55 protein-coding genes, 1 tRNA gene and 3 pseudogenes (2 of these 59 cut by a window edge) are annotated in these 55,747 nt (G+C 57.8%); 39 read left to right on the forward strand and 20 right to left on the reverse strand.

All coding sequences use genetic code 11. From position 1 onward, the window contains the following. Positions 1-605, forward strand: partial view of an oxidoreductase gene (locus S7A_RS07660; protein ID WP_009089430.1) — the 3' portion only. The gene continues 244 nt to the left of window position 1, outside the view; the window shows 605 of its 849 coding nt (coding positions 245-849); the start codon falls outside the window, past its left edge; its stop codon occupies positions 603-605. Positions 606-686: 81 nt separating this feature from the next. Here S7A_RS07660 and S7A_RS07665 read toward each other — a convergent pair whose 3' ends face one another. Together S7A_RS07665 and S7A_RS07670 are read right to left on the reverse strand one after the other, a co-directional pair. Continuing rightward, on the reverse strand, positions 687-908 hold the full coding sequence (locus S7A_RS07665) for a hypothetical protein (RefSeq protein WP_009089432.1): 222 nt from the start codon (positions 906-908) through the stop codon (positions 687-689). Beyond that, entirely contained in the window at positions 892-1,461 is a 570-nt protein-coding gene (locus tag S7A_RS07670; protein ID WP_009089434.1) for a hypothetical protein, read from the reverse strand. The genes S7A_RS07665 and S7A_RS07670 overlap by 17 nt, the downstream gene beginning before the upstream one ends. A 366-nt stretch (positions 1,462-1,827) precedes the next feature. Between S7A_RS07670 and S7A_RS07675 the strand changes: the two genes are divergently transcribed. From S7A_RS07675 to S7A_RS07685, 3 genes are read left to right on the forward strand one after another with little or no spacing between them, the layout of a single operon-like run. Further along, on the forward strand, positions 1,828-3,264 hold the full coding sequence (locus S7A_RS07675) for an amidase (protein WP_009089436.1): 1,437 nt from the start codon (positions 1,828-1,830) through the stop codon (positions 3,262-3,264). Further along, a complete protein-coding gene (locus S7A_RS07680; RefSeq protein ID WP_009089438.1) occupies positions 3,261-4,577 on the forward strand; it encodes a cytosine permease in 1,317 nt (438 codons plus the stop codon). The genes S7A_RS07675 and S7A_RS07680 overlap by 4 nt, the downstream gene beginning before the upstream one ends. Continuing rightward, positions 4,558-5,244, forward strand: coding sequence for a cysteine hydrolase family protein (locus S7A_RS07685; RefSeq protein WP_009089440.1), 687 nt, complete (start codon positions 4,558-4,560; stop codon positions 5,242-5,244). The genes S7A_RS07680 and S7A_RS07685 overlap by 20 nt, the downstream gene beginning before the upstream one ends. 62 nt (positions 5,245-5,306) lie before the next feature. Here S7A_RS07685 and S7A_RS07690 read toward each other — a convergent pair whose 3' ends face one another. Then, the gene (locus tag S7A_RS07690; RefSeq protein WP_009089442.1) at positions 5,307-7,493 is read right to left on the reverse strand and encodes a bifunctional diguanylate cyclase/phosphodiesterase; all 2,187 of its coding nucleotides are present in this window, start codon (positions 7,491-7,493) and stop codon (positions 5,307-5,309) included. Between the two features lie 394 nt (positions 7,494-7,887). On the opposite strand from S7A_RS07690, the gene S7A_RS07695 reads away from it, so the two are divergent. From S7A_RS07695 to S7A_RS07705, 4 genes and pseudogenes are all read left to right on the forward strand, one after another. After that, on the forward strand, positions 7,888-9,000 hold the full coding sequence (locus S7A_RS07695) for a mechanosensitive ion channel family protein (RefSeq protein ID WP_033736195.1): 1,113 nt from the start codon (positions 7,888-7,890) through the stop codon (positions 8,998-9,000). A 618-nt stretch (positions 9,001-9,618) separates the two neighbouring features. Further along, on the forward strand, positions 9,619-11,178 hold the full coding sequence (locus S7A_RS07700) for a methyl-accepting chemotaxis protein (protein ID WP_009089444.1): 1,560 nt from the start codon (positions 9,619-9,621) through the stop codon (positions 11,176-11,178). Positions 11,179-11,650: 472 nt separating this feature from the next. After that, positions 11,651-11,813, forward strand: a pseudogene (locus S7A_RS21805) (DNA (cytosine-5-)-methyltransferase); the annotation flags it as partial. Positions 11,814-11,935: 122 nt separating this feature from the next. After that, positions 11,936-13,537, forward strand: coding sequence for a methyl-accepting chemotaxis protein (locus S7A_RS07705; RefSeq protein ID WP_033736196.1), 1,602 nt, complete (start codon positions 11,936-11,938; stop codon positions 13,535-13,537). Here S7A_RS07705 and S7A_RS21215 read toward each other — a convergent pair. The 4 genes and pseudogenes from S7A_RS21215 to S7A_RS21595 form a co-directional block, all read right to left on the reverse strand. Next, positions 13,467-13,961, reverse strand: coding sequence for a hypothetical protein (locus S7A_RS21215; RefSeq protein WP_141629807.1), 495 nt, complete (start codon positions 13,959-13,961; stop codon positions 13,467-13,469). The two genes, S7A_RS07705 and S7A_RS21215, sit on opposite strands and share 71 nt — an antisense overlap. A 407-nt stretch (positions 13,962-14,368) precedes the next feature. Beyond that, the gene (locus tag S7A_RS07710; protein ID WP_033736197.1) at positions 14,369-14,641 is read right to left on the reverse strand and encodes a hypothetical protein; all 273 of its coding nucleotides are present in this window, start codon (positions 14,639-14,641) and stop codon (positions 14,369-14,371) included. After that, positions 14,619-14,900, reverse strand: a pseudogene (locus S7A_RS21590) (tlde1 domain-containing protein); the annotation flags it as partial. The pseudogene S7A_RS21590 and the gene S7A_RS07710, both read right to left, overlap by 23 nt. A 30-nt stretch (positions 14,901-14,930) precedes the next feature. Beyond that, positions 14,931-15,149, reverse strand: a complete 219-nt coding sequence (locus S7A_RS21595) for a tlde1 domain-containing protein (RefSeq protein WP_237712308.1) — start codon at positions 15,147-15,149, stop codon at positions 14,931-14,933. 450 nt (positions 15,150-15,599) lie between these two features. Here S7A_RS21595 and S7A_RS07720 point away from each other — a divergent pair, with 450 nt between their 5' ends. After that, a complete protein-coding gene (locus S7A_RS07720) occupies positions 15,600-16,067 on the forward strand; it encodes a GNAT family N-acetyltransferase (RefSeq protein WP_009089450.1) in 468 nt (155 codons plus the stop codon). A 112-nt stretch (positions 16,068-16,179) separates the two neighbouring features. Here the strand turns inward: S7A_RS07720 and S7A_RS07725 are convergent, their stop codons facing one another. Continuing rightward, positions 16,180-16,794, reverse strand: coding sequence for a histidine phosphatase family protein (locus tag S7A_RS07725; protein ID WP_033736199.1), 615 nt, complete (start codon positions 16,792-16,794; stop codon positions 16,180-16,182). 396 nt (positions 16,795-17,190) lie between these two features. On the opposite strand from S7A_RS07725, the gene S7A_RS07730 reads away from it, so the two are divergent. Continuing rightward, positions 17,191-17,481, forward strand: coding sequence for a Bor family protein (locus S7A_RS07730; RefSeq protein ID WP_009089453.1), 291 nt, complete (start codon positions 17,191-17,193; stop codon positions 17,479-17,481). A gap of 130 nt (positions 17,482-17,611) precedes the next feature. On the opposite strand, the gene S7A_RS07735 is transcribed toward S7A_RS07730, so the two are convergent. The 3 genes from S7A_RS07735 to S7A_RS07745 form a co-directional block, all read right to left on the reverse strand. Beyond that, on the reverse strand, positions 17,612-17,920 hold the full coding sequence (locus tag S7A_RS07735; protein WP_009089455.1) for a chorismate mutase: 309 nt from the start codon (positions 17,918-17,920) through the stop codon (positions 17,612-17,614). A gap of 122 nt (positions 17,921-18,042) precedes the next feature. After that, positions 18,043-18,858, reverse strand: a complete 816-nt coding sequence (locus S7A_RS07740; protein ID WP_009089456.1) for a hypothetical protein — start codon at positions 18,856-18,858, stop codon at positions 18,043-18,045. A 170-nt stretch (positions 18,859-19,028) separates the two neighbouring features. Continuing rightward, a complete protein-coding gene (locus S7A_RS07745; protein ID WP_009089458.1) occupies positions 19,029-19,904 on the reverse strand; it encodes a LysR substrate-binding domain-containing protein in 876 nt (291 codons plus the stop codon). Positions 19,905-20,006: 102 nt separating this feature from the next. Here S7A_RS07745 and S7A_RS07750 point away from each other — a divergent pair, with 102 nt between their 5' ends. From S7A_RS07750 to phnE (S7A_RS07820), 15 genes are all read left to right on the forward strand, one after another. Then, the gene (locus S7A_RS07750) at positions 20,007-20,711 is read left to right on the forward strand and encodes an SDR family oxidoreductase (protein ID WP_009089459.1); all 705 of its coding nucleotides are present in this window, start codon (positions 20,007-20,009) and stop codon (positions 20,709-20,711) included. Positions 20,712-20,844: 133 nt separating this feature from the next. Beyond that, on the forward strand, positions 20,845-21,558 hold the full coding sequence (gene phnF, locus S7A_RS07755; RefSeq protein ID WP_009089462.1) for a phosphonate metabolism transcriptional regulator PhnF: 714 nt from the start codon (positions 20,845-20,847) through the stop codon (positions 21,556-21,558). Continuing rightward, on the forward strand, positions 21,558-22,004 hold the full coding sequence (phnG, locus tag S7A_RS07760) for a phosphonate C-P lyase system protein PhnG (protein ID WP_009089464.1): 447 nt from the start codon (positions 21,558-21,560) through the stop codon (positions 22,002-22,004). The genes phnF and phnG overlap by 1 nt, the downstream gene beginning before the upstream one ends. After that, the gene (gene phnH / locus S7A_RS07765; protein ID WP_009089466.1) at positions 22,004-22,579 is read left to right on the forward strand and encodes a phosphonate C-P lyase system protein PhnH; all 576 of its coding nucleotides are present in this window, start codon (positions 22,004-22,006) and stop codon (positions 22,577-22,579) included. Before phnG ends, phnH begins: the two co-directional genes overlap by 1 nt. Next, positions 22,579-23,655 carry a carbon-phosphorus lyase complex subunit PhnI gene (locus S7A_RS07770; protein ID WP_009089469.1) on the forward strand — a complete coding sequence of 359 codons (1,077 nt, stop codon included), beginning with the start codon at positions 22,579-22,581 and terminating at the stop codon, positions 23,653-23,655. Before phnH ends, S7A_RS07770 begins: the two co-directional genes overlap by 1 nt. Then, entirely contained in the window at positions 23,648-24,496 is an 849-nt protein-coding gene (locus S7A_RS07775; protein ID WP_009089470.1) for an alpha-D-ribose 1-methylphosphonate 5-phosphate C-P-lyase PhnJ, read from the forward strand. Before S7A_RS07770 ends, S7A_RS07775 begins: the two co-directional genes overlap by 8 nt. Further along, positions 24,486-25,247, forward strand: a complete 762-nt coding sequence (phnK, locus tag S7A_RS07780) for a phosphonate C-P lyase system protein PhnK (RefSeq protein WP_009089472.1) — start codon at positions 24,486-24,488, stop codon at positions 25,245-25,247. Before S7A_RS07775 ends, phnK begins: the two co-directional genes overlap by 11 nt. After that, a complete protein-coding gene (gene phnL, locus S7A_RS07785; protein ID WP_009089474.1) occupies positions 25,248-25,961 on the forward strand; it encodes a phosphonate C-P lyase system protein PhnL in 714 nt (237 codons plus the stop codon). Then, entirely contained in the window at positions 25,958-27,094 is a 1,137-nt protein-coding gene (gene phnM / locus S7A_RS07790; RefSeq protein ID WP_009089476.1) for an alpha-D-ribose 1-methylphosphonate 5-triphosphate diphosphatase, read from the forward strand. The genes phnL and phnM overlap by 4 nt, the downstream gene beginning before the upstream one ends. After that, the gene (gene phnN / locus S7A_RS07795; RefSeq protein ID WP_009089478.1) at positions 27,094-27,630 is read left to right on the forward strand and encodes a ribose 1,5-bisphosphokinase; all 537 of its coding nucleotides are present in this window, start codon (positions 27,094-27,096) and stop codon (positions 27,628-27,630) included. Before phnM ends, phnN begins: the two co-directional genes overlap by 1 nt. Next, entirely contained in the window at positions 27,627-28,397 is a 771-nt protein-coding gene (gene phnP, locus S7A_RS07800; protein WP_009089480.1) for a phosphonate metabolism protein PhnP, read from the forward strand. The genes phnN and phnP overlap by 4 nt, the downstream gene beginning before the upstream one ends. A 79-nt stretch (positions 28,398-28,476) precedes the next feature. Next, positions 28,477-29,307 carry a phosphonate ABC transporter ATP-binding protein gene (gene phnC, locus S7A_RS07805; protein ID WP_009089482.1) on the forward strand — a complete coding sequence of 277 codons (831 nt, stop codon included), beginning with the start codon at positions 28,477-28,479 and terminating at the stop codon, positions 29,305-29,307. Positions 29,308-29,333: 26 nt separating this feature from the next. Beyond that, the gene (phnD, locus tag S7A_RS07810) at positions 29,334-30,260 is read left to right on the forward strand and encodes a phosphonate ABC transporter substrate-binding protein (protein WP_009089484.1); all 927 of its coding nucleotides are present in this window, start codon (positions 29,334-29,336) and stop codon (positions 30,258-30,260) included. Positions 30,261-30,340: 80 nt separating this feature from the next. Continuing rightward, positions 30,341-31,201, forward strand: coding sequence for a phosphonate ABC transporter, permease protein PhnE (gene phnE / locus S7A_RS07815; protein WP_009089486.1), 861 nt, complete (start codon positions 30,341-30,343; stop codon positions 31,199-31,201). Next, a complete protein-coding gene (phnE, locus tag S7A_RS07820; protein ID WP_009089488.1) occupies positions 31,198-32,082 on the forward strand; it encodes a phosphonate ABC transporter, permease protein PhnE in 885 nt (294 codons plus the stop codon). The genes phnE (S7A_RS07815) and phnE (S7A_RS07820) overlap by 4 nt, the downstream gene beginning before the upstream one ends. Here phnE (S7A_RS07820) and S7A_RS07825 read toward each other — a convergent pair. After that, entirely contained in the window at positions 32,036-34,639 is a 2,604-nt protein-coding gene (locus S7A_RS07825) for an ATP-binding protein (protein WP_009089490.1), read from the reverse strand. The two genes, phnE (S7A_RS07820) and S7A_RS07825, sit on opposite strands and share 47 nt — an antisense overlap. Positions 34,640-34,786: 147 nt before the next feature. Here S7A_RS07825 and S7A_RS07830 point away from each other — a divergent pair, with 147 nt between their 5' ends. The 4 genes from S7A_RS07830 to S7A_RS07845 all read left to right on the forward strand — a co-directional run bounded on the left by S7A_RS07830 (position 34,787) and on the right by S7A_RS07845 (position 39,234). Then, the gene (locus S7A_RS07830; RefSeq protein ID WP_009089491.1) at positions 34,787-36,301 is read left to right on the forward strand and encodes a sugar ABC transporter ATP-binding protein; all 1,515 of its coding nucleotides are present in this window, start codon (positions 34,787-34,789) and stop codon (positions 36,299-36,301) included. Between the two features lie 10 nt (positions 36,302-36,311). Next, on the forward strand, positions 36,312-37,292 hold the full coding sequence (locus S7A_RS07835) for a ribose ABC transporter permease (RefSeq protein WP_009089493.1): 981 nt from the start codon (positions 36,312-36,314) through the stop codon (positions 37,290-37,292). 88 nt (positions 37,293-37,380) lie between these two features. After that, positions 37,381-38,319, forward strand: coding sequence for an ABC transporter substrate-binding protein (locus S7A_RS07840; RefSeq protein WP_009089495.1), 939 nt, complete (start codon positions 37,381-37,383; stop codon positions 38,317-38,319). A 231-nt stretch (positions 38,320-38,550) separates the two neighbouring features. Beyond that, entirely contained in the window at positions 38,551-39,234 is a 684-nt protein-coding gene (locus tag S7A_RS07845; RefSeq protein ID WP_009089497.1) for a D-lyxose/D-mannose family sugar isomerase, read from the forward strand. 178 nt (positions 39,235-39,412) lie between these two features. Here the strand turns inward: S7A_RS07845 and S7A_RS07850 are convergent, their stop codons facing one another. After that, the gene (locus S7A_RS07850; protein WP_009089499.1) at positions 39,413-40,156 is read right to left on the reverse strand and encodes a response regulator; all 744 of its coding nucleotides are present in this window, start codon (positions 40,154-40,156) and stop codon (positions 39,413-39,415) included. A 432-nt stretch (positions 40,157-40,588) separates the two neighbouring features. Here S7A_RS07850 and S7A_RS07855 point away from each other — a divergent pair, with 432 nt between their 5' ends. After that, a complete protein-coding gene (locus S7A_RS07855) occupies positions 40,589-41,887 on the forward strand; it encodes an NCS2 family permease (RefSeq protein ID WP_219854812.1) in 1,299 nt (432 codons plus the stop codon). Positions 41,888-42,649: 762 nt separating this feature from the next. Here S7A_RS07855 and S7A_RS07860 read toward each other — a convergent pair. Further along, complete coding sequence (locus tag S7A_RS07860) at positions 42,650-44,104, reverse strand: AMP nucleosidase (protein ID WP_009089503.1); 1,455 nt, start codon at positions 44,102-44,104, stop codon at positions 42,650-42,652. A 464-nt stretch (positions 44,105-44,568) separates the two neighbouring features. On the opposite strand from S7A_RS07860, the gene S7A_RS07865 reads away from it, so the two are divergent. The 3 genes from S7A_RS07865 to S7A_RS21480 all read left to right on the forward strand — a co-directional run bounded on the left by S7A_RS07865 (position 44,569) and on the right by S7A_RS21480 (position 47,564). Next, complete coding sequence (locus S7A_RS07865) at positions 44,569-45,978, forward strand: EmmdR/YeeO family multidrug/toxin efflux MATE transporter (RefSeq protein ID WP_009089505.1); 1,410 nt, start codon at positions 44,569-44,571, stop codon at positions 45,976-45,978. Positions 45,979-46,157: 179 nt separating this feature from the next. Then, positions 46,158-47,270: a beta-propeller fold lactonase family protein gene (locus S7A_RS07870; protein ID WP_033736518.1), complete on the forward strand. Its 1,113-nt coding sequence runs from the start codon at positions 46,158-46,160 to the stop codon at positions 47,268-47,270. Positions 47,271-47,408: 138 nt separating this feature from the next. After that, complete coding sequence (locus tag S7A_RS21480; protein ID WP_009089509.1) at positions 47,409-47,564, forward strand: hypothetical protein; 156 nt, start codon at positions 47,409-47,411, stop codon at positions 47,562-47,564. 665 nt (positions 47,565-48,229) lie between these two features. Here the strand turns inward: S7A_RS21480 and S7A_RS07875 are convergent. Both S7A_RS07875 and S7A_RS07880 read right to left on the reverse strand, forming a co-directional pair. Continuing rightward, the gene (locus S7A_RS07875; RefSeq protein ID WP_369750591.1) at positions 48,230-48,640 is read right to left on the reverse strand and encodes a YidB family protein; all 411 of its coding nucleotides are present in this window, start codon (positions 48,638-48,640) and stop codon (positions 48,230-48,232) included. Then, positions 48,637-48,897: a GlsB/YeaQ/YmgE family stress response membrane protein gene (locus S7A_RS07880; RefSeq protein WP_009089513.1), complete on the reverse strand. Its 261-nt coding sequence runs from the start codon at positions 48,895-48,897 to the stop codon at positions 48,637-48,639. Before S7A_RS07880 ends, S7A_RS07875 begins: the two co-directional genes overlap by 4 nt. A 240-nt stretch (positions 48,898-49,137) precedes the next feature. Between S7A_RS07880 and S7A_RS21605 the strand changes: the two are divergent. Further along, positions 49,138-49,311, forward strand: a pseudogene (locus S7A_RS21605) (LysM peptidoglycan-binding domain-containing protein); the annotation flags it as partial. A 205-nt stretch (positions 49,312-49,516) separates the two neighbouring features. On the opposite strand, the gene S7A_RS07890 reads toward S7A_RS21605, so the two are convergent. The 3 genes from S7A_RS07890 to S7A_RS07900 all read right to left on the reverse strand — a co-directional run bounded on the left by S7A_RS07890 (position 49,517) and on the right by S7A_RS07900 (position 51,322). Then, positions 49,517-49,592, reverse strand: a tRNA-Asn gene (locus tag S7A_RS07890). A gap of 103 nt (positions 49,593-49,695) precedes the next feature. Next, positions 49,696-50,472 (reverse strand): DgsA anti-repressor MtfA, encoded by a 777-nt coding sequence (gene mtfA, locus S7A_RS07895; protein WP_009089517.1) that lies wholly within the window; start codon positions 50,470-50,472, stop codon positions 49,696-49,698. Between the two features lie 172 nt (positions 50,473-50,644). Next, positions 50,645-51,322 (reverse strand): hypothetical protein, encoded by a 678-nt coding sequence (locus S7A_RS07900; RefSeq protein WP_009089519.1) that lies wholly within the window; start codon positions 51,320-51,322, stop codon positions 50,645-50,647. Positions 51,323-51,932: 610 nt separating this feature from the next. Here S7A_RS07900 and S7A_RS07905 point away from each other — a divergent pair. After that, a complete protein-coding gene (locus S7A_RS07905) occupies positions 51,933-52,637 on the forward strand; it encodes a phosphohydrolase (protein ID WP_009089521.1) in 705 nt (234 codons plus the stop codon). Between the two features lie 73 nt (positions 52,638-52,710). Then, positions 52,711-52,992 (forward strand): Arc family DNA-binding protein, encoded by a 282-nt coding sequence (locus tag S7A_RS07910; RefSeq protein WP_009089522.1) that lies wholly within the window; start codon positions 52,711-52,713, stop codon positions 52,990-52,992. A gap of 40 nt (positions 52,993-53,032) precedes the next feature. Here the strand turns inward: S7A_RS07910 and dcm are convergent, their stop codons facing one another. Continuing rightward, complete coding sequence (gene dcm, locus S7A_RS07915) at positions 53,033-54,409, reverse strand: DNA (cytosine-5-)-methyltransferase (RefSeq protein WP_009089524.1); 1,377 nt, start codon at positions 54,407-54,409, stop codon at positions 53,033-53,035. Between the two features lie 189 nt (positions 54,410-54,598). Between dcm and S7A_RS07920 the strand changes: the two genes are divergently transcribed. The 3 genes in view from S7A_RS07920 to S7A_RS07930 are tightly spaced (at most 56 nt apart) and all read left to right on the forward strand, a layout consistent with a single transcriptional unit that may run on beyond the window. Further along, positions 54,599-55,078 (forward strand): very short patch repair endonuclease, encoded by a 480-nt coding sequence (locus tag S7A_RS07920; protein WP_009089525.1) that lies wholly within the window; start codon positions 54,599-54,601, stop codon positions 55,076-55,078. 56 nt (positions 55,079-55,134) lie between these two features. Next, the gene (locus S7A_RS07925; protein ID WP_009089527.1) at positions 55,135-55,410 is read left to right on the forward strand and encodes a hypothetical protein; all 276 of its coding nucleotides are present in this window, start codon (positions 55,135-55,137) and stop codon (positions 55,408-55,410) included. 10 nt (positions 55,411-55,420) lie between these two features. Beyond that, a protein-coding gene (locus S7A_RS07930) for a DUF808 domain-containing protein (RefSeq protein WP_009089528.1) crosses the window boundary here: on the forward strand, positions 55,421-55,747 show its start. 585 nt of this gene lie beyond the right edge of the window; 327 of the gene's 912 nt are visible here — the first part of the coding sequence; the start codon lies at positions 55,421-55,423; its stop codon lies beyond the right edge, outside the window.

Genomic DNA, 55,747 nt, shown 5'->3' on the forward strand with positions numbered 1-55,747 from the left:
TGCTGGTGAACAACGCCGGATATGGCTATCAGAGTTCGATTGAAGAGGGGGTGGAGAGCGAAATCCGCGCCCAGTTTGACGCTAACGTCTTCGGTCTGTTTGCCCTGACGCGCGCCGTGCTGCCCGCGATGCGCCAGGCGCGCAGGGGGCACGTTATCAACATTACCTCGGTGGCCGGATTGATCGGCTTTGCCAGCTCAGGCTATTACGCCGCCAGCAAACATGCGGTGGAGGGCTGGTCCGATGCGCTGGCCCAGGAGGCCGGGCCGCTGGGCATTCATGTCACCTGCGTCGAGCCAGGCCCGTTCCGCACCGACTGGGCCGGACGCTCGCTGCATCAGACGCCAAGCACGCTGCCGGACTATGCAGAGACCGCCGCCGCGCGAATGAAAGCCACCGCCGACTACAGCGGCACGCAGAAGGGCGATCCGGCGCGCGCCGCCGCAGCGATGATCGCAATTACTGAACATGATCATCCGCCCCGGCATCTGGTGATGGGAGCCTGGGGCCATGACGCCGTGACCAGCAAACTCAAAGAGCGGCTGGCGGAAATTGAGGCGTGGAAACAGACATCGGTGGAGACCGATTTTCCGGAATCGCAGTGAGTTGCAGGTGGCATGAAGCCGCCGCGGTTAAACCAGAAGCGATTTAAAAACAGGAAAGGCCCGAATATGGGCCTTTAAGCGCTAATCGGGGATGTTAGCTTCCTGCCTTTCGCGCGCGTTCAGTTCTTTTAACTTACGGCGCAACAGGGCAGATGAGGAGCGTTTTCTCGCCTGAGCTAACTGGGCTTTAATGGCGGGTAGATCGGGCCTGTCCAGCCACTCAGCAATCAAAAGTGCCCTTAACTCCCTGTTCTCGGCATCAGCCGCATCTGTGATGCCATTGTGTTTATCGTAAAACGACATAGCAAGCTCTCCCTGTAGTCACTGTTTTATAAGCCTGGAAATAGTCCGGGATTAAAGGTTGCGGCGCTTTCTTCGGCAACCCGGTCCGGCGATTGTAGCGCAGTTCATTTTTTAAGCCAGGCAAAGCGTCGTAGATCTCCTCAAGGTGTGTCGGACGATTGCGGTCAACGATCTCTCCTGATGCAGCCTGGAAAACAAAACCGCCCACAAAGAAGCTTTCATGGTGTGCCATTAATGCCAGGAATACGCGTTTGATAACGACAGCACTGCCTAATCCTGCAAAGCTGATATGGCGGAAATCACCCAGGCATTCCATACCATCAAAGACGTCAAAACAAACTTCAGCCAGCCCGTTAACCGGAAAGGAAATCCCTGGTGGCATCCGGTATCCAATGCGGGTAAAGGTCAGTTCATCCATCAACTTACCCACGATGACGGTGTAATTGTTATTGCCGACAACAAACGCATAACTGTGATGAATACGCCGATCATAAATGAATCTTTTTCGCCTGATTTCGTAGTTTTCGAGATAAATATCTTCTTCAATGCGCACTTCTCATCCCTGTCGTAACTTATAAATCCCTGAAACCCGATTTTCAGTTCCTGCGCAGCACCGTCAAACATCCATGGTAAAAATAAGGTTATTCATTCCAGCATTTCAGCCGCCGTTGCGGATTAACAACACCGTTTTGTAAGCCAGCCCGCAAAACCATTCACCAGTCACGCCCCCTTATCGCGCAGCCCTGCGCCATCATCGTGCTGAAAAAATAAACAGGTAAGCCCGTCCGCCACCATAAGAATTCGATCTTGTATCCCAGGCCGTATTCCATCTGGCATCCCTGCTTCAGAGCGCCCGGCCTGGTGTCAGCTGGCACGGTTCATGCACTACCTGACGGGTACAATTCTGGCGAGGTAATCCATGTTTGACTCCTTATTAGACGAAGATGCCACCACGATGGCCGCACTTATCCGCAGCGGGGAGGTGTCAGCCTGCGAGCTGACCGGGGCCGCACTGGAGCGAATGGCGAAACGGGAACCGACAATACAGGCCTTTTGTACCCCCACGCCCGACCTGGCGATGGCGCAGGCCAGGGCGCTGGATGCCCGTCGCGCTCGCGGCGAGACGCTGGGTGCGCTGGCGGGGGTGCCGCTGGCGGTGAAGGATTTGATCTGCACGGCCAGTGTCAGAACCACCTCCGGTTCGGCGGCTTACCGGGATTTCGTGCCGGAAGAGGATGACATCACGGTAGAACGCCTGCTGGCCGCCGATGCCATTCTGCTGGGTAAAACCACCGCACCGGAATTTGGCTACAGCGCGGTCGGGCACAATCCGCTGTTTCCGTCGCCGCGTAATCCCTGGGATCCTGAGATGACGCCCGGCGGCTCCAGTGCCGGGTCCGGTGCGGCCGTTGCGGCGCGGCTCTGTCCGATTGCGCTGGGCAGTGATGGGGGTGGATCGGTTCGCATTCCGGCGGCGCACTGCGGCATCTTTGGTTTCAAGGCGTCGATGGGGCGGGTGCCGCTCTGGCCCGGCTGCCGCGATGAACGCTATCCCGGCGTGTCGAGCTGGGAGTCGCTGGAGCACATCGGCCCGATGACGCGCAGCGTGCGCGATGCCGCCCTGATGATGTCACTGATGGCGGGCCCGGATATGCGGGATCGTCACTCCATCCCCTGCAGCGACGTTGACTGGCTGGGCGCGCTCCGGCAGCCAGCCAGCAAACTGCGCATCGCGTTCAGCGCAGACCTGGGTTATGTCGCGGTGGACCCGGAAGTGCGGGCGGTGGTCAGTGCGGCCGTGCAGCGCTTTGCCGCTGAAACCGGCGCGGAACTGGAGCTGGCCAATCCTGGCTTCAGCGATCCGGCTGCCGCTTTCGGTGCGCTGGTGGCGATGGAGAGCGATCTCACCGGCATGCGCCAGATGATGGCGGAGCAGGGCAGCGCCATGTCACCCCATCTGATCGCCATGCTGCAGCGTGAGTGGCGGGCGGAAAACTTCACTGACGCTATCGCGGTGCGCAAAGCGGTCAGCAACAGCCTGTGGCGCTTTATGCAGCGTTACGACCTGCTGATCACTCCGACGCTGGCAGTGCCGCCGTTTCCGCTGGGAAGCCAGGGGCCGGAAATCATTGCGGGGCGTATGGTCCGCAGCGATCACTGGCTCTCATTCTGCTACCCGTTCAACTTCACCGGTCAGCCCGCGGCGTCGGTGCCCGCCGGTTTTACCGCCCGCGGCCTGCCCGTGGGTCTCCAGATTGTCGGACGGCATCTTGATGATGCCTTAGTGCTGGCTGCCAGTGCCGCTTTCGAGCGCATTCAGCCGTGGAATCACCTTCAACCGGGAATCACACAATGAAAACATCGTCTTCACCTGCGCTGGAGCAGGAGTTTGAACACCAGCCGGTGCCAGTGTCGCATCGTCACTCCACCCGCTCGGTCTCGGCTGTCTGGTTCGGTTTTCCGATGATCCTCACCAATGCGTTATTTGGCGGCATCATCACCTGGCATCTGGGCTTCTGGCCTGCATTGATCGCCATTTTGCTGGGGAATCTGGTGCTGTTTGCCTATGTTGGCGCGCTGAGCTGGTTCGCCGGAAACAGCGGCATGAATTTCGCCCTGCAGGCCCGGCGCACCTTTGGCAGCAAAGGCTATATCCTGGTCTCCGGTTTTCTCTCGACGGTGGTGATCGGCTGGTATGCCTTTCAGACCGGCCTCACCGGCACGGTGATTAATCAGACCTTTGGCTGGAACGCGCTGGCGGTGACGGCCTTTGCCATGCTGCTCTACACCGGCATCACCTTTCTGGGCGTGCGGGCGCTGTCGGTGCTGGGGATGATCGCCGCGCCGCTGTTCGTGGTGCTCGGCATCGTGGCGCTGTGGCTGATAGGGCGGGACCATGATTTCGCCGTCGTCACGCAGTGGCAGGGCAGCGCCAGCGCGGCGGGTGCCATGAGTATGGGCACCGCGGTCACGATGGTGGTCGCCGGTTTCGCCGACTCCGGCACCATGACCGCGGACTTTACCCGCTGGTCGAAGAATGGCCGCTCGGCGGTGATCGCGGCTTTTTCCGCTTTCCCGGTTGCCAACGTGATCTCTTACCTGTTCGGCGTGGTGATTGTGGCGGTGGGCGCAGCAGTTGACCCGCTGACCAACGGCGGAAACTTCCTGCCGATGCTGATGGGCCACAGCGCGTTTCTCTCGGTGGTCGCCTGTCTGTTTGTCTTTATTAACCTCGGATCGGTCTGCACACACTGTCTTTACAACGGCGCGGTGGGATTCAGTCATCTCTTCAGCAGCAAAATGCGGCTCTGGACGCTGATTCTGGGTGGCATCGGCGGCGTGCTGGCACTGGCGGGGGTCTGGTCTTACTTCCTGGAGTGGCTGAGCCTGCTGGGCATCGTGGTGCCGCCGTTTGGCGCAGTGATGATCGTGGATTTGATCTTTATGGCGCGTATCAGCGAACAGCGTCCGGCACAGCGTTTCCGCGGTACCGCGTTCGCCGCCTGGGCGATTGGCAGCCTCTGTGCGGTCATCGCTCATGTGGCCTTTCCGCAGTTCGGTGAAGCCGTCATTGGCCTGGTCACGGCCGCCCTCAGTTACAGCCTGATTAGCAAACTGCGCATGCCGCGCCCGGAAATGGAGAACAGTCATGCCCGACTACAGCGTTAATTCCACCCCCTACGCCTGGCCGTTCGATGGCCATTTTACCCCGGCTGACACTGCCCTGATCGTCATTGATATGCAGACCGACTTCTGCGGCGTGGGTGGCTATGTCGATAGCATGGGCTATGACGTCAGCCTGACCCGTGCGCCCATCGCCCCGCTGCAGCAGGTGCTCGCCGCGATGCGTGCACGGCAGTTTCCGGTTATTCATACCCGCGAAGGGCACCGGCCCGATCTCAGTGACCTGCCAGCCAATAAGCGCTGGCGGTCGCGGCGGATGAATGCCGGGATTGGCGATGTGGGGCCGTGTGGCCGCATTCTGGTGCGGGGTGAACCGGGCTGGGAGATTATCCCGGAGCTGGCGCCGCTGCCGGACGAAGTGGTGGTGGATAAGCCGGGCAAAGGCTCGTTTTACGCCACCGATCTGGAGCTGATTCTGCGCAGTCGCGGCATCCGCAATCTGATCCTGACCGGCATCACGACGGACGTCTGCGTTCACACCACGCTGCGCGAAGCCAACGATCGCGGCTTTGAGTGTCTGGTGCTCTCCGACTGCTGCGCGGCAACTGAACGGCGTCACCACGAGGCGGCGCTGAGCATGATCCATATGCAGGGCGGCATTTTCGGCGCGGTCGCCTCGTCTGCGGCGCTGCTGGACAGCCTGGGCGCATAGCGGTCTGACTCTGATACGGATAGCCCGGGCGCACCGATGCGTTAAGGCTATCCTCCCGGCCGTTACGCCTGCGGCGTCGTCTCTGGCGCGGCGGAGGTCATCAGCGCCGCAAGCTGATCGGCGGGCACCGCCTGACTGAAGAGATAGCCCTGCAACTGATTACAGCCTGCATCCGCCAGCGCCGACATCTGTCCCGGCGTCTCGACACCCTCCGCCGTCACCATCAGGCCCATGGCATGCCCAAGTTTCACCACCGACTCCACAATCGCCACGGAATTTTCTGCCACGCCCAGCGACTGGGTAAAAGAGCGATCGATTTTGATTTTATCGACCGGGAAGGTACTCAGATAGTTAAGGCTGGAGTAGCCGGTGCCGAAATCATCCAGCGCAATGCGGAAACCCGCTTCACGCAGCGCCACGATAATCGCGCGCGCCTCCCGTTCATCCTCAATCAGCACGCCTTCGGTGATCTCCAGCTCCAGGCGCTTCGGGTCGCCGCCGTGCTGGCTGACAATCGCCATAATCCGCTCGACAAAGCCCGCCGATCGGAACTGCACGGGCGAGACGTTGACCGCCACCAGCAGCGTCGGGAAACGCTGCTGCGTGGCACAGGCTTCAGCGAGCACCCACTCACCCAATGGCATAATCAGGCCGGTCTCTTCGGCAATCGCAATAAACTCACCGGGTGCGATCAGGCCGCGTGTCGGGTGGTGCCAGCGCAGCAGCGCCTCAATCCCGACCATCTGCTGACCGCCGATATCCATCAGCGGCTGATACCACACCTCCAGCCCCTGACGGCTCTGCAGCGCCGAGCGCAGATCCGCTGCAATCGCCTGGCGGGTGCGCACCGACTCATCCATCGCCCGTTCAAACTGCCGATATTTGCCACGCCCGCCGCTTTTGGCTTCATACAGCGCGATATCCGCTTTGCGCATCAGCTCCAGCCGATCGATACCGTCTCTGGGCGCGAGGGAGAGCCCGATACTGGCACCGCTCCACACCTCGCTGCCAAACAGCGTCACTGGCAGGGCCAGCTCGTCGACGATGCGCTGGGCCAGACTCTGCGCCTGGCTCAGGTTTTCGACATCCGGCATCACCACAATAAATTCATCGCCCCCGATGCGTCCCACGGTGTCGCTGGCGCGCACGATCCGGCTCAGGCGCTGCGCCACGGCGATGATCAGCTCATCGCCGGCGTGATGACCATAGGTGTCGTTAATGGTTTTGAAGCGGTCGAGATCGATCAGCAGCAGGGCCACCCGCTGATCGTGGCGCGTCGCCAGCGCCAGTGCCTGCGTCATGCGCTCTTCAACCAGCGCACGATTGGGCAGACCGGTCAGCACATCATGAAACGCCAGATGCTGCGCCTGCGCCTCTGAGGCGCCGAGCCGCAGCATCGACTGCGACAGGCTGACCAGCGAATGCCAGAGCCGCCACACCATATAGAGACACAGCAGGGAGATCGCCAGCACCGCCAGTCCGGTTGAGGGGCCAATGGTCCGCAGCATCTGCGCACCGGGACGGGAGGGAATCCACTCCAGATACCCCACCGGATCGCCCGCCTGCGCCACCAGCAGATAGCGCGCCGCGCTGCCTGGCTGCGCCGTGCCGTCCGTGAAGTGCAGATCCTGAAGCTGATTGCGTTCCGCCAGGCTCGCCAGATAGCCATCATCCAGAAATTTCAGGCTCACCAGCCGGAAACGGGGCAGGGTGCGGCTCTCCTGCTGAATATTGCCGATGGCCAGGGCGGCGGCACGGTTCGTGACCCGTGCATAGTCGGCCCTGTCCGGGCGCGCCGGATCGGTGACCAGCGTACTCTGCAACACCTCACCCGCCAGCGGATCGCTATCCGGCGCAGCGACCGGCTGGCCCTCGCGCCAGACTCTGACGATCTGGTTCTGCTGATCCAGCACCATAATCAGCTGATGTCCGAACATTTCGTAAAGCCATTCACCGATGTTCTCATCCAGCCAGCGGTCGCTGTTGCTCGCGGAGAGGTGCTGCTCAAGCGGCGCCCAGCGCGACAGGCTGTGCAGCTGGCGCAGATGTTCATTCAGGCTCTGCGAAAACGAGGCCTCAATCATCCGCTGCTGTTGCTGCCGGGCTTCGGCGTTAGTGAGCGAGGTGCCGATAAACAGCGCCGTGCCCGCACCCGCAAAGGTGAGCAGCAGGATGGCGACCAGCGGTACCAGCACTTCACGCAGAAAACTGCGGCGGAAATCAGCAGAAAGTTTAATGCTATTAATCATATTGTTGTTTTTCTCAGCGACGGCGGGGCACAGTTTAAAATTAGCAGACAAGACTCTGTCGTCTACATTTAGCGGGGGTTATAGTGAGTACGGCAGCAATTTTTGTTGTCCCAAAGGAACGAAAAGGGTCAGAAAAGCGAAACGGTTATATCAGGCGGGTTAATGATATTGGCCAGGGCCGCAGGCAACTTCTGTCACTGTCCGCCCTGGCTGAAAAGCAAAAGAGGCGCATCAGGGGCGCGGGCTGCCGAGGCTTTTCCTGTCAACTTTGCAGGTATGGTTCATACTTGAACCCATTGATTGTATTACAGACGGATGACCGTGAAGACAACGGTTACTGCATGTGTCACTTATCTGACAACCCGGTGTTGTCAGCTTACTAAAAGGGAAAATAATGCCATTGTTATTCGGTGAGTTATCTGGTTTCCCGTCGTGGGTACCTGTTGTATTACTCGTCTCGCTTTCATTTGTACTGGGTTTCCTGGGCCGTCTTATCCTGCTCGCGTTTATCCGCTACTGGCAGAGTCGCGACAGGAAGCTGTTCAAATCGCTGGAGAAGCACCTCAGTGGGTCGATGTTCTTTTTCATCCCGTTATTAATGATCAATGTGGGTCTTAATTACATTAACTTCCATCCTGACTCGCTGGATTTAATTACCAATATCATCAATGTCTTTATTATTATGTCGTTTTGCTCGGTATTAATACGACTGACCAATGTGGCGCAGGATATGCTTTATATCCGCTACGACATCAATATCTCTAATAATCTGCGCGCGCGTAAAATCCGCACACAGATTATCTACGTCAAAAAAGTGGTTATTGTCATTCTGGTGTTATTCTGCCTGTCGCTGATTCTGCTGAGTTTCCCGAGCGTGCGTAAATTTGGCACCACCATCCTGGCAGGGGCCGGTGTGGCGGGGATTATCATAGGTTTTGCGCTACAGAAGTCGCTGGTGAATCTGTTCGCCGGTATCCAGATCGCCTTTACCCAGCCGATTAAAATTGATGATGCGGTGGTGGTAGAGAAAGAGTGGGGCTGGATTGAGGAGATTAACCTGACCTATGTGGTCGTGCGGATCTGGGATCTGCGCCGCCTGGTGCTGCCGATCACCTACTTTACCGAGAATCCGTTCCAGAACTGGACGCGCAACAACGCTCAGATTCTCGGTTCAGTCTTTCTCTATGTGGACTACTCAATGCCGCTTGAGCCTCTGCGGACGCACTTTGAAAAGGTGCTGAGCGAAACCCGACTCTGGGATGGGGAAACTCAGGTGCTTCAGGTGACCGATACCACCGAGAAAACTATGACCATCAGGATGCTGATGACCGCGCAGAACTCGCCAATCGCCTTTGATTTACGCTGCTACGTGCGGGAAAAGATGATCGAGTTTATTCAGCAGAACTATCCGGAAAGCCTGCCGCAGGTGAGGGCATCGCTCACGGATAGCGGGCGTGAGAAGGGAGAGAGAGGAGTGGCTGAGCAGGTTTCAGGTATGGCGGAATGAGTGGTTTGGGCGCTTCAGAGAGGGTGACCGTCACCCCTGAATGACACAAATGAGCCGTAACAGGCTCATTTGTGCTTCTGGTTGCTTCGGGTGCCGATACCTGAGTGGCGGTGCAGAAAATTCACACCAGGCGGATGCACATCCCGTGGATACCGGACGTTTGTAAGGGTGTTACAAAGCGTAGCCACAGACCAGGTGCTGTAGGCAGGGTTGTGTCTGCTATGAGCGAGAAGCAGATTCTGGCAGTGTTTCCTACGCCTTTCGAACGAAGTCATATACATTTTATTAATTTGCCAGAAACCACCCAGAGTAAACGTCTGCTTACATATAGATATTTAAATACACATCTTAGTTACATTTTAAAGCATTTTTCATTATTCAGAGGTTGGGTTACTGTAAAAAAACAAATCTCCAAAATTTTATCCTGCCTTCACGGCAGATACCTTTGCATTTGTTTTTGACAAGAATGCAACAAATTTAATCCAAAGATAACAATAAAGTAATTTGGTTGTTTTATCAGCATTCTCTCAAATTAATAGCGCATTCATATCATCAGAAAAAGCTAATGTTACCGGTAACTCTGCCGATAGAAATTTTATCTTTTAGAGGGAGATTAAAATGTCGGCCATCAGAAAATTTAAACTTTCAAGAGTACTTCTCACCAGTGGCATATTCATCATCGTTATTCAGCTTTGCGTAGGATTAGTATTTCTCAACTATTTAAAGTCTGACAGAGATAATTTCAGAAACGCTGACGTTGTGAGTAAAAAAGTACGGCTTTTGAGCGACATCTGGACACAGTTAAACGAGGTGAGAGCAGACACTAACCGGATTGCTCTGTGGTTGATCAAAGATGGTCCGGGCAGTGAAAAAGTAAATTATTTTATTGCCCATGGAGAAAAGATCCTTAGTCAGGCAAGAAAAGATTTTTCCAGCTATCAGCAACTGGCTGATATCAGGGGAGTACCAGAAGATATACAAAAATCTCTCCAGAAAAGCTTTCAGGCATATTCGGCCATTTTGCAGCAGTCGTTAAGTAATGGCTATAAGAAGGATGCAAATCTTATGTTCTCGATTAATGCCGGCCCCTATAAGGATAAAATGCAAAGCGATTATGATGCATGGCGAAGCAGGGTGGCAGATATCAGCGTCCATATTTCCGAAAAAAGCAGCGAGACTTACTCTAAGGTGACTGTGTTTTTCTATGGAATGATAATTTTCAATCTCATATTTATGTTCGGACTTATCAGGGTGTTTAAAAACGTGCTTATCCAACCCCTGTCACAGGTGTATGCGCAACTGGAACGTATTCAGTCAGGCGATCTTACCAGTGAGGTTAAAACAGAATTCCCTCGCAAAACTGAAATAGGGGGATTATTCTTTAAACTCAGTGAGATGCAGTCAGGCCTTATCAGGGTAATTTCTGAGATAAAAGAGGGGTCACTGAATATTGTCAAGGGTATCAGTGAGGTGAGTTCCGGCAACAATGAACTTTCAGCCCGCACGGAACAGCAGGCAGCGTCTATTGTTCAGACAGCATCCAGTATGGAGGAAATGACTGTGGCGGTTAAAAATAACGCGCAAAACTCTGCTGATGTATCTGAGCTGATTAACGACACCAGAACAAAGTCTGAACAGGGTAAATCCGTAGTCCTGTCATTGTCAGACAGATTAAAAACCATGCAGGAAAAATCGTCAAAAATTAATGATATTACCGGCATTATTGAAAGCATCGCTTTTCAGACCAATATCCTGGCACTGAATGCGGCCGTTGAGGCAGCGAGGGCGGGCGAGCACGGGAAAGGATTCGCTGTCGTAGCCGGAGAAGTCAGGAATCTTGCGCAAAAAAGCTCATCGTCAGCGAAGGAAATCAGCGATCTTATTAGCGATTCAGTAACGGAAATTGAAGAAGGTGCAAAGCTATCTGATGTCGCTCAGGATTCAATTTCAGGCGTTTATGATGCGATACTGGAGATACATGATGTAATGCACAACATCAGAACCGCTACGGATGAACAAAGCAAGGGGCTTGAGCAAATTAATATTGCTATTTCTGAACTTGATACTGTTACCCAAAAAAACTCTGCACTGGCTGAAGAGACCTCATCAGCAGTAATGCTTGTTGAGAGTGAAACCGTGAATCTGAATCGTGTAGTTGATTCATTTAAAACCGGCTAATTCGATATGTCGCTTAATGAATAAATCAGATGGCGGGATATTCAAATGCTGAAAACAAGTTTTGAATATCCTTCCTTTACGTCAATAGTGACATTTACATTAAGACTGCTCAGCGCCTGTTTGCTGCCTGACGGCCGTTTCCGGCATCTTTCTCTGTCCGTATCCTGAAAAGACGTCCCTGATGATCCCGGCATGTTTGCATTATTACGCGGTAAGATCTGTTCTACGCGGATTAGTAAATGCAATGTTGGAAACGTCCGCTTCTGTCGTGGACAGACCGTTGCGCCGCAACGGCCGCTATGAGTTACTTCCGGTCATCACGCTCGTCTTTTTTCCAGCTTTTACAGGGGTTACAACTTCAGTAAGTTTTTCGTCAGACCTGCCAGCTTTAAAGATCGCAACGGCCTGACGCAGAAGGAAAGCTTGTTCCTCAAGGGCAGCCGCTGCGCTGGCCGAATGTTCAGTCAGCGGACTGATGGGATTTGAGGCTCCGGAACAAAACCCATTTCCGTATTCCGGTTTCGGATACTCAGGCGTACGGGCAGTTTGGAAACTCCATGGTGGTTCAGGTTTTTACTGCTGTGGAGCAGCTACTTTTGCCACTCATGGAACAACATCTTAGCCAAAAAAATTAGCGTCACAGGGCCATAATTTTTTTTAAGACCGCGCATTATGCTGTTTTGCGCTGAATCGCGTCCGCTGTCACCAAATTGTCATGCCCACTCCCAATACTCTTTTTATTTTTTGGGGTCGTTAGATGTCACTCCTTTCTGTAATCTCGTTACCGCTACGTTTACGCACGCGTCTTACCTGGCGTATGCCGCTTTGGCTCACCAGCCTTCGCAGCCAGTTTTTGCTGTTTATCGTGCTGTTTTGTTTACTGCAGTTCGCGGGCGTACTGCTGCTCAGTAATCACGTTAATCAGACGCAAATTTCACTTGAGCAAGGCAATCAACTGCGGGAAAGGTTGGCCCTGCTGGATAAAGCACGTATCGAGTTGCTCACCGCCAGTGATAACAGCCACCGCGCCGGTATCTATTTAATGCAGGATCAGCAAAGCGGCTCGGTCGATAGCTGGAAAAGTCTGGCGACCGCCTCCAGGGATTCGTTAACAAAAGCCCAGTCGCTGTTCACTGCCTACCATGCTAAAGCGGACAGCCCCCTGGCTCAGGACTTCGCGATGTTAGCGGAAGGTTTGCAAGAGCAGTTGAAAGGGTTAGCGGCCAATGACATTAATGCCTTTTTTATTGTGCCGATGCAGGCATTCCAGCAGCAGTTTAACGATGCCTGGTTCAGCGAGCTTGAACAGGCCAACCATCAGTTGAGCAGCGTGAATCAACTTACCCTCAGTACACTGAAGCAGAGCCGCAATATGTCGCTGATCGTCAGTGCCATTTTGATGGCGCTACTGGTGCTGGCCTCCAGCCTGCTGATGCGCGGCGTGCTATTGCCGCTTCGACGAGCCAACCGACAGCTTGAACAGATTGCAACAGGCGACCTGGTACCGAACCATGAGACGCCGGGTCGCCAGTGTTTAGAGACGCGCCAGCTGTTTCAGTCGATCGAATCGATGCGCTTCGGTCTGCAGCAGATTGTCAGTGACATTAATAATGTTGCGGTCAGCGTGGCGGCCGGTGCAGAAGATATGCAGCAGCATAACGAACAGTTCATGCAGCAACATCAGGCGCAGAATGCCAGCTTCCACTATCTGTCACAGCGTTTATACCGCGTGTCTGAAGAAGTCGAAATTGGTGCACAGCTCTCGCAGCAGGCCACACAGGAGGCGCAGTCAGCTGATGCTCTGATGCGCAATTGCGTCACGGAAGTCGACAATATGGAACTTAAAATGCAACAGATCGTTGCTGCCTCGGGCGATATCGCCGGGATTGTCGCCATGCTGGATAGTCTGTCAATGCAAACCCGATTACTGTCGTTAAATGCCGCCATTGAATCCGCTCACGCCGGAACGTACGGCCGCAGTTTCTCCGTTGTCGCCAAAGAGATGGGACTGCTGTCGCAAAAGAGTGGTGAATCAACACGTCAGATTGATGGTTTAATTCAGCACACTCAACAGCATGTGAATGATGGTTTTGACAAAGTTAAGGCGCTGGAAGTGCTGTTCACGCAAATCAGCGGCGCGGTTTCGGGGGTAGTAGCACAGTTGGATGAGTTACAGCAAAATAGCATCGCGCAAAGTCATCGCGTCAGTAAAATTGCGCAAGAAGTGGTGGAGATGAGTAACCAGCTGCAGCAAAACGAAGCACTCAACGCCCATCAGGTCAATTCTGCTACGCAATTGCGTGAACTCTCTGATCGCCTTGCGCAGCGGGCACAGCAATTCCGCGTCGATGCAGCTTAAGTGCAGAGATAAAAAGCTCGTGAATAACGTAATACCTGTCAGTTAAGATCTTAATGGGGGCCGCAACAGATAACGTTGCGGCCTCTTTTTTACTGCCCTGGGGGAATGTCGCGTTATTCTTTCCGGCAGCGCCAGCCCTGAAGCCATCGCCATTATCTCTTCTATTATTCGCGGTATATTCCCCCGACAGCAGGCTCAGCTGACTTCTCAGATAAAGGGCAGATTTCTTAAAAAGGGGCTTCAAACACCCGGCCGTCCGACGGAGACCAGGGGTATCAAAAGCCACCACCAGAAAGTCCGGCACGCCATCAGTCACCTCCAGAGCATATCCCACCGGCCTCTTCACGCCGTACTGCGCGATATAAAACTCATAACCGCCCGGTACGCCGTACAGCAGGCCACCGTTGCAGCCGTTAATTTTCACATCGGGACGGGTGGGGGAGCAGCAGACGCATATAAAATTCAGCCGTGTCTTCCGCGATGGTATCACTGCAGACCGGGTTCCAGCATTTACTCAGGGCAGTCCCATCACGCCTTACCAGTCAAAATGCTTTCGCTTCCACAGGCTATTTATCAGTAAGCGTCGCACATTGACCGTGTTCACACTCGTATGGAGGTGTATCAGCTCAGACTTTAGCTGATAGGTTTTGTTGATTTGGCACAATTAATCAGTGAGGGGCTGTTGTGAGCGAAAAGCGGACGTCAAATGATAGCAGCAGGGACGTTCTGCCATAATAAATATAACAACCCGCTCGCGAACCCTTTTTGGTATTGCTTTTTCAGACAAAAGTGCAGGGCAGTATAAAACCGCCGTTTTTTACTGCAAGCAGCCTATCCACGTTTTACTTTTTTAACTGCCATTTTAACTAACCAATATATGGCTAAAGCGTAAAACGCGATAACGATCAAAAGGGAAAAGAACGTAACCGGATCCGTACCAGCTTCGTATACGTCATCCTGATAACTGCTGAAAATTTGGTGAGAATGCTCAACGAGCCACGCCGTCAGCGGATAGAGTGGCATCCCGTAACGCGAAACCATAAAGGCTACAATAAAGCAGACGAAAAAAACCGCTGCTTTTCTAGCGAATTTTGCAGTTTGCAAAGTTACTTTCTCCCTGAACGTCAACATAGCCGTATGCCATCAGGCTGTTTCTCGAACCCGGCACGCGAATTTTTTTTCTCCGGAGCAGCGCCTGTCTTACCGTATAGAAATCAGTACGCCGTACGAAGGTGATACACCCTTCACTTTCTCCGGAGCCGTCTGGACGAAGAGGATGCAGGCGGAAACCGCCGCGGGCAACGCCATTGATGAAGATGGAATCACTCATCGTTTCCGAATTAAACAGCGCAAACCACTCTGAATGATTTGAGCTGTTCCAGGTGTCGACGGCTCATCCTCTGATCCGGTTAGCGATACTGCCTTCAGGACGCGGAACAATCCAGTAGGGCCCGACCGGAATGGCACTGTCAGGCCTGTAGGTACAGTTTGGGTCATTGGTATAGGGCTTTTGGCCGGAAAAGACCGGAAAGGTACCCACGCCGTAAACGTGCAGCTTTGCCTCGCCACCGCCCTTAGTCAGATCGTCGTAGCTCATTCTCATTAACTGCATTAAACGCTCCCTGTAGGTTATAAGGCAAGCCAGTGAACCGGGCAATGTCATCATTCCACCCTGGAGAAGTTAACGGGCAGGCTGGCGCTTGACAGCCAGAACTCTTCTGCGAGCCAGACAGCGTTATTTATCATAAGACTGCTTGCCGCACTCCGTCAGGGTGACTCGGCGTAATCCTTGAACACAAATACTCACGTCCGCTTCTGGCACAACGCGGAATTCGGCAGGCTAGTGTCCGCTATGAGCGAAAAGTGAACGTAAACAGAGCAACTTCAGGGTGAATTTCGGGTTGATTCATTAAATGAAAGAGGAAGTATGGCAGGAGCGAAAACAGATACTGTATCTCATGGAGAAGCGCTCAGGAATGTGTTTTGGAATAGGCGCGCATAGTGCGATTTTTCATCAGGTGATAAGGTCGGGTTTCCCGGAAATTTATAAACAGGAGTGAACGTGGGCACGTTAGAGAAATATGAATGGCACAAGGATAACTATCTCGTAAGTACAGACAGGAAAAGGCTGGATGTGCAGGCCATCCATCGTTATCTGACGCGGTCGACCTGGGCTAAAGGGATTGATCGGAATATTGTCAGTCTATCAATCGAAAACAGCCTTAATTTTGGTGTTTATCACGATGACGCTCAGATTGGTTTCGCGCGTTTAATCACAGATTACGCTACGTTCGCCTACCTTTGTGATGTTTATATCCTTGAAGAATATCAGGGAGAAGGGCTAGGTAGGTGGATGATGCAATGCATACACCATCATCCTGTTTTCGAGCGGCTTCGCAGAATCATGTTGTTTACTACCACCGCTCCCTGGCTCTATGAAAAATTTGGCTATGAACCTGTTAATCGGGAAAACTATGCATGGAGTATCACAAGGCCTGACATTTATTCCTGTGTGAAAAAGTCTGGTTAACTGACCTGCTCTCTGTTGCTTATCTGCGCCTGTCATCAGAATGTCCGCTTTGAGTGAGAAGCGGACATCGTGTTTAAGGTAATATTGCCTAACTCAAATGACCGTTAGAAAACTAACGTTCAAGTAGATGTGTGGCAATTCCCCATCTGAGCGCCATGCATTTTCCATCCAAAAAATCGAAAACGGAGTAACTCGCATTGGGGTGAGCGTACCGGGTAAAGTTATCGATAGTCCCTTCTTTAAGTATTGCTAACACTCCCTGACTGACATGCCCATGCGTCACGATACACACGCACAGATGTTCTTTGGTGCCTTGCAGACCTTGTAAGAAAGTTATTACTCGTTGAGTTGCCTGTGCTAATGACTCTCCCTCTGGCGGACAATACTCTGCATCAAATTTGAATAACGCATTTGCATCTTTCGGATGGTGTTGAAGGAGCTGTGCCGTTGACATGCCTTCAAACTGACCAAATGCCTGTTCTTTAAGAGCAGTTTCAGCTACCAATGAGCAACCAAAGCACTCAGACAGGCTCTGTCCCATTTGCCAGGTACGACCAAGTGGAGAAGCGTAAACACGTTCAACCTGGTAATCACTCGCGACAAATGCTGCAAGTAAGGCTGATGTTTGGCGCTGCCCCCGGTGAGTCAACGTACTATCGCTCTGCCCCTGAATAAGACCTCTCGCAATCCACTCTGTTTCTGCGTGTCGAACAAGAATCATTTTCATCGTTGGTGCACCATGCATATTGTTGATTTAAATGTCCTGTAATAAACATACCAGCCAGCTGTAGCGGAATGCTTTCTGTTCCGGACTAAAAACAGGAAAAAATTTAGCTGAATGCAAACCGGGATGGCCTGTCTCACGAGGGATGCATCGAACGTAGATAATGTCCACTTCTGGCCCAAAACAGACCACGGCAGGCCAGAATCCGCTATAAGCAGGAAACCTGCGTCGCTGCTAAATGAGCTGGAACAAAGCTTTTGTGCTAGGGCGAGCGACAAGCACAGTCCGCATTGAAAAATATTTCTAATGTTTTCGCTTTCGCTGTCGATAACCTGATGGCTGGCTGAGTGATGATTTCACTCAGCATTTATTTGTACATTTCAAGCGATAAGGATATTTATGAACAAGCTTTGTGTTGCGGCGCTGTTGGCTCTGAGTTTAACCGGCTGTGCGCAGCAGACTTTCGTAATGAAACAGAATCAGGTTGGCGCGGCGACGAAAACCACCAGCCAGCCGTTCTTTGTTTCAGGTATCGGTCAGCGTAAGAGCATTGATGCGGCGCAGGTCTGCGGCGGTCAGGAAAAAGTCAGTCGGGTTGAAGTGCAGCAGACGTTTGTTAATGGCTTACTGAGCGTGGTGACGTTTGGTATCTACACGCCACGTGAAGCGCGCGTTTATTGCGCCATCTGATCATGCCTGAGGCCGGTTCGCCGGCCTCATTCTGCGCCTTTCATCAAATGATCAAGCTGCTGATAGCTGTCGCCATGTTCGCCCCATCAGACAGCCTCTGTCCCGGTAATGACACGCACGCACAAAGAGGTTAATTCACCGGGTCAGGTGGGTTGTTGCCGATCTGCGCATGGTGCGCAAGTTCATACTCTATGAACGCCTCAATCATGCTCCTGTACACCTTCGCAATAATGACCTCAGCAAGCCCTTTCTCCGCTGCGAGTCGGCAGACTTTATCAATGACCTGCTGCACCCGGTCTGGCGCGCGTACTGCGGCGTGATCGGCTTTGAACGTTGCCGCAGCTTTCACACATTCAGCACGCTGAGCAATCATGCTCACCAGCTGAACATCGATCTGATCAATCTCTTTTCTGACCTCTTCAAGTGTGGCGAACATCATTTCTGCACCTTTGAACTAGTACGATAGTTCGAAAAGATACAGCAGGTGTCGGCTGAAAACCAGCGGCAACGGGAAAAGGTAAGCCCGTCAGGCTTACCCCTCATTACCCGGCTCAGGCCACGTTATTGCGTCAGCGAGAAGCCCGCGTCAAAATGGTTTGCCTTGTTATTGAACTGCTCGATCCGGGTTGCCAGCTGTGAAATATGGTCATAGCTGATGCGTTTGAAAAAATCATTATCACCGCTGTTGTGCACCAGCTGCGTGAAGGCGGATAACCAGCCGGCGCTGCTCGCTGTGGTGTCAGTGATGCTGAGCATGGCATCCCGTTCTTTCTGCGTCGCATGCTCACCGTGACTGATGCTATCCAGCTGTTGCTCAAACTGCGTGACGCCTGCCGTGTCGCCGTACTGGCGGGCGATATCCAGTGAGCGCTGGGTAAGATCCTGCAGGACAGCATCCTGCGCAGAGGCCTTATCTGACACAAACTTTTCCACTTCACGGTAACTCTCAGCCTGCTGATCCGCAGGAACAAATCGCTCAACCAGTTTATTTAACATGCCCTGGGTGACGGCCAGATCCATTGAAAGCGTTGTGGAGTTACCGGAGCCGGTATAGGAGTGCAGGGCATCGGAAATCAGTCCGGACATATCGGTTTCAGAAAGAGAGGAGTGGGACTGTAAAGCGGAAAACCAGGTATCGATATCGTTGGTAATGCCGTTCGTCGTGCTGCTGTTTTTTTCGATAGTGCTGTTGCGTATCTGAATCACCTCTTTCAGGTTTTTATCTATTGCCTCCTTGCTGAGCTGTGTGGTCGAAGAAGGGGCATCTGCAATCAGCCTGTTTACCGTCTCCCGGGCAAGCGGAATAGTTTTGGGCATACTCTCCTGCTTGCTGAAAACGTCACTCTCTTTAAACCCGTTATCGATTGAGCTAATCATTACTCTCTCCATGTTGTGTGAAAGAAGCCTGATAATAATATCGGGTGTTCATAAGAAAACTTGACGCTTAACGGACAGAAGAGGGAAGCAGATTTCATCTGTTCAGTCAGTGATTATCTGAGATCAACGGATAATCAGAAGGTTAACGCGTTTAAGTGGCGATGCGCGGTTCAGGGACATTCGCCGAGATGATCCAGGCACCATTCCCACACCGCCTGCGCAGCCCTGCCAGGCAGATCCGTACGTTTGCGCACCAGATAATAGTCACCTGCGCTATCGCCCGCGTCAGCCACCACGACCAGCCGACCCGCTTTGATATCGGCCTGCACAAAAGCCCGGCTCGTCAGCGCCACGCCCTGTCCGGCCATCGCGGCATCCAGTGCAAGGGTGGTCTGGTTAAAGCGGGCGCCGGGCAGCTTTCCCTCCTGCTGCAGGAAGCGTGGCCAGCCGTCATGCGCGTCATGCAACAGCGGAAGCGACGCGATCTGACGGGCGGTCAGCGGCAGGCTGAGCCCCTCCAGCAGATGTGGGCTGGCAACGGCGATCAGATGCTGACGAAACAGCAGCGCGCTCTCCAGAGTCGCGGGCAGGGCAGTTCGTGACAGCCGCACCGCGATATCCACCTGGTCACGGGAAAAATCGGACAGGGCCTCGGTGGCGACGGTGCGCAACTCAATGTCAGGAAGATCTGCCTGAAGCTGGCCCAGCCGGGGGATCAGCAGTCTGGCGGCGACGGTCGGCGTCACGCTGATCGTCACCACGTCCGGGCGCGCCAGCAATCGGTCCGTTGATTCGACCAGCATATCAAACGCGCGCGTCACGTCAGCAAGCCAGGCTGCCCCCTGCGGCGTCAGCGAAAGCCCGCGCGCAAGCCGGTTGAACAGGCGGATGCCCAGATGATCTTCCAGTGCGCGAATCTGCTGCGCAACCGCCCCCTGCGTGACGCCCAGCTCCGCCGCCGCCGCCCGGAAACTCAGCTTCCGGCCAGCGGCTTCAAACGCCCGCAGGGCATTCAGTGAGGGCAGACCGCGACGTGAGAGTGGCATAGTTATCCTGTAGTTTTTCTACATGCTCAGAGGTTTATTTATCGCGCGATAATACATCGCTTTCCTGCGAAGATGCGTTTTTCACAGCAAAAGGAGCAAAAGATGACCGCAGAAAAAGTCGCCATCATTACGGCTGGTGGATCGGGCATGGGCGCAGCCGCCGCGTGCAGGCTGGCGGATGAGGGATACCGCATCGCAATCTTATCCTCTTCCGGTAAGGGCGAGGCGCTGGCGCGGCAGCTGGGGGGAATCGGTGTGACGGGTTCCAATCAGTCACAGGCGGATGTGCAGCAGCTGGTAGAGCAGGTCATGCAGCGCTGGGGACGGATTGACGGCCTGGTCAACTCGGCGGGTCATGGCCCACGAGCCGACATTCCCGACCTGACGGATGACGCGTGGCAGACAGGCATGGAGGTCTATTTCCTCAGCGCCGTGCGCATGGCGCGTCTGGTGGCGCCAATCATGGCAGCCCAGGGCGGCGGGGCCATCGTCAATATCTCTTCGGCGTGGACCTTTGAGCCGACAGAGATGTTCCCGACCTCCGCCGTGTTTCGCGCCGGTCTCGCCAGCTTCACCAGACTCTTTGCCGACCGCTATGCCGCAGACAACGTCCGGATGAACAACGTACTGCCCGGCTGGATTGATTCGTTGCCCGCCACCGACGAACGCCGCCAGAGCGTGCCGATGAAACGCTACGGCAAGGCTGAAGAGGTGGCCGCCACGATCGCCTTTCTGCTGTCCGAAGGTGCCGCCTACATCACCGGGCAGAATATCCGGATTGATGGGGGACTGACCCGCAGCGTCTGACACGCCATTCCCACGTTCACCGCACCTTCACCCCGCCGTCACGCTGCTGTCATCTGAAACCGTCAAGGTAACGCCATCCCGCAGTGATTTTTCACTGCGTTCCCACTCCGTAACCCGTGAGGATTTCATCGTGATGGAGTTATCCAGACATCCGACCACTGTCTACCAGGCGGTTGCCGCGCAGCTGGAGCAGGCGCTGAAAGAGCGTTACCGCTGCGGCGACTATCTGCCTTCCGAACAACAGCTGGCCGACCACTACGAAGTGAATCGCCACACGCTGCGCCGGGCCGTCGATGAGCTGGTGCAGAAAGGGCTGCTGCAACGCCGTCACGGCGTGGGCATCCTGGTGCTGATGCGCCCGTATGACTATCCGCTGCATGCTCAGGCGCGCTTCAGTCAGAACCTGCTGGAGCAGGGGAGTCACCCGACCAGCGAGCGGCTGCTGGCGGTGCTGCGTCCGGCCAGCAGTGACGTGGCCAGTGCGCTGGGCGTGAAAGAGGGCGACAACGTCATTCATCTGCGTACCCTGCGCCGCGCCAACGGCGTGCCGCTCTGCCTGATTAACCACTTCCTTGCCGACCTCAGCTGGTGGCCGCAGCTTCAGCGCTTTAACAGCGGCTCGCTGCACGACTTTCTGGTGGAGCACACCGGCAAGCAGTTGGTGCGCACCCAGACCCGCATCAGCACCCGCCGGGCGCAGGCGAAGGAGTGCCGTCAGCTGGATATCGCACTCCATGCGCCGCTGCTCTGCGTGCGGACCCTGAACAAAACCGCAGATGGTGCGCTGGCAGAATACTCCGTCAGCCTGACCCGCGGTGACATGATCGAACTGACTCTGGAGCACTGATGGAACAGCAAACGGATCGCCAGCGCTGGCTGTCGGTGCTGGCACACAGCAACGCCGCGCGGCTTGAAGCGCACTGGCAGGCGCTGAATCTTCACCCCGAGTTTACCCTGATCCGCCCGGCCGAGATCGGCATGACGCGGCTGCAGGCGCGAATGGGGGCCACCGGGAAACGCTTTGTGATGGGGGATGCCACGGTGACCCGCGCCGTGGTGCAGCTGAGCGACGGCACCCTGGGATACAGCTACCTGTTAGGACGCGACAAAGCGCACGCCGAGCGCTGCGCCCTGCTGGATGCACTGTTGCAGCAGCCGGAAACCCGGCCGCTGCTGGAAGAGAAGATTATTACCCCGCTGGCGGCGTGGCGTGATGAGCAGCGACAGCTGCGCGCGCGCGAAATCGCCAGCAGCAAAGTGGATTTCTTTACGCTGGTTCGCGGAGATAACTGATGACTTTACTGGCAAGTTTTAACCACCCTGTTGCGGACGCGCAGCGCGCCTTTCGCCGCATCCTGAAGGCGATGAGTGAGCCGGGCGTGATGGTCTCGCTGCCGCTGCAGCAGGGCTGGGGTGCGCTCTCGCCGGCGGCCACGGCGCTGCTGCTGACGCTGGTCGATCAGGAGAGTCCGGTCTGGCTGGATGCGAAAATCGACAACGAACAGCTGCGCAACAATCTGCGCTTCCATACCGGCGCGCCGATCACCACCCGGCAGGATGCGCCTTTTGCCCTGAGCCATGCGGCGGCGCAGCCCGACCCGACGGCGTTTGCGGCGGGGGATAACCTGTCACCGGAAAAAAGCACCACGCTGATTATCGAAGTGCCGTCGCTGAATGGCGGTCTGACGCTGCGACTCTCCGGCCCCGGCCTGCGCGAAACCCGCGCCATTGCGCCGCAGCTGCCGGAGAGCGTGCTGGACTATCTGCGCACCCGGCCGCATCCGTTTCCGCAGGGGGTGGATCTCATCTTCACCTGCGGCGAAGCGATCATGGCCGTGCCGCGTACCACCGTTGTGGAGGTGTGCTGATGTATGTCGCGGTAAAAGGGGGCGAAAAAGCGATTACGCATGCCCACCAGCTGCAGGCCGATCTGCGCCGTGGCGATCGGGCCGTGGCTGAACTCGGCTGCGATCAGGTGGCGCAGCAGCTGGGTCTGGCGGTGGATCGGGTGATGACCGAAGGGGGGATGTACGATCCGGAACTGGCGGCGCTGGCGATTAAGCAGGCCAGCGGCGACCTGGTCGAAGCAATTTTTCTGCTGCGCGCCTATCGCACCACGCTGCCACGGCTGGCGGAGAGTCGCCCGCTGGCGACCGGGACGATGCGTATCGAACGCCGCATTTCGGCGGTCTATAAAGATCTGCCGGGCGGCCAGGTGCTCGGCCCGACCTCTGACTACAGCCACCGTCTGCTCGACTTCACGCTGCTGGCCAATGGCGAAACGCCTGCCGCGCCGCGGGATGATCGGCCGGTCGCGGAAAGCTGCCCGCACATGTTCAGCATGATGAGCCGCGAAGGGCTGGCGGCCGCGGAGGAGGATGACGGCAGTGAGCCGACCGATATCACCCGCGAACCGATGGCGTTTCCCGCCTCGCGCGCGGCACGGCTGCAACAGCTGGTGCGCGGCGACGAAGGCTTTCTGCTGGCACTCGGCTACTCGACGCAGCGGGGCTATGGGCGCACCCACCCGTTTGCCGGGGAGATCCGCACCGGCTATGTCAGCGTCAGCATCTGTCTCGAAGAGCTGGGCTTTGAACTGGATATTGGGGAAGTGCTGCTGACCGAGTGTGAGATGGTCAACGGCGTGGCCCACCGCGAAGATACCGCGCCGCACTTTACCCGGGGTTACGGGCTGGTCTTTGGCCGGGCGGAACGCAAGGCGATGGCGATGGCGCTGGTGGACCGGGCGCTGCAAAGCCGCGAACAGCAGGAGCGCATCACCAGCCCGGCGCAGGATGAGGAGTTTGTGCTGTCGCACGCCGACAACGTGGAAGCGGCAGGCTTCGTCTCCCATCTCAAGCTGCCGCACTACGTTGATTTTCAGGCGGAGCTGGCGCTGCTGAAACAGCTGCAGGATGACTATCAGGAGCGCAACCATGGCTGAACTCACGGGTTACAACAACGGTTATCTCGATGAGCAGACCAAACGCACTATTCGTCGCGCCATCCTGAAGGCGGTGGCGATCCCCGGCTATCAGGTGCCGTTTGCCGGGCGCGAGATGCCGATGCCTTACGGCTGGGGCACCGGCGGCATCCAGATCACCGCCAGTGTGATTGGCGATCAGGATGTGCTTAAGGTGATCGACCAGGGGGCTGATGACACCACCAATGCGGTGTCGATCCGCCACTTCTTTCAGCGGGTCAGCGGTGCGGCCACCACCGAACGCACCAGCGATGCCACGCTGATCCAGACGCGTCACCGCATCCCGGAAACGCCGCTGGAGGAGGATCAGATCCTGATTTTCCAGGTGCCGATCCCGGAGCCGCTGCGTTTTATCGAACCGCGCGAAACCGAAACCCGCCTCCTGCATGCGCTGGAGGAGTACGGCATCATGCAGGTGAAACTCTATGAAGATATCGCCCGCTATGGCCATATCGCCACGACTTATGCGTACCCGGTCAGGGTCAACGGCCGCTACGTGATGGACCCGTCACCCATCCCCAAATTCGACAACCCGAAAATGGACATGATGCCCGCGCTGCAGCTGTTTGGTGCCGGGCGTGAAAAGCGCATCTACGCGCTGCCGCCTTACACCCGCGTCGAAAGCCTCGATTTCGACGATCACCCGTTTACCGTGCAGCAGTGGGATGAACCCTGCGCGTTGTGCGGCTCGCGCCACAGCTATCTCGATGAGGTGGTGATGGACGATCAGGGCACGCGGATGTTTGTCTGCTCCGACACCGACTTTTGCCACCAGCAGCAGGAACAGCAACATGCACAGTGAACAGCCGCTGCTTGCGGTCAGCCAGCTCACCCATCTTTATGCGCCGGGCAAAGGGTTTGAGCAGGTCAGCTTTGATCTCTATCCCGGCGAGGTGCTGGGCATCGTCGGTGAGTCCGGCTCCGGTAAAACCACGCTCCTGCACAGCCTCTCGGCACGCCTCGCACCGCAGCAGGGCACGCTTCTCTATCAGGGGCGCAGCCTCTGGCAGATGAGTGAAAGCGAGCGCCGTCACCTGCTGCGCACCGAGTGGGGCGTGGTGCATCAGCATCCGATGGACGGCCTGCGTCCGCAGGTCAGCGCGGGCGGCAACATCGGCGAACGGCTGATGGCGACCGGCGCGCGGCACTATGGCGACATCCGCGCAACGGCGAGCCGCTGGCTGCAGGCGGTGGAGATTGACCCCGGCCGCATCGACGATCTGCCCACCACCTTTTCCGGCGGCATGCAGCAGCGTCTGCAGATCGCCCGCAACCTGGTGACGCAGCCACAGCTGCTGTTTATGGATGAGCCGACCGGCGGGCTGGATGTCTCGGTGCAGGCACGCCTGCTGGATCTGCTGCGCACCCTGGTGCGGGAGCTGAACCTGGCGGTGGTGATCGTCACCCACGATCTCGGCGTGGCGCGCCTGCTGGCACATCGTCTGCTGGTGATGAAACAGGGGCGGGTGGTGGAGAGCGGTCTGACCGACCGGGTGCTTGACGATCCTCATCATCCTTACACACAACTGCTGGTCTCTTCGGTGCTCAATTAAATGACGACTATCAATCCGCGTCTGCAGGTCGGAAACCTGTGTAAAACCTTTGTGCTGCACAACCAGAACGGCGCGGCGCTGCCGGTGCTGCACAACGCCAGCCTGACGGTGGGCGAGGGCGAATGCGTGGTGCTGCACGGTCACTCGGGCAGCGGCAAATCGACCCTGCTGCGCGCGCTCTACGGTAACTATCAGCCCGACAGCGGCTATATCCGGGTCGCGCACCAGGGGGAATGGGTCGATATGGCGCAGGCCCCGGCGCGGCAGATTATCGCGCTGCGCCGCGACACGCTGGGCTGGGTGAGTCAGTTTCTGCGGGTCATCCCGCGCGTGCCGACGCTGGAGATTGTGATGCAGCCACTGCTGGAGCGCGGCGTCGACCGCCGGTTCTGCGAAGTGCGCGCCGCCGAACTGCTGAGCCGGCTCAACGTGCCGCAGCGCCTTTGGTCGCTGGCACCGTCCACCTTCTCCGGCGGAGAGCAGCAGCGGGTGAACATTGCGCGCGGCTTTATCGCTGACTATCCGGTGCTGCTGCTGGATGAACCCACCGCCTCCCTCGACAGCGTCAACAGCGCGGCAGTGGTGAGTCTGATTGAAGAGGCGCGCGCCCGGGGTGCCGCCATCGTTGGCATTTTTCACGATCGGGCGGTGCGCGAGCAGGTGGCCGATCGGCTGCATCTGATGCACCCCATTGAGACAGGAGCGCAGGCATGATCATCAACAATGTCAGACTGGTGCTGGAAAATGAGGTCATCAGCGGGTCGCTGGAGTTCCGCGATGAGCGTATCAGCAGCTTCAGCGAAACCCGCAGCCAGCAGCCGGGCGCGCTGGACGGCGAGGGGGCCTGGCTGCTGCCGGGGCTGGTGGAGCTGCACACCGACAACCTCGACAAGTTTTTCACCCCGCGACCCAAAGTGGACTGGCCTGCGCATTCGGCGATGAGCAGCCACGATGCGCTGATGGTCTCCAGCGGCATTACCACCGTGCTGGACGCCATTGGCGTCGGCGATGTGCGCGACGGCGGTCACCGTCTGGAGAATCTCAGCAGGATGATCGACGCCATCCGCGACAGCAACCGCAAAGGGCTGAACCGCGCCGAGCATCTGCTGCATCTGCGCTGTGAACTGCCACACCCGACCACCGCGCCGCTGTTTGAGGCGCTGATGGGCACGCCGGAACTGGCGCTGGTCTCGCTGATGGATCATTCGCCGGGGCAGCGGCAGTATGCGTCGCTGACAAAATATCGCGAATATTACCAGGGCAAATACCAGCTGAATGACGCGGAGATGGATCAGTTTGAGCATGAGCAGCTCACGCTGGCGGCGGCCTGGTCGCAGCCCAATCGTCAGGCAATCGCCGGACTCTGCCGGGAACATGGCATCGCCATTGCCAGCCACGATGATGCCACCGCCGCGCATGTGGAGGAGTCCCATGCGGCGGGCAGCCGCATCGCCGAATTTCCCACCACCCTGGAGGCGGCACGCGCCTCGCGCTATCGCAACATGCAGGTGCTGATGGGGGCGCCCAACATCGTGCGCGGCGGCTCGCACTCCGGCAACGTCGCCGCCTGGGAGCTGGCGTCTCACGGCCTGCTGAACATTCTCTCCTCCGATTACTACCCGGCCAGCCTGCTGGATGCGGCGTTCCGGCTGGCTGAGGATGAGCGCAACACGCTCGGCACGGCGCAGGCGATTGCGCTGGTCACCTGCAATCCGGCCCGCGCGCTGGGGCTTGAGGATCGCGGGGTGATAGCCGAAGGGTGTCGCGCCGATCTGGTGCTGGCGCACACAGCACATGGCTACCCGCATGTGCGCCACGTCTGGAGCAAAGGCCGGCAGGTCTACTGATGGCGCGGCTGATCTGGCTCACCGGTCCCTCCGGCTCAGGCAAGGATAGCCTGCTGGATGCGCTGCGGGCGGCACCGCCGCCGCGCCTGCTGATCGCCCATCGCTATATTACCCGCGCAGCGGATGCGGGCGGTGAAAACCACGTGGCGCTGACCGAGGCGGAGTTCGCCCGCCGCGCGGCGCTGGGGCTATTCGCAGTGAGCTGGCAGGCGCACGGTTTCAGCTATGGCATTGGCTGTGAGACAGAGCAGTGGCTGCTGCGCGGACAGAACGTGGTGGTCAACGGCTCGCGGCTGCATCTGGCGCAGGCGCAGGCCCGCTTCGGTCCGCAGCTGCTGCCGGTCTGCCTGCAGGTCACACCAGCGGTGCTGGCGGCGCGCCTGCGCCAGCGCGGACGGGAAGATGAAGCGGCAATCGCCCGGCGACTGGCGCGCGCCGCCCAGCCGCAGCCCGATGGCTGCCTGATCCTTAACAACGATGGCGCGCTGGCAGAGACCGTCCGGCAGCTGCGTCAGATAGTGGAGGCGGCGCAATGAAACTCACTTTTCTCGGCACCGGTGGGGTGACCGCCGCGCCGCTGCCGGGCTGCGACTGCCGTGCCTGCCAGCGGGCGCAGCGCCATAGCGATTACGCCCGTGCGCCCTGCAGTGCGCTGATTGAGACCGGGCGCGAGCGCATCCTGCTGGATGCCGGCCTGCCACTGCTGGCGTCGCGCTTTCCGCCCGGATCGCTGACGCGTATTCTGCTCACCCACTACCACATGGACCATGTGCAGGGACTGTTTGCGCTGCGCTGGGGGCGGGGGGCACCGATTCCGGTCTGGGGACCGCCCGACCCGCGCGGCTGTGACGATCTCTATAAACATCCCGGCCAGCTCGACTTTCGTCCCGCCTTAACCCCGTTTGTGGCACATGCCTTTGGCGAGTTACAGGTGACGCCGCTGCCGCTTCAGCACTCGAAGCTGACGCACGGCTATCTGTTCGACTGGCACGGTCACCGGCTCGCCTGGCTGTGTGACACCTGCGGGCTGCCCCCCGACACCGCCGACTTTCTGCGTGGTCAGCCGCTGGATCAGCTGGTGATCGACTGCAACGACCCGCCGTCTGCCAGGCCGCGCAACCACAACGATGTCACCCAGGCCCTGGCCATTGTGGCGCTGCTGCGGCCGCGCCAGAGCTGGCTGACCCATCTCAGTCATGAGATGGACAACTGGCTGGCGGAAAATCCGCTGCCGGAGGGGGTGCAGGCCGCGCGTGACGGCCAGACGCTGCTGTGCGGCGCGCCCTGGCCTGTCACAGTTTGATCATCTGACTGTCATCCCGCTTTCATCGTGCCACGCCTTAATAACCGGCAGAACGCAATCAGAGATGACGGAGAACAGCATGGCACAGGCACTTCTGAAAACGGTGGTCGACCACGATCGGCCCCCGGTCAGTTTCAGCGGACAAAAAGTGTTGTCGGTGCAGGGATTGAGCAAAACCTACGGTGATACGCCGGTGCTGGATCGGGTCAGTTTCGATCTCCATGCCGGTGAGCTGGTGGCGGTGATCGGCCGCTCCGGCGCCGGGAAATCGACGCTGCTGCATATGCTTAACGGCACCATCAGCGCGACGGCGGGGGCGATTATCAGCCTGCATAAAGGGGAAGCCGAGCGTAACGTGGTCACCCTCAACAGCCGCCAGATGCGGGAATGGCGCAGTCAGTGCGGCATGATCTTTCAGGATTTCTGCCTGGTGCCGCGCCTCGACGTGCTGACCAATGTGCTGCTGGGCCGCCTGAGCCAGACCAGCACGCTGAAGTCCTTTTTTAAAATCTTCTCCGACCACGACCGGGCGCACGCTATCGAACTGCTGCAGTGGATGAACATGCTGCCGCAGGCGCTGCAGCGGGCAGAGAATCTCTCCGGCGGACAGATGCAGCGGGTGGCGATCTGCCGGGCGCTGATGCAGAACCCCAGAATCCTGCTAGCCGATGAGCCGGTGGCGTCACTCGATCCGAAAAACACGACGCGCATCATGGATGTGCTGCGTCAGGTCAGCGAGCAGGGCATCAGCGTGATGGTCAACCTGCACTCCATTGAGCTGGTGAAACGCTACTGCACCCGGGTGATTGGCATCCAGCGCGGCGTGGTGCTGTTTGACGGCCATCCTTCCCGACTGACTGACAGCCTGCTGCAGCAGCTGTACGGCGATGAACTTAACCAGATCCATTAACTTCCACAGCAAGAGAACAACTCCGAATGAAACTGACTTCTTTAGCACTACTGATCGGCGTTATGGCGTCGGGTGTCAGCGCAGCGGATGCGCCAAAACAGCTGAATCTGGGGATTCTGGGCGGTCAGAACGCCACCCAGCAGATTGGTGATAATCAGTGCGTGAAGACCTTCTTTGATAAAGAGCTGGGTGTGGATACTCAGATGCGCAACGCCTCTGACTATTCGGGCGTGATTCAGGGACTGCTGGGCGGCAAAATCGATATGGTGCTGAGCATGTCACCCGCCTCTTTCGCCTCGGTCTACCTGCAGGACCCGAAAGCGGTGGAGGTGGTCGGCATCGTGGTGGATGACAAAGACAACTCCCGCGGCTACCACTCAGTGGTGATCGTCAAAGCGGACAGCCCCTACAAAAAGCTGGAAGACCTGAAGGGGAAATCGTTCGGCATGGCCGATCCGGACTCGACCTCCGGCTTCCTGATGCCGAATCAGGCGTTCAAGAAGATGTTCGGCGGCTCGGTGGATGACAAATATAACAACACCTTCTCCAGCGTCACCTTCTCCGGCGGCCATGAGCAGGACATTCTGGGCGTGCTGAACAACCAGTTTGACGGCGCGGTCACCTGGACCTCGCTGGTGGGAGACTATAACAGCGGCTACACCTCGGGCGCGTTTGGCCGCCTGATCCGCATGGATCACCCCGACCTGATGAAGCAGATCCGTATCATCTGGCAGTCGCCGCTGATCCCCAACGGTCCGGTGCTGGTCAGCAACAAACTGCCTGCCGACTTTAAAGCGAAAGTGGTGGCGGCGATTAAAAAGCTGGATAAAGACGATCACGACTGCTTCGTGAAAGCGGTGGGCGGTAAGCAGCATATCGGCCCGGCCACCGTTGCCGACTATCAGAGCATTATCGATATGAAGCGCGACCTGATGAAAGGCAGCCGCGGCTGACGAACCTTCCTGACTTCCCCGCCTCGCGGGGAGAGTGGGACGCGGTCAGCGTCCCGCTGCTTTCACGCCGGAGATCCCCCTTGACCGACTTCGAACACTATTACCAGCGCATCCGCCGTCAGCAAAAACGTGACACGCTTATCTGGTCACTGCTGCTGGTCACGCTCTATCTGGCGGCGGGCAGGGTGGCAGAATTTAATCTGCTCACCGTCTGGCAGTCGCTGCCGCACTTCTTTGACTACCTGCATGAGATCCTGCCGGTGCTGCATCTGACGCTGCTGTTTGCCGACGGCAAAACAGAAGGCTCACTGGCCTACTGGGGTTACCGTCTGCCGATCCAGCTGCCGCTGATCTGGGAAACCCTGCAGCTGGCACTGGCGGCGACGCTGCTGGCGGTGGGGCTGGCGGCAGTGCTCGCCTTTTTCGCCGCCGACAATACTCAGACGCCGGTCAGCGTGCGGATGGCGATTCGCGCCTTTGTCGCCTTTCTGCGCACCATGCCGGAACTGGCGTGGGCGGTGATGTTTGTCATGGCGTTTGGCATCGGGGCGATACCCGGCTTCCTGGCGCTGGCGCTGCACACGGTGGGCAGCCTGACCAAGCTCTTTTATGAGGCGATTGAGTCTGCGTCGGATAAGCCGGTGCGCGGCCTGGCCGCCTGCGGAGCCAGTAAACTGCAGCGGATGCGCTTTGCCTTCTGGCCGCAGGTGAAACCCGCCTTTCTCTCCTACAGCTTTATGCGGCTGGAGATTAACTTCCGATCCTCCACCATCCTCGGGCTGGTGGGGGCGGGCGGCATCGGCCAGGAGCTGATGACCAACATCAAACTCGACCGCTACGACCAGGTCAGCATCACCCTGCTGCTGATTCTGATTGTGGTGTCGCTGCTGGATACGCTGTCCGGTCAGCTGCGTCGTCGTGTCACAGGAGAGCGCGCATGATCCGTTCCGTTCCCGCTATCGCGCAGCTGAAGCAGCAGCATCGCGAGTTGTTTGCCGCGCAGCCGCGCTATCTGCGTCGTCTGGCACTGATGGCGCTGGCACTCCTGCTCTACTACCTCTATTTCTTTACGGTGTTCGGGCTGGAGGGATCGCGCCTGCTGGCGGGCTGCCAGCAGCTGGGGCGCTACTTTATGCGGATGTTTGTCTGGCATGACTTCATGAACTGGCCCTTCAGCTACTATCTGTCGCAGGTCGGGATCACCCTGGGGATCGTGTTTGCCGGTACGCTGACCGCCTCGCTGATTGCGCTGCCGCTGTCGTTCCTGGCGGCGCGCAACGTGATGCACGATCGCGCCGCGAAGCCGCTGGCGTTTCTGATGCGGCGACTGTTCGACCTGCTGCGCGGCATTGACATGGCGATCTGGGGGCTGATTTTCGTCCGTGCGGTGGGCATGGGGCCGCTGGCCGGGGTGCTGGCGATTATCCTGCAGGATGTCGGCCTGCTCGGCAAACTCTACGCCGAAGGGCATGAGGCGGTCGAACGTTCACCGGGCCGCGGGCTGGGGGCGGTGGGCGCTAACAGCCTGCAGAAACACCGTTTCGGCATTTTCACTCAATCCTTTCCGCAGTTTCTGGCGCTGAGCCTCTATCAGATCGAGTCCAACACCCGCTCTGCGGCGGTGCTCGGCTTTGTCGGCGCGGGCGGGGTAGGCCTGGTCTACGCCGAGAATATGCGGCTCTGGAACTGGGATGTGGTGATGTTCCTGACGCTGATTCTGGTCGGGGTGGTGATGGTCATGGATATCATCTCCAGCCGCCTGCGCAAACGCTATATCACCGGGAAGCCGGTGCCGCTGTGGCAGCCTGCTGCGCGCGATTAAGCCGTTCGCTGCGCTGCCAGGCGCGCTGTAACGCCTGCACCAGCTGCGCCTGCTGCCAGGGCTTGCCCAGCCGCTCACACAGCGGCAGCGTGACCGGCTGGTGGCGCAGATCCTGACCGCTGATTAACAGCGTGGCGAGATGCGGCCAGTTCTGCTGTGCCTGACGCACCACCTCCGCCCCGTTGATTTCGCCGGGCAGCATCAGGTCGCTGATCAGCAGGTCGATATCGGGTGTCTGGCGCAGCAGCGCCAGCGCCGCTTCGCCGTCGCCACACTCCAGCGTCAGATAGCCCAGCTGGTGCAGATGTTCGCACAGGGTCTGCCGCACCGCCGGTTCATCATCCAGCACCAGCACCAGCCGGTTGCTGGTCACCGCCGGAGGGGCTGGCGGGGGAGGCGGCGCGACCGCTGCGGCAACCGCCTCCTGCGCGCGCGGCAGCAGAAGGCGCACCGTGGTGCCCTGGCCCGGCGCGGTTTCCAGCTCGATCTGACCGCCCGACTGCCGCACAAAACCGTAGACCATTGACAGGCCCAGCCCGCTGCCGCTGCCGGTGGCCTTAGTGGTAAAAAAGGGCTCGAAAACCTGTTCACGCACCTCCGCCGACATGCCGCAGCCCGTGTCAGTCACCTCAATTGTGACCCGGTCACGTTTCTCACTCCCCTCGATCCGTCGCTGATTCCAGATGCGCAGCCGGATTTCGCCGCTTTGCTGCTGCATCGCATCGCGGGCGTTGACCACCAGATTCATCAGCGCGTTCTCCAGCTGACCGGCATCAATCCACGCGGGCCAGCCGGGACGCTGCGCATCAATAATCAGCTGCTGTCCGAGCAGCAGCGAGTGCTGTAATAATCCCTGCAGGTTGTCCACCAGCGTGACCACCGACACCGCGCGCGGAAACAGCGCCTGCTTACGTGAAAAGGCCAGCAGCCGCTGGGTCAGCTGGGCGGCGCGGTCGGCAGCCTGGCGCGCCCGCTCAATCCGGCTGGCGAGCGGGCCGGGCATCAGCTGCCCTTCGGTCAGCGCCAGGCTGCCGATAATCACCGCCAGCAGATTGTTGAAGTCGTGCGCCAGGCCGCCGGTCAGCTGGCCCACCGCCTTCATCTTCTGGCTGTGCTGCAGGGCCTCCTCCAGCGTTTTGCGCGAGGTGCGATCAAGGACGGTGTTCACCATGCCGCGCCGGGGGATCGGGCTGAAGCGCAGCTCCAGCGTCCGGCCATCGGCCAGCCGGATCTCCTGCGGTTCGCCGGGATCGTGCAGATCCCCCGCCAGCGGAGCCAGCAGCTGCTGATAGTGGACGCCGCGATGGATCTCGCGCGGCGCGATGCCGAGCAGTTCGGCATACTGCGCGTTCCACACCACCAGCTGACCCTGATGGTCAAACAGGGCAAAGCCGTCGCGCATCGCCAGAAAGGTGGACTCCAGCTGGCTGCTCTTCTCTTTCAGCAGGCGTGAGGTGTGTGCCAGCGAGGCGGTATTGCGGGCAAAGACGTTGAAGGCCCGCGCCAGTTCGCCCAGTTCGTCGCGGCGCTGCAACCCCGGCACGCCGACGTTCTGCTCACCCTGCGCCAGCCGCGTCATGGCGGCGGCAATCGCCGTCAGGCTCGACCCCAAATTGCGGTAGATGTAGATCCCGGCATAGCCGGTGATCGCCAGCGCCAGCAGCACGAAAAGGGCGATAAAGCCGATGATGGAGTCCAGCTCGCGGTGGGTCGCCAGGGTCCGCGCTTCGCTCTGCAACGCCACCTGCTGCACCGAGGCACGGATATCCTCATTCAGCATCGCCACCAGCGCCTTAATCCGGTAGGTGGCGTAGGCGATCGCCAGATCGCTCTGTTCCAGTGCCTCCGCCAGCGGCAGCAGGCGCTGCTGGGTCGTCAGCAGTCGCGCAATGTTTTCGCCGGTAACGCCCGTCAGCGGCACGCTGCGCCACTGCGTCATTACCTGCTGCAGTTGCTCAATCACCGCAATCGGTGAGGGCGTACGGATGGCGATGCTGAGCAGCCGCTCAGTCTGCTCGCGCAGGGCGCTATCCGGCGCGCGCTGCGATTCCCGCTGCAGCCGCTGACTGATGTGGCCGAGCAGAATCTGCGACTGCCACAGGTCACTCAGCATGTTATTGCGCTGCAGGTGGCGCTGATGACCGGTGAGCAGCAGGCGGTTAATCGTCTGCTCCAGCTCCAGGCTGCGGGCGCGGATACGGGCGATGCGCTCCGGCTGACGCGCGGCCAGCGGGGCGCTGGCGAGCAGGCTCAGCGACTGCTGCAGCGCCTGCTGATTCTGCTGAAGCCGCTGTGATTCGCTCTGATACTCCAGCGCGCCCACCACCTGCGACAGCCGCACGGCTGCCGTCGCCACATTGGCGGTATCACGCGCCAGCGCCAGACTGCCGTTCATGTCCGCCAGCGTCTGCGCCTGTGCCTGCTCCTGAATGGTACCGGCATGGCGAAAACCGACGATCGCCACCACGCTGACCATCAGCGTGACGGCGACCACCAGCAGGTTGAACATCAACAGGCGGCCCCGCGCGCCAGCCTGCCACGGATACGTGCGCTGCATCTCACGCCCTCTTTATCACGGCAACGATGGGCCGAGTATAGGAGCGGGTAGTCGGGTGAATATGACAAATATGAATGGCCGCTGACATTTTCCATTTATCTGGCGTTGCTTAACTGACGGCTATCCACAGTCCGCAGGAGCGAGGCGATGACAGCCACACCGATACTGGAAATGCGCGGCATTACCCGGCGCTTCGGCAACTTTTACGCCCTGAAGGGGGTGGATCTTACGGTCTGGCCCGGTGAGGTCCATGCGCTGATGGGGGAGAACGGCGCGGGTAAAAGCACCCTGATGAAGATTCTGGCAGGGGCCTACAGCGCCAGCGGCGGAGAGATTCTGATCGAAGGCGAACCGCGGGCGCTGAAAGGGCCGAAAGCGGCGCTGGCCGCCGGGATCACCCTGATTTACCAGGAGATTAATCTGGCCCCCAACCTGACGGTGGCAGAAAACATTTTTCTCGGCAGCGAAATCGCCCCCGGCGGGCTGGTGAAGCGGCGGCAGATGGCGGAGGAGGCGCAGCGGGTGATTGACCGGCTTGGCGCGCAGTTCAGTGCCTGGGATGTGGTCAGCCGCCTCAGCATTGCCGAGCAGCAGCAGGTGGAGATCGCCCGGGCGCTGCAGCGCAACAGCCGCATCCTCGTGATGGATGAGCCGACCGCCGCGCTCTCAAACCGCGAAACCGAACAGCTCTTCGCGCTGATCAAACGGCTGCGCAGCGAGGGGATGGCGATTATCTACATCAGCCACCGCATGGCGGAGGTGTATGAACTGTCGGATCGCGTCAGCGTGCTGCGCGACGGCGAGTATGTCGGCAGCCTGACGCGCGATCAACTCAACGCCAGTGAACTGGTGCGGATGATGGTCGGACGGCCGCTCAGCGATCTCTTTAATAAAGACCGGTCGATTCCGCTGGGTGATATCCGGCTGGCGGTGAATCACCTGACCGACGGCGGCAAAGTGCACCCCAGCAGCCTGGCGGTGCGCGCCGGTGAGATCGTGGCGCTGGCGGGGCTGGTCGGCGCAGGCCGCAGCGAGCTGGCGCAGCTGATTTTCGGCGTTCACAAGCCGAAGGAGGGCGAGATCTGGATCGACGGCGAGAAGGTCACCATCCTCTCACCGCGCGATGCGATTGCGCGCGGCATCGGTTTCCTCACCGAGAACCGCAAAGAGCAGGGGCTGTTTCTGGAGATGGCGGCGCAGGAGAACATCGTAATGGCGACGCTGGAGCGGGATGCCAGTTACGGCATGCTCAACCGCCGCAAAGGGCAGACCATCGCCAGCGAGGCGATTGCCTCCCTGAATATCCGCGTGCCGCATGCGCAGGTCCGGGCGGGCGGCCTCTCCGGGGGTAATCAGCAGAAGCTGCTGATCTCACGCTGGGTGGCGATTGGCCCGCGCATCCTGATCCTGGATGAACCGACGCGCGGCGTCGACGTCGGGGCCAAAAGCGAGATCTACCGCATGATGCAGGAGATGGCGCGGCAGGGCGTGGCGATTCTGATGATCTCCAGCGAACTGCCGGAAGTGGTCGGGATGAGCGACCGCGTTTACGTGATGCACGAAGGCACCATCGTCGGTGAGCTGGAGGGCAGCCACATCAGTCAGGAAAATATTATGACGCTGGCAACCGGTGCGCACAGCGCAGCAGCAGGCGGAATCTGAGGAGATCACCATGACACAACTGGCCCGCACCCCCGCGCCCACGCTGAAACGCGCCCTGATGGGCGATCTGCTGCAGACGGTGGGGATCCTGCCGATTCTGATCCTCATCGTGGCGGTTTTTGGCTTCGTTACCCCCAACTTCTTTACCGAAGCGAACCTGCTGAACATTACCCGTCAGGCGTCGATCAATATCGTCCTGGCGGCGGGGATGACCTTTGTCATTCTCACCGGCGGCATCGACCTGTCGGTGGGGTCGATGCTCGGCACCACGGCGGTGGTGGCGCTGGTGGCTTCGCTCGACCCGATGCTCGCCTCCATGACCATTCCGATGGCGCTGGGCGCGGGTCTGGTGATGGGGCTGTTCAACGGCGTGCTGGTCGCCTGGGCTGGACTGCCGCCCTTTATCGTCACCCTCGGCACCTATACCGCCCTGCGTGGTGCGGCCTATCTGCTGGCGGATGGCACCACGGTCATCAACTCCGACATCAATTTTGAGTGGATTGGCAACGGCTACCTCGGCCCGGTGCCATGGCTGATTGTGATTGCCTTCGCGGTGATCGCCCTCTGCTGGTTTATCCTGCGGCGCACCACGCTGGGCGTCCATATCTATGCGGTCGGCGGCAACATTCAGGCGGCACGACTCACCGGCATCAAGGTGGGCGGGGTGCTGCTGTTTGTCTACGGCATGAGCGGCCTGCTCTCGGGGCTGGGCGGTCTGATGAGCGCCTCCCGTCTCTACAGCGCCAACGGCAACCTCGGCGTCGGCTATGAGCTGGATGCGATTGCCGCGGTGATCCTGGGCGGCACCAGCTTCGTCGGGGGCATCGGCACCATTACCGGCACCCTGATTGGCGCGCTGATTATCGCCACGCTCAACAACGGTATGACGCTGATGGGCGTCTCCTACTTCTGGCAGCTGGTGATCAAGGGCGCGGTGATCATTATCGCCGTCCTGATCGACAAATACCGTACCCGTCATCATGTGAGTTAAGGCTGAAAGGCGGAGGCGCAATGTCGCCGCCGCCTCTGTAAAAACGCCATTAAGCGGTTGGCACTCTGATAACAGCAGGAGAAGGTCTATGCGTTTTAATCCGATTGTAACCGGGCTGCTGGCGGCAACGCTGTTCAGCGCCGGGCTGGCTCAGGCAAAAGAACTCAAATCCATCGGCGTCACGGTCGGCGACCTGGCTAACCCCTTCTTCGTGCAGATCACCAAAGGGGCGGAGATGAAGGCGCGTGAGCTGGCGGGGGACAAGGTCAACGTGACGCTGGTCTCCAGCGGCTACGATCTCGGCCAGCAGGTGGGGCAGATCGATAACTTTATTGCGGCAAAAGTGGACATGATTATCCTGAATGCCGCCGACTCGAAAGGCATTGCCCCGGCGGTGAAGCGGGCGCGTGATGCCGGTATCGTGGTGGTGGCGGTCGACGTGGCGGCCGATGGGGCGAATGCGACCATTACCTCCGATAACACCCAGGCGGGCGCGATGGCCTGCAAATATATCTCTGACCGCCTGAAAGAGAAAGGCAACGTGGTGATCATCAACGGCCCGCCGGTGTCTGCGGTGCAGAACCGTGTTGAAGGCTGCATGAACGAACTGAAAACCCATCCCGACATCAAGCTGCTCTCTTACAACCAGAACGCCAAAGGCAGTCGTGAAGGGGGACTGGAGGTGATGACCGGTCTGCTCTCCGCTAACCCCAAAATCGATGCGGTGTTTGCCATTAACGATCCCACCGCCATCGGCGCGGATTTAGCCGCGAAACAGGCGCAGCGCAGCGAGTTCTTTATCGTCGGCGTCGATGGATCGCCGGATGGTGAAGAGGCGCTGAAGCGCAAAAACTCCCTGTTTGTCGCGACCCCGGCGCAGGACCCGCAGGTGATGGCGGCGAAGGCGGTGGAGATTGGCTACGACATTCTGCAGGGCAAACCGGCACCCGAAAAGCCGGTGCTGATCCCGGTGAAGCTGATCGATCGTGACAACATCGGCAGCTATCAGGGCTGGACGGTGAAATAGCCTTTAATGCGGCACCCTCCGGGTGCCGCTTCAGGCTGAATCTGCCAGCTACGCATAACTTTATCGCGCAGGGAACACGGGCAGAGGAGGAAAGCGTCCCGCGCCAGGGACGGCGCGGGACGAGTGGCCAGGGATGGTTTAAACGACTTTCCGATCTGACCGTGTTTCCTGCGCAGGCTCTGTCCTGCAGCTAACCGGGGCAGACTTTGTCAGCACCCTCAGGAGGCCACCATGCAACGTTCAGAGGTCAATCACTACCTGCAGCAGACGCACGAATTTTTCCGCCAGCAGGATGTGCATCTGCCGCCGTGGGCCGATTTCCGATTACGTCAGTGGCGGGCGCAGTCACCTGACGCGATGGCGGAGATTCTGGCACTGCGGCTGGGCTGGGATCTGACCAGTTTTGGCGCGGACGACTTTCTGCAGACCGGGCTGACGCTGTTTACTCTGCGCAACGGTTCGCCCGGCGGACAGCCGTGGCACAAACCCTATGCGGAGAAGATCCTGCACGTGCGAGACGGGCAGCTGACGCCGATGCACTATCATCCGCGCAAGATGGAAGACATCATCAATCGCGGCGGCGGGAATCTGATTGTCGAACTGCATAACCGCGACGGCGCGGCGCTGGCTGACTCGCCGGTCACGGTGTCGCTGGATGGTCTGCGCCAGACCCACGCTGCGGGTTCGCAGCTGCGGCTCTCACCGGGTGAAAGTGTGACCCTTGAGGCGGGCCTCTGGCACAGCTTCTGGGGCGAACCGGGTTTTGGCGACGTGCTGGTGGGCGAGGTGTCGATGCCCAATGATGACGAAAACGACAACGTGTTCCTGACGCCACTGGCCCGCTTCAATCCGCTTGAGGAGGATGAAGCGCCGCGCTGGCTGCTCTGTAATGACTACGCCCGCGGCTTTACCTGACCCTCCCGGACGCTGATCATCCCTTCGCATGGTCTCCGGGATCGGACTGCCTCATCTTTCTTATACTGCGGGCAGGCGGTTCACCAGACAGCCGTGCGTACTCGCGGGTAAACTGCGTCAGACTTTCATCGCCCACATCCGCCGCCACGGCGGCGACATTGCCAGGACGCAGCGCGATTCAGGCGATCTGGCTGGTGCGCGGGGCGGTTTCAGGTTTCATTACGTCAGCCGAAAAGACATAGCCCAGCCCGCGAATGGTGCGAATCAGATCGGGCTGATGCGGGTTGATTTCGATTTTGCGGCGCAGGCGCATGATCAGCACGTCGATGGTGCGGTCAAACACATCCAGACTTTCGCTGTGGGTCAGCTCCAGCAGCTGATCGCGGGTCAGCACCTTGCGGGCGTGACGCACCAGCGCCCGCAGCAGGCTGAACTCGCCCTGGGTCAGCGGCACCAGCTCGCGCTGCGGATTGAACAGCTGGCAGCGACTGTCGTCCAGCTGCCAGCCGCCGAATCGCCAGCCCGCCGGTTCCGGTTCGCTCTGGACAGGGCGTCCGCCGCGCCGCAGGGCCGCCCGGGTGCGCGCCACCACCACGCGCGGATTAAAGGGTTTGGCGATGTAATCATCGGCGCCCATCTCCAGGCCGACCACCATCTCCGCTTCGGAACCCATACCGGTCAGCATGATCACCAGTACTTCGGGACGCTGACGCTGCAACTGCTGCAGCACCAGCAGTCCGTTGGTGTCAGGCAGCATCATATCCAGCATCACCAGCGTGATCTCCGGGTGCGTGCTGAGCATCAGCAGCGCCTCTTTTCCCTGATGACAGCAGTAGACCTTTAACTGATGTTCACCTAACGCATCCTGCAGGACGTCGCAGACAGCAGGATCATCATCCACCACCAAAATCGCTGGCTTCATGGCGCGGCCTCAATGTTACGAAAGAGTTAATTCAGGAGTCTACACAGGCCAGAAAAGTGCGCTGAGGCAGCGTGCTGAAACGTGACACGCCTCGCCCGTGAGTGTGCGGAAGCGTGCGCTGGCGCAGAGTTTTGCGGGGGTGACACAGGGAGGCAGGAAAACGATTGCGCATCCTCGGTGCATTGCACCATAATCGCGCCTCGTTTTGGTTCGGAATTCTCTGAGGGGGCATCCGGCTCTGCCAGGTAATCGATTGCGTCGGCAAGTGGCATGGCAATTGCTTTGGGCAGTGGGTCAGTCAGGGATTTCAGACGATTCCGGCAGGTCAGTATGCAGCGGCCGGTATCCGCGTCCCGAAAACAGAATAATCAGCATGCAACCCCCTTTGGCAAGCGAGACCCACACCGGTGCGGTCTCCTGTATCGAGAGATGATGATGTTAGAAAAACTATTCAAACTCAAAGCGCATAACACGACGGTTCGTACCGAGATTATCGCCGGGATCACCACCTTCCTGGCGATGGCCTATATTCTGTTTGTTAACCCGAGCATTCTGGGCGCGACCGGCATGGATAAGGGTGCCGTATTTGTCGCGACCTGTCTGGCGGCGGCGATTGGCTGTGCGCTGATGGGGCTGATCGCTAACTACCCGATTGCACTGGCACCGGGCATGGGACTGAACGCCTTCTTCACCTACACCGTCGTACTGCACATGGGCTACACCTGGCAGATTGCGCTGGGTGCGGTGTTTCTCTCGGCAGTGATATTCTTTGCGATGTCGCTGTTTAAAATCCGTGAGTGGATTATTGCCAGTATTCCGCTGCCGCTGCGCGCGGGGATTGGGGCCGGTATTGGCCTGTTTCTGGCGATCATTGCGCTTGAAGGCGCAGGCATTGTGGTCGATAACCCGGCGACGCTGGTGGGCATTGGCGATCTGACAAAACCGGGTCCGCTGCTGGCGATGCTTGGCTTTGTGGTGATTGTGGTGCTGGAAGCGCGTCGCGTAACCGGTGCCGTGCTGATCGGTATTCTGCTGGTAACCTTTATCTCTATGGGCATCGGCCTGTCGCCGTTTGCCGGGGTCTTCTCTGCACCACCATCGATCGCACCGACCTTTATGCAGCTGGATATCGCTGGCGCGTTTAACGTCGGCCTGGTCAGCGTGATTTTTGCCTTCCTGTTTGTGGATGTGTTTGATAACACCGGCACCCTGCTGGGCGTCACCAAACGCGCCGGTCTGGCGGATGAGCAGGGTAACGTGCCGAAGATGGGCCGTGCGCTGATTGCTGACAGTGCGGCTGCGCTGTTTGGTTCACTGCTGGGCACCTCAACCACCACCAGCTATGTGGAGTCGGCGGCGGGCGTGAGTGCGGGTGGCCGCACGGGCCTGACGGCGATCGTGGTCGCCGTGCTGTTCCTGCTGGCGCTCTTCTTCTCGCCGCTGGCCTCCAGCGTGCCGGTCTATGCCACCGCGCCCGCGCTGCTGTTTGTGGCCGTGCTGATGACATCCAGTCTGGCGGATATTGACTGGAAAGATATCACCACTGCTGCCCCGGTGACGGTTACCGCGCTGACCATGCCACTGACCTATTCCATCGCCAACGGTATCGCCTTTGGATTTATCACCTGGACGCTGGTGAAGCTGCTGAGCGGTCGCGCCAGAGAGGTCAATGCCGCGCTGATTATCCTGTCGATTCTGTTTGTAATTAAGCTGGGCTGGCTGAGCGCCTGATGGTGGCCTGGCGGCCGGGGACGTTTCACCTGGCGGTTGGGAGTTATCACCTGGCGGTGGGCTGGCTCTGAGAGGGTTTCGCCCGCCAGGCGTGAGGGAGTTTCAGCCTGCCCGTGCAGGCGGACGCGTCAAGGGGCGGACGCCCGCCCCTTAACAATCCCGGCGTCCGGCAGCCTCCGCGCCCCGCGTTGCGGGGTGCCTTCGTCACGCCCTGCGGCCGACGGACCGTCCGGACTCGCCATCCCTGGCTCGTGCCGTCCTCTCGCCGACGTCCTGTCGGCTCATCCTGGCCTCCGGTTGCTCCTCAGCGCGCCGGATGCCTCTCCCCAGACACCCCCGCCTTTGATATCTTCGTTTTTCCTGAATGGAGCGTTGTCTGTTTGCACCGAAGCCAAAGACATTCTTTAAAACTCACCGCAGTAAAGTTCTTAACAGTAGAAGAAGAGATAACAGCGGGGAGGGAGGCCGTCTGAGCCGCTGAGCGGATGAGGGATTTCAGGACGAGCGACAGGGATGTCGCGAAGAGGCAGGTTCGCGCCAGGGATGGCGCGTCCTGCCGGTCCGTGAGAAATCCGGAAGAAGCGAAGGGACCGCGGAGCGGCGGTGAAGCAGGCCGGAGCCCGGGGTCAAGGGGGCGCGGCGACTGGCGCCCCCTTGTCGGTCGCCTGCAGAGGCGAAGCTGAAACTGCCCAACCTGTTGGGCGAACGAAACCTGCTCAGACTCCGCCCGCGCAGCGAACCCCAAGCCCGGCAGCAACACTCTTACCGGAAAGGCGGCTCATTAAACGTCCGCAGCTTCCGCGAATGCAGCTTGTCACCCTCGGCGCGCAGCAGTTCTACCGCGTGGATACCAATCTGCAGATGCTCCGAAATCGCGCCTTCATAGAAGCGGTTGGCCTGACCCGGCAGCTTGATTTCACCGTGCAGCGGCTTATCGGAGACGCACAGCAGCGTGCCGTAAGGCACCCGGAACCGGTATCCCTGAGCGGCAATGGTGGCGCTCTCCATATCGACCGCCACCGCGCGGCTCAGGTTAAAACGCAGCGCCGACGCAGAGTAGCGCAGCTCCCAGTTGCGGTCATCCGTGGTCACCACGGTGCCGGTACGCAGCCGCTGTTTGACCTCTTCACCCGGCATGTTGCTCACCGCTTTGGTGGCGTCATACAGTGCACGCTGCACCTCGGCGATGCTCGGCACCGGGATGTCAGGCGGCAGTACGCTGTCGAGCACGTGGTCGTCGCGCAGATAGGCGTGAGCCAGCACATAGTCCCCAATCCGCTGACTTTCGCGCAGACCGCCGCAGTGACCAATCATCAGCCAGGCGTGCGGGCGCATGACCGCCAGATGATCGCAGATGGTCTTGGCATTCGACGGGCCAACGCCGATGTTAATCAGCGTAATGCCACGACGGTTGGGTGAGGTGAGATGCCAGGCGGGCATCTGGTGCTTCTTCCACGCCAGATCGGAGAGCATCGCCTCGCTGTCAGCCGTGTCGGCCGTCAGCACCACGTCCCCGGCGCAGGCCAGGCTGTCGTAGGGTGTCTCCGGGTCGCGCACCTGCTCGATCGCCCAGCGGACAAACTCATCAACATAACGGGTGTAGTTGGTGAACAGCACAAACGGCTGGAAATGTTCCACGCTGGTGCCGGTGTAGTGGCGCAGACGGGCCAGCGAGAAATCGGTGCGCAGCGCGTCGAAGTGGGAGAGCGGGAACTGAGCGTCGGCGTGGAACAGCCCGTCGGTGGTCTCATCCCCAATCTGCGACAGCTCGGTGGTCGGGAAGTGGCGTGCGATTCCGGCGCTCATGGTGCGATCCAGCGAGAGATCGGAGCCGTCAATCACGTAAGGATAGGGGATCTCCTGGCGGGAAGGCACCACGTCAATCTCCAGCTCATACTCCTTCTCCAGCATCGCCAGCTGTTCCGCAATGTAGTGGCGCAGCAACGCCGGGCGGGTAATGGTGGTGCTGTAACTGCCGGTATGCGTAAAGCGTCCCCAGGCGCGCGTGCGATTCTGCTGCGGGCCGTCACCGCGCCAGGTGATGCGCAGCTCCGGGTAAACAAACAGTCCCTGCTCCCGGGCGTCGGCATCGGGCAGCGTGCCGTTTTCGGTAAAGGTTTTAATCGCCGCACGCAGTGCATTGACCGCGCCACTGTAAAGGCGTTCAAGTTCATCCAGCGCCTGCTGGCTGGTCAGGTTTTTCCGTAATGTCGGCATGGTTTCTCCTTCCATTTTTTTCCGCAGTTTGCCCCAAGCTTAGCGGGTTTGTTGCAGAGATTGGTGAAGAATGTGTGATCGCCTTTTTTTTGCGCGAACCCGGCGGATAATCTGAGCAGCGTGACCGGATGCGCCCGTGAGCGGCGCTAAAAGCTCATAAGAAAATCTTCACGATCCAGGCCGGGGTTTTGTTTACGCTGCCCGCATTATAAAGGCGAAAAGAGGGCAGAATGGGTATCCGCTCGCTCGCGCTGTGCGTTCGTAACGTCGGGGAAGTAAACAGGATTGCTACAGCGGGCAGGGCGACGGGGCAGAAAATGCCGTGACAGCCCGAAAAAGTTTGTAACGATGATTAATTTGTCCCGGAAAGACTTTGCATATTTCTCTGCCCACTATCATCATTAGAACTCCTGTCCAGTCTCTTCTGATTTGGTAATCCTTTGCAAAATCCCGGCGTAGCAGTGATGCAGGCGATCAGGCGCACGGCGTGGTACCCGAAACGTCGCGCTTATCGCACGCTCTACTGGCGTGAAATATCGCCATTAGCAGTGCCTATCTTTTTCGAGAACGCCTGTGTGCTGTTGATGGGCGTACTGAGCACCTTCCTGGTCAGCTGGCTGGGCAAAGAGGCGATGGCGGGCGTGGGCCTCGCCGACAGCTTCAACATGGTGATCATCTCGTTCTTTGCCGCCATCGATCTCGGCACCACGGTGGTGGTAGCGTTCAGCCTGGCTAAACGCAACGGCAAGCGCGCCCGCGCCGCCACGCGTCAGTCGCTGGCCATGATGACGATACTCGCCTTCGTATTGGTGATCGCCATCGAGTTCTGGGGGCATCTGATTATTGATGCGATTGCGGGATCGGCCGAACCCAAAGTCAAAGCGCTGGCGCTGAGCTACCTGCAGACCTCCGCCTGGAGCTATCCGGCTGCCGCCATTACCCTGATTGGCAGCGGGGCGCTGCGCGGCGCAGGCAACACCAAAATCCCGATGCTGATTAACGGCGGCATGAATATCCTTAACATCATCATCAGTAGCGTGCTGATCTACGGCTGCTTCTCCTGGGACGGTTTAGGGTTTATCGGTGCCGGGCTGGGGCTGACCATTACCCGTTATATCGGGGCAATCGCCGTGATTTACGTGCTGATGATCGGCTTTAACGCCTCCCTGAAAATCACCCTGTCGAGCTATTTCCGGCGCTGGAACAGCAGCATCCTGATGGAAGTTTTAGGTATCGGCGTGCCTGCCAGCATCGAGTCGGTGCTGTTCAACGGCGGTAAACTGCTGACCCAGGTCTTTGTCGCCGGGATGGGCACCAGCGAGATTGCCGGTAACTTTATTGCCTTCTCGGTGGCGTCGCTGATCAACCTGCCGGGCAATGCGCTAGGGTCCGCATCGACCATTATTACCGGCACCCGGCTGGGTAAAAATCAGGTCTTTCAGGCGGAGCGCCAGGTGCGGCATGTTTTCTGGCTGGCGACGATCTGTCTGAGCGCGATAGCGCTGATGACGGTGCCGCTGGCCGGATTGCTGGCGCGCTTTTACACCAGCGATCCCGAGGTGATAAACGTGACGAAACACCTGCTCTGGCTCAATGCCCTGTTCATGCCGCTCTGGGCCGCCTCCTGGGTGTTGCCCGCCGGACTCAAGGGCGCACGCGATGCGCGCTACACCATGTACGTGTCGATGTTCAGTATGTGGGGCGCGCGCGTGGTCGCGGGCTATCTGCTCGGCATTGAACTGGGCATGGGCGTCACCGGCGTCTGGCTGGGGATGTTCCTCGACTGGACGGTGCGCGGCGTCTTCTTCTGGTGGCGACTCAACAGCGGCAAGTGGCTCGATCGCTATCGTCAGATGCTCGCTAAAATCGGCTAGCGGCCTGCTCACGCCTTCTCCGGTGCGGGGAAGGCGTGGCGCATTCCGGTCTGAAACACTTCCGCCGTCACATCTCCAGACTTTTACGCTACCGTTCAGGCAGTTGCACAATGCGCGACGCGCCCGGTCTGGCTATCGTCCTTCGGATGCCCGGACCCGATAATCAGAAAGGTGATTCTATGAACCGTTTTAAAACGGCGCTGGCACTTTTGCCGCTGCTCTGTAGCCCGTCAGTATGGGCAACGACCTTTGTTTATGTTTCGAATGCGGAGTCGGGCACCGTCTCCCGCTATACGCTTAATGAGGCCACTGGCAGCCTGCACTGGCGCGGCGAGACCCCCGCCGGGGGAAAGATTATGCCGCTGGCGGCCAGCCCGGATGGCCAGCACCTCTATGGCGCACTGCGCAGCCCACCTTACGCCATCGTCAGCTGGCGCGTGACCCGTCCGCATGGCGATCTGCAGAGAATGGCGGTGACACCGGTCGCGGCCAGTTTTCCGTGGATCACCACCGACAGGCGCGGTCACTTTCTGCTGGCGGCCTCCTATGACAGCGATATCGTCACCAGCAACCGGATCGATAACCAGGGCAGAGTGACGGAGCAGGTCACGGGCGAGGTGAAGACCGGGCCGCACGCCCATTCCGTGATCACCGACGTCAGCAATCACGCCCTGTACGTCGGCAACCTGGGCACCGATCGGGTGCTACAGTATGCCTTCAGTGACGATGGCGTCATCACCCCGCTGGGTAAAGGGTTCGTTCAGGGCGAGAAAAACAGCGGGGCGCGGCATTCGGTGATCTCACCGGATAATCGCTTTGTCTATAACCTCGCGGAGATGAGCGGCACCATCACCCAGTTCCGGCGGGCGGCGGATGGCTCCCTGACGGCGTTGAAACGCTGGCCGAATGCGGTGGCGAAGCGCTATAACCTGCAGCACGGCGAGCAGCGCCCGGCGGGCTACAGCGATCCCACGCCACGTATCTGGGCGGCAGACATTCACATCACGCCGGACGGGCACTTTATCTATGTGACCGAGCGGACATCCAGCACCGTCAGCGGCTACCGGGTCGATAAAGCGTCTGGTGAGTTAACGCTGATCGGCAGCTGGCCGGTGGAAAAACAGCCGCGCAGTATCGCGATTGATGCACAGGGAAAATGGCTGATCGTCAGTGGAGAGAAAAGCGCAGTGATAAGCAGCTACGCCATCGATCCCGCCAGCGGCGAGCTGAAACGGGTGTCAGAAGCTCCCGCCGGTAAAGGGGCTAACTGGGTTACGCTCATCGCGCAGTAAAGCGGCGCCATCCGGTTGGTGGCTGGCCGGGCAGGGCGCGTTATGCCAGTTCCGGCATAAGCAGTGCAGAAATTTTTGGTTCAGATCCGGCGGATAAGCAGGTTTACTCAGGGCATCAACTGATGCGGAGAGTCTGAGATGAAACAGAAACTGAAAGCCTGGTTTGAACAACTGCTGAGCGGCCCTGCGGCGGATGACGCCGGGCGCGATATTAACGTCGAACTGCTGCTGCCGCTGAGCCAGCTCTATGGGCTGGAATATTACCCGGCGGTGCATCGCTACCATGAAAAATAGTGGTTGTTCTCTTCCCGGTTAAAGGCCCGCTTACTGAGCGGGCCTTTTTGCGTCTGGTGAACAGCAGAAACTTTTCCGTGTTGCGGGCTCAGCGGGATGGCGTATCAGATAAACCGTTTTTCGATTAAGTACAAATCTTTTTGGTGCGAAGCGTTTGCTGCTGATGAATCCCTACACAGGTAGTTGAGTCTATCTAATCACGCACGCCACCATCACGTTGGTTGACGGAAAGAAGCAGACTAATTTCCTGGCTTACACTATGTGTGGGAGCCGGTAAGCTATGTTTTAAAAATGATTCTGAAATCCTACCAACAAAAGCTGAAACAATCAGTCTGAACAGGCGTATTCAGGGTTAACTATGTCTATAGAAGAGGTAAGAAAGGTTGACTCGATTGGCATCCCGTATGATAACCAGGAGACTGTATCCAGATAATTTCGGACCATCTTGCCCGGAACGCGCCTGGTGAAGAGCCATTTGATCAGTAAACCCCCTGTTTCAGGATGAACAAGGCGGAAGAATATAAATTTTCCTGGGTAGCTGAATTTGAATAATTTATAAAATTACGTCACCATAATATTCAGTGCTTTTTTACTTGCTACTCCAAAATCCAGAAGATAAAAGCCTGCCACTACTACGAGGCTTTTATCTTCCTTTTATCTCATCCTCAATGCATCAACTGGCTAATCACACCGGTCACGTCGAATTTTTTGTTAACGACACCTTCCGCTGAAGCCTTGTCCACCAGCTGAGGCAGGTATTTCACCAGCAGATTCAGTGCATCATCGGTGTTGATACCCATCCGCGCAGCCAGTTGCTCAATCGCTTCTGAGTGAATCATCTTCTGCACCATGTCACGGCTCAGGGCAACATTCTCCTCATTGCCGAGCCAGGAGTTCACTACCTCACTGTACTCACCACTCTGAAGATGGTTCACAATCGCGTGTAAACCGCCTTGCTGCTCAACCCACTCCAGCACACCTTTCACTTCCTGACTGGTCTGATTATTCAGGCCGCACATGGCCAGCACCTGATCCAGTAAAACCATTCCGTTATTCCCCGATTTAAAAGATTTCAAGACTGCCTGCAGGCTCTGATTTTATGAATGATGAACAGCACGATAACTGATCCCGCTGTCGCAATAGCAATGCTGTATATATTGAAACCGCTGACCTTGCCAAAGCCCAGAAAGGTGCTGACAAACCCGCCAGTCAACGCACCCACAATACCGAGTATCATGGTCATGAAAATACCCATATGTTCCTTACCCGGCATAATACATCTGGCGATGATGCCGGCCAGCAACCCAAATACTACCCATGACAATAGACCCATTTCCTGCATCCTTTATTTTTTATTAATCCTATCAGCGTTTAACTGTGGTTTAATTCGTCAATTAAGAGCGGTTGTATCGTACGCCGCCTGCCTTTTATCTGGCAATGATATTTTCTTAATTAAATTAAACGTATCGGAAACAACGGGAGAAGAATTATGAGCATTCTGGATAGTATTAAAAATATAGGTGAGGAGTTGTTAAATACCGATAATAAGAATGTTGAAAATAAGCCTGATATCACCGCAGCAGGCAAGCGAACCTACACGGTAAAATCCGGTGACACGCTCAGCGCCATTGCAAAAGCATTCTACAGCGATGCCTCTCATTATATGAAAATCTTCGAGGCCAACAAAAATATTCTCAGCAGTCCGGATAACATCGTGCCAGGTCAGGTGTTGATTATTCCGGAATAATCAGCAGCCAGCAGTTCACAGAGCGTGGCCTGCTGGTATTTATTTGCCGCTTACAGTGATAAAGGATTTCTGACAGGGCAGAGAGCATTTACGGTGTTCTGGTTTAGTCAGCGTTGCGAGAGAACAGGGCTGTTGAAGTGAACAAAGAGTGGGGCATCTGAAAAGCAAAAAAGCAGCTATCCGGGGATAGCTGCTTTTTCTAATCTGGCTCCTCTGACTGGACTCGAACCAGTGACATACGGATTAACAGTCCGCCGTTCTACCGACTGAACTACAGAGGAATCGTTGGAACGAGGCGAATATTAACGGGGTCGCCCCGAGGTGTCAACAGCAAAAAATACATTATCATTCAACTGGCTAGGATTAACACAAAGCGATCGCGATTTAAGCAATTTGTACGCTGTCAGTGGCGATTCGGCTCAGGGGATCCTGCTGATAGAACTGACGCAGATGCTGATACATGGCCGGAAAGCGCTCAGCCAGCAGAACCGGAGCGGTAAAAAAGTATTCGGAGAGTACGGCGAAGCACTCAGCCGGATCGCTGGCGGCGTAGGGATCGATAGTCGCCGCCTGTTCACCGACCAGCTCGACTTCACTCTCTATCTCCGCCATCGCAGCATGTAAATCCTTTTCCCATTGCGCCACGTCGCGCAGCGGGATCACCGGCACGCCGCTGGTGTAGCCACTGCCGCGCGCATCAAGTTTGTGGGCGACTTCGTGGATCACCAGATTGAAGCCAGAGAGATCGAAAGAGTCCTGAATATCGAGCCAGTTAAGCACCACCGGCCCCTGCGTCCAGCTCTGACCGGCGTGAACGGCAGGCGCACTGTGAACCAGCCCATCCTCATCCTGCCACTGATCGTCCACCTTAAACGGCTCTGGATAGATCAGCACATCATGAAAACCGTCCAGCCACTCCAGACCCAGTTTCAGCACCGGCAGAGAGAAGAGCAGGGCGATGCGCACGCTGCGCAGTTCATCCAGCGCTGTTCCTTCCAGCGGCACCAGCTTCTTCTGTTGCAGGAAGCGTTGCGCCAGCGCTGTAAGCGCCTGCTGTTCGTCTTCACTGAGCAGGCTGAAGATAGGCTGGGCCAGCCCCTGCTGCCAGGGCAGCGCAGCCAGAAGGGTGTCGTTTTGCGTTTTCCAGGGCCATTTAAACATCGCAACTCCTGCACAGAACCGGACTCTTTCGCTATCCTGACGCGCCAGATATAAAAATGCCAGCATCGAATGCTGGCACCTTTGATCCGGCTGCAGGCCTGAGGGCTGTCTATTCAACCCGTTAGCGCGGCCGTTGTCTGTGATACAGCCCGCAAAGCGCAGGGCTGAATGGCTAGTTGCGACCCACCCGCTGAAACTCAATCACCCAGACCCAGGGATTCACTTCCCAGCTGGTCGCGCCATACTGTTTTTGCCAGGCTTTGCGATAGGCCTCTTTCGGCGATTCTGAGTTCACGTTCATGGTGAAGAAGTTATTGAGGAAGTGCGAATCGGTCTGTACGCCCTCCGCCATAATGTCATCTTCGCTGATATCCTGAATCTTCTCAGCGCGAACGCCGGTGATCTCCAGATTGATGCGGCTGGCCCAGCGCGGCATGTGGATGGCGGTCTGCCAGCCAAACTCTTCCGCTTCCGGGGTGCTCATCGCGTGCTGACCCAGCTCATTGCTGTCGGCGCGGTACTGACAATATTCCGGCAGGCGGAACGGCGTCGGGTCACGCTCATATTCGGCCAGATCGTTCTCCGGCACCATCGGACCGCGCCAGGTTTCACGTACCCACAGCAGATCACCCGGTTTACCATAAGGACAGTGATAGCTGATGTCGCTCATCGACATCAGTTTATAGCCGTGCAGATGATTCGCACTGACATCAAAAGCGTGTACGCCTTCATGATGATCCTGACCCGGACCAAAAGCCTGAGTTTTCATAATGCGCCGGGTTTGCGTTTGCTGGCCAACCAACAGGGCACGGACACGCTGTTCGGAAAAAAGAATCGGCCGTTCTTTCATGGAATACCTCTTGTTATTAGTAAAACCCGGTTACTGCTGTATACGTCCATTTGCTTCACATCTCATAACTATCATAAAAGCTTTAAATCATTTTGCTTAATAATTTGTCGCCTGACAGTCACTTTAAAATTGTCACAGAGGTAGTCAGTATTCCGCAAAATGCAAAAAGTGCACCAGAGCTTATCATGCAACCTTCGCCAGACGACGAATAGCCGGGATACAGTACGTTATAACGGTAAAAATGGGAACCTTTTCAGATTTTTTCCCCTGTCAGCGGCCACACTTTTACAAATAATGACGTGACAAAAGCCTCTTCCGTACCCTCTGGCAAGGCTATCCTGTTCAGATTAAACATTACCCCCGTTAAACTAATCTTCTTAGCCACAATTTATTAAGGAAAGGCTGAAAACCGATGAAATTGCGGTTATTGTCTGACAGAGATGCTATACAGATGATCCAGATCTCATTTTTCTGCCGGAAATTGCTGGCAGCCCCGCTCTTATCAACCGCTCTGTAAAAAAAATGTCATTAGCCAGTCGCTATGATGGCCTGACGTTCGCGCACCGATCACGACAGAGAACTGCTGTCGATCACCACAGGGAGATAGACTATGTCACTTACACTCTGGCAATCCCGTTATGAAAGCTGGTTTCAGGCGAACTGGGTCCATGACGACGGCGCGCACGATATCGCCCATCTGCGCCGTGTCTGGATGAGCGCACAGCGTATCCTGAACGGTACTCCCGCTGATCCGCTGGTGGTGCTCACCGCCTGCTATTTTCACGATGTGGTCAATCTGCCGAAGAATCATCCGGAACGTCATCTGGCCTCCACCTATGCCGCCACGGAAACCCAGCGCATCCTGCAGCAGGATTTCCTCGACTTCCCGGCTGAAAAGATAGAGGCGGTGATGCACGCTGTGAAAACCCACAGTTTCAGCGCCGGTATCCCGCCTCAGACCCTGGAAGCGAAAATCGTTCAGGATGCTGACCGGCTGGAATCGCTGGGCGCCATCGGTCTGGCTCGGGTTTTCTATACCGCCGGGGCCCTGAACCGTCCGCTGTTCGACAGTCAGGACCCGCTGGCAAAAGATCGCGAACTGAATGATGCGCTGTGGACGCTGGATCATTTCCAGAAAAAGCTGCTGCGTCTGCCGGAAACGATGCACACGGAAGCGGGGCGGATGCTGGCTGAACATAACGCAGATTTCCTGGTGCGCTACATGGCGAAACTCTATGCAGAGCTTCAGGGAAATCTGGTGGGAATGGACGAGGCCGTACTGCGGGATTTCACGCCGCTGCGCAGTGAATATTAAATTTTTATGACAGTATGTTAATCGAAACGGTCATCCGGTAGCGTGTCAGCAATAACAAAAAAGGAGCTGCCTGATGACCGAAACTGTTAATTTAACGATTAAAATTGATCCTGAATTAAAAGAAACGATTAAACAGCTGGCGCTGGAAAACCAGATTTCCATGAGTCAGGAGATTGTGCAGCGGTTGCAGGCCAGTCTGGAAACGCATCCGCATCCGGCGATTGATAATCAGGACACTACCGAAGCGGCGGCGGAAGCCTCAGCCGCTTCTGATGCACAGGCCGATGGATTAAGCGCCAGCGAACTGAAACAGATACGGTTGCTGCTGAAAAAGCAGAGCAAGAAGAAGAAATAAACATGAAACCCGTCGCCAGACGGGTTTTTCTTTTCAGGAATCAGGGTTTCAGCTGACGGATATGGGGCAGCAGCAGCTGCGCTACCGCGGCGAACACCGGGACCACCACCGAGTTACCAAACTGCTTGTAAGCCTGCGTGTCTGAGACCGGGATGCGGAACGGCTCGTGGCCCGGTACATCAAAGCCCATCAGCCGCGCACATTCGCGTGGTGACAAACGGCGCGGTCTGCGCGCCATGTTTGCGGCATCGTGAAACTCCGCTTCCCCCAGCGCGCTGTCCCAGCCGCGGTCAATCAGGATCTCCGAGCCATCTTTATAGTAGCGCGCCGACAGGGTGCGCACGCAGCAGTGCGGATTACGCGGATCGTTGAGGCCAAAGCCAAAGCCATTGCCTTTCGCCTTATGCTTTTTCGCATACTGATAGAGATAGCGCCAGAGCACCGGCGAGAGGATATATTTGTCATCCGGGTCGCTCTCCAGCAGGCTCTGCAGCGCAGGGACCTGAGCCGGGAAGAAGCGGCGGATATCGCGCAGGGTGAAATCCTGTTTTTTCAGGTCACGGCGGATCCCGACCAGCACAATCCGTTCGCGATGCTGCGGCAGGAAATGACGCGCATCGATCACTTTGGCATCCGGGCTGGTGTCACCGGCATCCGCGACGTCATAGCCCAGTTCATCCAGCGTCTCCATGATAATGGCGAAGGTGCGGCCCTTATCGTGACTCTTGAGATTCTTCACATTCTCCAGCACGAAGAAGGGCGGTTTCTTCGCGGCAAGGATGCGCGCCACGTCGAAAAACAGCGTCCCCTGCACCTGGCATTCAAACCCGTGTGCGCGGCCCAGCGCATTCTTTTTGCTGACACCCGCCAGTGAGAATGGCTGGCAGGGAAAGCCCGCCAGCAGCACCTGATGTTCGGGGATGGCAGCATCGATAGCGCGATAGATCGCCTCATCGTCGCTCAGGCCCGCTGGCTGTGTGACCTCACGGATATCGGTATTGAAGTGATGCTCCAGCGGATCGCTGTAGTGGTTAGCTTTATAAGTGCGAACCGCCTCTTTGTTCCATTCACTGGTGAAGACACACTTACCGCCTATCGCCTCAAATCCTTTGCGAATGCCGCCAATCCCGGCAAAGAGATCGATAAAGCGAAATTCAGGATTATCATAATGGGCGGGCCGGGCCGGCAGCAGGTCCTGCAGCAGAAGCTGTTCGGCTTCACTCAGCGGCGGCACGGCGCATTTGCCCTGGCGGATCCGGTTCAGGAGCGCAGGGCTCCACCGGGAGAAACCCGCCTGCTGCAGGCGGGCCGTAAGATCACGAACCGAATAGATTGCCAGGACCTGCTGTAAGCGATCGGACGCTTCAGGAAGTGAATGTGCAGCAGAAAGTGGTTCAGCGAGGGCGGCGGGATGCATGCGTTTTTCCTTAACAGTGAGGCGCCTATGCTATCACTCCTGAGGCAGTGAGGAAATTGCCCCGATGTGCCCTGAGCCGGCGCGCCGGAATCGTCTGTTTTTACGGCGCACGTTATGAAGGTTCGGTTGCCAGCTTTCGCTTTTCGTGGCGCAGACTAAAGTTGAAGAACCAGCAAAAAAGGAGAGGCTATGGCTGATGTTCACTCCAGCGAAACACGCAGCAAAAATATGCGTGCCATTCGCGCTCAGGATACGGCCATTGAGCAACGTATTGCGCTGTTGCTGAAAGACCGGGGATTCAGCTTTCGTGTGCAGGATAAAAACCTGCCGGGACGGCCCGATTTTGTTCTCAACGACCAGCAGGCGATTATTTTTGTTCATGGCTGCTTCTGGCATCGCCATCACTGCTACCTGTTTAAACTGCCGGCTACCCGCACAGAGTTCTGGACGGGCAAGATTAACAGCAATGTTGAACGTGACCGGCGCTATGTGCAGCAGCTGCAGGCGAGTGGCTGGAAAGTGTTGATCATCTGGGAGTGCGCGCTGCGCGGCAAACTGCGGCTGGCGGATCAGGATCTGCTGGAGCGGCTGGAGGAGTGGCTGCTGGTCATGCCGGAGAGTGCCGAAATCGACCATCAGGGCATTCATCATTACAACGCTGATTGCTAATCAGAGTCATAATTGATTAGATCGACCTTTTCTCCGTGGCCAGGAAGGAGCCTGAGATGAGCAGCATAAAACTGACGGTAAAACGCCTTTACCAGCTTCGCGACGAGCGGATGGTGAATACCCGCGCCACTGCGCGGGTCTACAGCGGCGACAGGCTGATTGCCACGGAGGAGATCACCGGCATGACCGAAAGCCCGGTCAGCAAATACCTGCATGCTGAAGGAACAGCAGGCGAGACGATTCGGGTGGAGTGGGAATGTGAGGGCATCGCCGACATGACCGTAACGGAAATTGAGCGCTGCCCATGTTGTCAACATAACGAACCAGACTAAGGATACAATTTTGGCGGGAACCAGTTTACTGACTTTACTTGATGATATTGCAACACTTCTGGACGATATTTCCGTCATGGGGAAAGTGGCGGCGAAAAAAACGGCCGGCGTGCTGGGCGACGATCTGTCGCTGAATGCCCAGCAGGTCACCGGCGTGAAAGCCAACCGGGAGCTGCCGGTAGTATGGGGCGTGGCGAAAGGATCGTTTCTGAACAAACTGATCCTGGTGCCGCTGGCGCTGGTTATCTCTGCGTTTGCGCCCTGGCTGATTACGCCGCTGCTGATGCTGGGCGGGGCCTATCTCTGCTATGAAGGGGTCGAGAAGGTGATGCACAGC

It is taken from the genome of Pantoea sp. Sc1, assembly GCF_000255315.1.
GTDB lineage: Bacteria > Pseudomonadota > Gammaproteobacteria > Enterobacterales > Enterobacteriaceae > Pantoea > Pantoea anthophila.

What these genes read in the sequence shown, in the direction of transcription:
- S7A_RS07665 (WP_009089432.1), bottom strand. Translation starts at nt 908, where the DNA reads ATGTCGTTTTACGATAAACACAATGGCATCACAGATGCGGCTGATGCC.
- S7A_RS07675 (WP_009089436.1), top strand. Translation starts at nt 1,828, where the DNA reads ATGTTTGACTCCTTATTAGACGAAGATGCCACCACGATGGCCGCACTT.
- S7A_RS07680 (WP_009089438.1), top strand. Translation starts at nt 3,261, where the DNA reads ATGAAAACATCGTCTTCACCTGCGCTGGAGCAGGAGTTTGAACACCAG.
- S7A_RS07685 (WP_009089440.1), top strand. Translation starts at nt 4,558, where the DNA reads ATGCCCGACTACAGCGTTAATTCCACCCCCTACGCCTGGCCGTTCGAT.
- S7A_RS07690 (WP_009089442.1), bottom strand. Translation starts at nt 7,493, where the DNA reads ATGATTAATAGCATTAAACTTTCTGCTGATTTCCGCCGCAGTTTTCTG.
- S7A_RS07695 (WP_033736195.1), top strand. Translation starts at nt 7,888, where the DNA reads ATGCCATTGTTATTCGGTGAGTTATCTGGTTTCCCGTCGTGGGTACCT.
- S7A_RS07700 (WP_009089444.1), top strand. Translation starts at nt 9,619, where the DNA reads ATGTCGGCCATCAGAAAATTTAAACTTTCAAGAGTACTTCTCACCAGT.
- S7A_RS07705 (WP_033736196.1), top strand. Translation starts at nt 11,936, where the DNA reads ATGTCACTCCTTTCTGTAATCTCGTTACCGCTACGTTTACGCACGCGT.
- S7A_RS21595 (WP_237712308.1), bottom strand. Translation starts at nt 15,149, where the DNA reads ATGCAGTTAATGAGAATGAGCTACGACGATCTGACTAAGGGCGGTGGC.
- S7A_RS07725 (WP_033736199.1), bottom strand. Translation starts at nt 16,794, where the DNA reads ATGAAAATGATTCTTGTTCGACACGCAGAAACAGAGTGGATTGCGAGA.
- S7A_RS07730 (WP_009089453.1), top strand. Translation starts at nt 17,191, where the DNA reads ATGAACAAGCTTTGTGTTGCGGCGCTGTTGGCTCTGAGTTTAACCGGC.
- S7A_RS07735 (WP_009089455.1), bottom strand. Translation starts at nt 17,920, where the DNA reads ATGATGTTCGCCACACTTGAAGAGGTCAGAAAAGAGATTGATCAGATC.
- S7A_RS07740 (WP_009089456.1), bottom strand. Translation starts at nt 18,858, where the DNA reads ATGATTAGCTCAATCGATAACGGGTTTAAAGAGAGTGACGTTTTCAGC.
- S7A_RS07745 (WP_009089458.1), bottom strand. Translation starts at nt 19,904, where the DNA reads ATGCCACTCTCACGTCGCGGTCTGCCCTCACTGAATGCCCTGCGGGCG.
- S7A_RS07750 (WP_009089459.1), top strand. Translation starts at nt 20,007, where the DNA reads ATGACCGCAGAAAAAGTCGCCATCATTACGGCTGGTGGATCGGGCATG.
- phnF (WP_009089462.1), top strand. Translation starts at nt 20,845, where the DNA reads ATGGAGTTATCCAGACATCCGACCACTGTCTACCAGGCGGTTGCCGCG.
- phnG (WP_009089464.1), top strand. Translation starts at nt 21,558, where the DNA reads ATGGAACAGCAAACGGATCGCCAGCGCTGGCTGTCGGTGCTGGCACAC.
- phnH (WP_009089466.1), top strand. Translation starts at nt 22,004, where the DNA reads ATGACTTTACTGGCAAGTTTTAACCACCCTGTTGCGGACGCGCAGCGC.
- S7A_RS07770 (WP_009089469.1), top strand. Translation starts at nt 22,579, where the DNA reads ATGTATGTCGCGGTAAAAGGGGGCGAAAAAGCGATTACGCATGCCCAC.
- S7A_RS07775 (WP_009089470.1), top strand. Translation starts at nt 23,648, where the DNA reads ATGGCTGAACTCACGGGTTACAACAACGGTTATCTCGATGAGCAGACC.
- phnK (WP_009089472.1), top strand. Translation starts at nt 24,486, where the DNA reads ATGCACAGTGAACAGCCGCTGCTTGCGGTCAGCCAGCTCACCCATCTT.
- phnL (WP_009089474.1), top strand. Translation starts at nt 25,248, where the DNA reads ATGACGACTATCAATCCGCGTCTGCAGGTCGGAAACCTGTGTAAAACC.
- phnM (WP_009089476.1), top strand. Translation starts at nt 25,958, where the DNA reads ATGATCATCAACAATGTCAGACTGGTGCTGGAAAATGAGGTCATCAGC.
- phnN (WP_009089478.1), top strand. Translation starts at nt 27,094, where the DNA reads ATGGCGCGGCTGATCTGGCTCACCGGTCCCTCCGGCTCAGGCAAGGAT.
- phnP (WP_009089480.1), top strand. Translation starts at nt 27,627, where the DNA reads ATGAAACTCACTTTTCTCGGCACCGGTGGGGTGACCGCCGCGCCGCTG.
- phnC (WP_009089482.1), top strand. Translation starts at nt 28,477, where the DNA reads ATGGCACAGGCACTTCTGAAAACGGTGGTCGACCACGATCGGCCCCCG.
- phnD (WP_009089484.1), top strand. Translation starts at nt 29,334, where the DNA reads ATGAAACTGACTTCTTTAGCACTACTGATCGGCGTTATGGCGTCGGGT.
- phnE (WP_009089488.1), top strand. Translation starts at nt 31,198, where the DNA reads ATGATCCGTTCCGTTCCCGCTATCGCGCAGCTGAAGCAGCAGCATCGC.
- S7A_RS07825 (WP_009089490.1), bottom strand. Translation starts at nt 34,639, where the DNA reads ATGCAGCGCACGTATCCGTGGCAGGCTGGCGCGCGGGGCCGCCTGTTG.
- S7A_RS07830 (WP_009089491.1), top strand. Translation starts at nt 34,787, where the DNA reads ATGACAGCCACACCGATACTGGAAATGCGCGGCATTACCCGGCGCTTC.
- S7A_RS07835 (WP_009089493.1), top strand. Translation starts at nt 36,312, where the DNA reads ATGACACAACTGGCCCGCACCCCCGCGCCCACGCTGAAACGCGCCCTG.
- S7A_RS07840 (WP_009089495.1), top strand. Translation starts at nt 37,381, where the DNA reads ATGCGTTTTAATCCGATTGTAACCGGGCTGCTGGCGGCAACGCTGTTC.
- S7A_RS07845 (WP_009089497.1), top strand. Translation starts at nt 38,551, where the DNA reads ATGCAACGTTCAGAGGTCAATCACTACCTGCAGCAGACGCACGAATTT.
- S7A_RS07850 (WP_009089499.1), bottom strand. Translation starts at nt 40,156, where the DNA reads ATGAAGCCAGCGATTTTGGTGGTGGATGATGATCCTGCTGTCTGCGAC.
- S7A_RS07855 (WP_219854812.1), top strand. Translation starts at nt 40,589, where the DNA reads ATGATGTTAGAAAAACTATTCAAACTCAAAGCGCATAACACGACGGTT.
- S7A_RS07860 (WP_009089503.1), bottom strand. Translation starts at nt 44,104, where the DNA reads ATGCCGACATTACGGAAAAACCTGACCAGCCAGCAGGCGCTGGATGAA.
- S7A_RS07865 (WP_009089505.1), top strand. Translation starts at nt 44,569, where the DNA reads ATGCAGGCGATCAGGCGCACGGCGTGGTACCCGAAACGTCGCGCTTAT.
- S7A_RS07870 (WP_033736518.1), top strand. Translation starts at nt 46,158, where the DNA reads ATGAACCGTTTTAAAACGGCGCTGGCACTTTTGCCGCTGCTCTGTAGC.
- S7A_RS21480 (WP_009089509.1), top strand. Translation starts at nt 47,409, where the DNA reads ATGAAACAGAAACTGAAAGCCTGGTTTGAACAACTGCTGAGCGGCCCT.
- S7A_RS07880 (WP_009089513.1), bottom strand. Translation starts at nt 48,897, where the DNA reads ATGGGTCTATTGTCATGGGTAGTATTTGGGTTGCTGGCCGGCATCATC.
- mtfA (WP_009089517.1), bottom strand. Translation starts at nt 50,472, where the DNA reads ATGTTTAAATGGCCCTGGAAAACGCAAAACGACACCCTTCTGGCTGCG.
- S7A_RS07900 (WP_009089519.1), bottom strand. Translation starts at nt 51,322, where the DNA reads ATGAAAGAACGGCCGATTCTTTTTTCCGAACAGCGTGTCCGTGCCCTG.
- S7A_RS07905 (WP_009089521.1), top strand. Translation starts at nt 51,933, where the DNA reads ATGTCACTTACACTCTGGCAATCCCGTTATGAAAGCTGGTTTCAGGCG.
- S7A_RS07910 (WP_009089522.1), top strand. Translation starts at nt 52,711, where the DNA reads ATGACCGAAACTGTTAATTTAACGATTAAAATTGATCCTGAATTAAAA.
- dcm (WP_009089524.1), bottom strand. Translation starts at nt 54,409, where the DNA reads ATGCATCCCGCCGCCCTCGCTGAACCACTTTCTGCTGCACATTCACTT.
- S7A_RS07920 (WP_009089525.1), top strand. Translation starts at nt 54,599, where the DNA reads ATGGCTGATGTTCACTCCAGCGAAACACGCAGCAAAAATATGCGTGCC.
- S7A_RS07925 (WP_009089527.1), top strand. Translation starts at nt 55,135, where the DNA reads ATGAGCAGCATAAAACTGACGGTAAAACGCCTTTACCAGCTTCGCGAC.